This is a genomic window from Mycobacterium sp. 050128, from assembly GCF_036409155.1.
Classification (GTDB): Bacteria; Actinomycetota; Actinomycetes; order Mycobacteriales; family Mycobacteriaceae; genus Mycobacterium.
In genome coordinates this window covers 1-56,608 of the sequence record NZ_JAZGLW010000007.1, presented here as the reverse complement: position 1 = coordinate 56,608, position 56,608 = coordinate 1, and the positions used below count along the sequence as shown (strand labels likewise).

54 protein-coding genes and 5 pseudogenes (1 of these 59 cut by a window edge) are annotated in these 56,608 nt (G+C 64.2%); 26 read left to right on the top strand and 33 right to left on the bottom strand.

Features of this window, described 5'->3' with window-relative positions:
• Positions 1–618 carry the 5' portion of an XRE family transcriptional regulator gene (locus tag SKC41_RS28920; RefSeq protein ID WP_330981134.1) on the bottom strand. It extends 102 nt beyond the left edge of the window, so only the first 618 of its 720 coding nucleotides appear in the window; it begins with the start codon at positions 616–618; the stop codon falls past the left edge of the window.
• A gap of 196 nt (positions 619–814) precedes the next feature.
• Between SKC41_RS28920 and SKC41_RS28915 the strand changes: the two genes are divergently transcribed.
• The 3 genes from SKC41_RS28915 (at position 815) to SKC41_RS28905 (ending at position 3,924) form a co-directional block, all read left to right on the top strand.
• Complete coding sequence (locus SKC41_RS28915; protein WP_330981133.1) at positions 815–1,099, top strand: transcription factor WhiB; 285 nt, start codon at positions 815–817, stop codon at positions 1,097–1,099.
• Between the two features lie 1,200 nt (positions 1,100–2,299).
• Positions 2,300–3,250: a helix-turn-helix domain-containing protein gene (locus tag SKC41_RS28910; protein ID WP_330981132.1), complete on the top strand. Its 951-nt coding sequence runs from the start codon at positions 2,300–2,302 to the stop codon at positions 3,248–3,250.
• Positions 3,247–3,924 carry a WhiB family transcriptional regulator gene (locus SKC41_RS28905; protein ID WP_330981131.1) on the top strand — a complete coding sequence of 226 codons (678 nt, stop codon included), beginning with the start codon at positions 3,247–3,249 and terminating at the stop codon, positions 3,922–3,924. Before SKC41_RS28910 ends, SKC41_RS28905 begins: the two co-directional genes overlap by 4 nt.
• Positions 3,925–3,938: 14 nt before the next feature.
• On the opposite strand, the gene SKC41_RS28900 is transcribed toward SKC41_RS28905, so the two are convergent.
• The 3 genes from SKC41_RS28900 to SKC41_RS28890 all read right to left on the bottom strand — a co-directional run bounded on the left by SKC41_RS28900 (position 3,939) and on the right by SKC41_RS28890 (position 7,277).
• On the bottom strand, positions 3,939–4,301 hold the full coding sequence (locus SKC41_RS28900; RefSeq protein ID WP_330981130.1) for a hypothetical protein: 363 nt from the start codon (positions 4,299–4,301) through the stop codon (positions 3,939–3,941).
• Positions 4,294–5,088, bottom strand: coding sequence for a ParA family protein (locus SKC41_RS28895; protein ID WP_330981129.1), 795 nt, complete (start codon positions 5,086–5,088; stop codon positions 4,294–4,296). Before SKC41_RS28895 ends, SKC41_RS28900 begins: the two co-directional genes overlap by 8 nt.
• A gap of 1,430 nt (positions 5,089–6,518) precedes the next feature.
• Positions 6,519–7,277, bottom strand: coding sequence for a hypothetical protein (locus SKC41_RS28890; RefSeq protein WP_330981128.1), 759 nt, complete (start codon positions 7,275–7,277; stop codon positions 6,519–6,521).
• A 483-nt stretch (positions 7,278–7,760) separates the two neighbouring features.
• Here SKC41_RS28890 and SKC41_RS28885 point away from each other — a divergent pair, with 483 nt between their 5' ends.
• Entirely contained in the window at positions 7,761–8,474 is a 714-nt protein-coding gene (locus SKC41_RS28885) for a ParA family protein (protein ID WP_330981127.1), read from the top strand.
• Positions 8,474–9,313: a ParB/RepB/Spo0J family partition protein gene (locus SKC41_RS28880; protein WP_330981126.1), complete on the top strand. Its 840-nt coding sequence runs from the start codon at positions 8,474–8,476 to the stop codon at positions 9,311–9,313. The genes SKC41_RS28885 and SKC41_RS28880 overlap by 1 nt, the downstream gene beginning before the upstream one ends.
• A 134-nt stretch (positions 9,314–9,447) precedes the next feature.
• On the opposite strand, the gene SKC41_RS28875 is transcribed toward SKC41_RS28880, so the two are convergent.
• Positions 9,448–9,891 (bottom strand): hypothetical protein, encoded by a 444-nt coding sequence (locus tag SKC41_RS28875; protein ID WP_330981125.1) that lies wholly within the window; start codon positions 9,889–9,891, stop codon positions 9,448–9,450.
• A 186-nt stretch (positions 9,892–10,077) separates the two neighbouring features.
• Between SKC41_RS28875 and SKC41_RS28870 the strand changes: the two genes are divergently transcribed.
• Together SKC41_RS28870 and SKC41_RS28865 are read left to right on the top strand one after the other, a co-directional pair.
• On the top strand, positions 10,078–10,239 hold the full coding sequence (locus tag SKC41_RS28870; protein WP_330981124.1) for a hypothetical protein: 162 nt from the start codon (positions 10,078–10,080) through the stop codon (positions 10,237–10,239).
• A 229-nt stretch (positions 10,240–10,468) separates the two neighbouring features.
• Positions 10,469–10,834: a DDE-type integrase/transposase/recombinase gene (locus SKC41_RS28865; protein WP_330981123.1), complete on the top strand. Its 366-nt coding sequence runs from the start codon at positions 10,469–10,471 to the stop codon at positions 10,832–10,834.
• Positions 10,835–10,837: 3 nt separating this feature from the next.
• On the opposite strand, the gene SKC41_RS28860 is transcribed toward SKC41_RS28865, so the two are convergent.
• From SKC41_RS28860 to SKC41_RS28825, 8 genes are all read right to left on the bottom strand, one after another.
• On the bottom strand, positions 10,838–11,791 hold the full coding sequence (locus tag SKC41_RS28860; protein ID WP_330981122.1) for a DUF2637 domain-containing protein: 954 nt from the start codon (positions 11,789–11,791) through the stop codon (positions 10,838–10,840).
• Between the two features lie 244 nt (positions 11,792–12,035).
• Positions 12,036–13,502 (bottom strand): hypothetical protein, encoded by a 1,467-nt coding sequence (locus tag SKC41_RS28855; RefSeq protein ID WP_330981121.1) that lies wholly within the window; start codon positions 13,500–13,502, stop codon positions 12,036–12,038.
• A gap of 8 nt (positions 13,503–13,510) precedes the next feature.
• Positions 13,511–14,143 carry a hypothetical protein gene (locus tag SKC41_RS28850; RefSeq protein WP_330981120.1) on the bottom strand — a complete coding sequence of 211 codons (633 nt, stop codon included), beginning with the start codon at positions 14,141–14,143 and terminating at the stop codon, positions 13,511–13,513.
• A 236-nt stretch (positions 14,144–14,379) separates the two neighbouring features.
• Positions 14,380–15,342 (bottom strand): DUF4226 domain-containing protein, encoded by a 963-nt coding sequence (locus tag SKC41_RS28845; RefSeq protein ID WP_330981119.1) that lies wholly within the window; start codon positions 15,340–15,342, stop codon positions 14,380–14,382.
• 109 nt (positions 15,343–15,451) lie between these two features.
• Positions 15,452–16,630, bottom strand: a complete 1,179-nt coding sequence (locus SKC41_RS28840; protein ID WP_330981118.1) for a hypothetical protein — start codon at positions 16,628–16,630, stop codon at positions 15,452–15,454.
• A 90-nt stretch (positions 16,631–16,720) separates the two neighbouring features.
• On the bottom strand, positions 16,721–16,906 hold the full coding sequence (locus SKC41_RS28835) for a hypothetical protein (RefSeq protein ID WP_330981117.1): 186 nt from the start codon (positions 16,904–16,906) through the stop codon (positions 16,721–16,723).
• 712 nt (positions 16,907–17,618) lie between these two features.
• A complete protein-coding gene (locus SKC41_RS28830) occupies positions 17,619–18,128 on the bottom strand; it encodes a hypothetical protein (protein WP_330981116.1) in 510 nt (169 codons plus the stop codon).
• A gap of 277 nt (positions 18,129–18,405) precedes the next feature.
• Positions 18,406–18,948, bottom strand: coding sequence for a GNAT family N-acetyltransferase (locus SKC41_RS28825; RefSeq protein ID WP_330981115.1), 543 nt, complete (start codon positions 18,946–18,948; stop codon positions 18,406–18,408).
• On the opposite strand from SKC41_RS28825, the gene SKC41_RS28820 reads away from it, so the two are divergent.
• A complete protein-coding gene (locus SKC41_RS28820; RefSeq protein ID WP_330981114.1) occupies positions 18,947–19,903 on the top strand; it encodes a dipeptidase in 957 nt (318 codons plus the stop codon). The genes SKC41_RS28825 and SKC41_RS28820 overlap by 2 nt on opposite strands.
• Before the next feature lie 10 nt (positions 19,904–19,913).
• On the opposite strand, the pseudogene SKC41_RS28815 reads toward SKC41_RS28820, so the two are convergent.
• From SKC41_RS28815 to SKC41_RS28800, 4 genes and pseudogenes are all read right to left on the bottom strand, one after another.
• A pseudogene (locus SKC41_RS28815) lies at positions 19,914–20,261 on the bottom strand (ATP-binding protein); the annotation flags it as partial.
• Positions 20,262–21,119: 858 nt separating this feature from the next.
• Complete coding sequence (locus SKC41_RS28810; protein WP_330981113.1) at positions 21,120–23,186, bottom strand: serine/threonine-protein kinase; 2,067 nt, start codon at positions 23,184–23,186, stop codon at positions 21,120–21,122.
• Positions 23,187–24,423: 1,237 nt separating this feature from the next.
• Positions 24,424–25,260: pseudogene (locus tag SKC41_RS31955) on the bottom strand (serine/threonine-protein kinase); the annotation flags it as partial.
• Positions 25,261–25,466: 206 nt separating this feature from the next.
• Complete coding sequence (locus SKC41_RS28800; protein WP_330981111.1) at positions 25,467–25,970, bottom strand: hypothetical protein; 504 nt, start codon at positions 25,968–25,970, stop codon at positions 25,467–25,469.
• Positions 25,971–26,107: 137 nt separating this feature from the next.
• Here SKC41_RS28800 and SKC41_RS28795 point away from each other — a divergent pair, with 137 nt between their 5' ends.
• Positions 26,108–26,374 carry a type II toxin-antitoxin system Phd/YefM family antitoxin gene (locus tag SKC41_RS28795; RefSeq protein ID WP_061559440.1) on the top strand — a complete coding sequence of 89 codons (267 nt, stop codon included), beginning with the start codon at positions 26,108–26,110 and terminating at the stop codon, positions 26,372–26,374.
• Positions 26,375–26,378: 4 nt separating this feature from the next.
• Positions 26,379–26,774, top strand: a complete 396-nt coding sequence (locus SKC41_RS28790; protein ID WP_330981110.1) for a type II toxin-antitoxin system VapC family toxin — start codon at positions 26,379–26,381, stop codon at positions 26,772–26,774.
• Between the two features lie 184 nt (positions 26,775–26,958).
• Here SKC41_RS28790 and SKC41_RS28785 read toward each other — a convergent pair whose 3' ends face one another.
• Positions 26,959–27,186, bottom strand: coding sequence for a hypothetical protein (locus SKC41_RS28785; RefSeq protein WP_330981109.1), 228 nt, complete (start codon positions 27,184–27,186; stop codon positions 26,959–26,961).
• A gap of 251 nt (positions 27,187–27,437) precedes the next feature.
• Positions 27,438–28,916 carry a DUF5631 domain-containing protein gene (locus SKC41_RS28780; RefSeq protein WP_442931856.1) on the bottom strand — a complete coding sequence of 493 codons (1,479 nt, stop codon included), beginning with the start codon at positions 28,914–28,916 and terminating at the stop codon, positions 27,438–27,440.
• A 650-nt stretch (positions 28,917–29,566) separates the two neighbouring features.
• On the opposite strand from SKC41_RS28780, the gene SKC41_RS28770 reads away from it, so the two are divergent.
• Positions 29,567–30,682: an IS110 family transposase gene (locus SKC41_RS28770; RefSeq protein ID WP_330981108.1), complete on the top strand. Its 1,116-nt coding sequence runs from the start codon at positions 29,567–29,569 to the stop codon at positions 30,680–30,682.
• A gap of 117 nt (positions 30,683–30,799) precedes the next feature.
• Here the strand turns inward: SKC41_RS28770 and SKC41_RS28765 are convergent, their stop codons facing one another.
• Positions 30,800–31,531: a sensor domain-containing protein gene (locus SKC41_RS28765; protein ID WP_330981107.1), complete on the bottom strand. Its 732-nt coding sequence runs from the start codon at positions 31,529–31,531 to the stop codon at positions 30,800–30,802.
• Between the two features lie 792 nt (positions 31,532–32,323).
• Between SKC41_RS28765 and SKC41_RS28760 the strand changes: the two genes are divergently transcribed.
• Positions 32,324–32,509: a hypothetical protein gene (locus SKC41_RS28760; RefSeq protein WP_330981231.1), complete on the top strand. Its 186-nt coding sequence runs from the start codon at positions 32,324–32,326 to the stop codon at positions 32,507–32,509.
• Positions 32,510–32,572: 63 nt separating this feature from the next.
• On the opposite strand, the pseudogene SKC41_RS28755 reads toward SKC41_RS28760, so the two are convergent.
• The 11 genes and pseudogenes from SKC41_RS28755 to SKC41_RS28705 form a co-directional block, all read right to left on the bottom strand.
• Positions 32,573–32,659: pseudogene (locus tag SKC41_RS28755) on the bottom strand (hypothetical protein); the annotation flags it as partial.
• Between the two features lie 55 nt (positions 32,660–32,714).
• On the bottom strand, positions 32,715–32,885 hold the full coding sequence (locus SKC41_RS28750) for a hypothetical protein (RefSeq protein ID WP_330981106.1): 171 nt from the start codon (positions 32,883–32,885) through the stop codon (positions 32,715–32,717).
• A gap of 292 nt (positions 32,886–33,177) precedes the next feature.
• Positions 33,178–34,164, bottom strand: a complete 987-nt coding sequence (locus SKC41_RS28745) for a sensor domain-containing protein (protein ID WP_330981105.1) — start codon at positions 34,162–34,164, stop codon at positions 33,178–33,180.
• Positions 34,165–34,232: 68 nt separating this feature from the next.
• Positions 34,233–35,297, bottom strand: a complete 1,065-nt coding sequence (locus tag SKC41_RS28740; RefSeq protein ID WP_330981104.1) for a sensor domain-containing protein — start codon at positions 35,295–35,297, stop codon at positions 34,233–34,235.
• Between the two features lie 439 nt (positions 35,298–35,736).
• Entirely contained in the window at positions 35,737–36,846 is a 1,110-nt protein-coding gene (locus SKC41_RS28735; RefSeq protein ID WP_330981103.1) for an FHA domain-containing protein, read from the bottom strand.
• 272 nt (positions 36,847–37,118) lie between these two features.
• Positions 37,119–38,165: a sensor domain-containing protein gene (locus SKC41_RS28730; RefSeq protein WP_330981102.1), complete on the bottom strand. Its 1,047-nt coding sequence runs from the start codon at positions 38,163–38,165 to the stop codon at positions 37,119–37,121.
• A gap of 395 nt (positions 38,166–38,560) precedes the next feature.
• Positions 38,561–39,052: a DUF7373 family lipoprotein gene (locus tag SKC41_RS28725; RefSeq protein WP_330981101.1), complete on the bottom strand. Its 492-nt coding sequence runs from the start codon at positions 39,050–39,052 to the stop codon at positions 38,561–38,563.
• Between the two features lie 61 nt (positions 39,053–39,113).
• On the bottom strand, positions 39,114–40,016 hold the full coding sequence (locus SKC41_RS28720; protein ID WP_330981100.1) for an NHL repeat-containing protein: 903 nt from the start codon (positions 40,014–40,016) through the stop codon (positions 39,114–39,116).
• Positions 40,006–41,445, bottom strand: a complete 1,440-nt coding sequence (locus SKC41_RS28715) for an FAD-dependent oxidoreductase (protein WP_330981099.1) — start codon at positions 41,443–41,445, stop codon at positions 40,006–40,008. Before SKC41_RS28715 ends, SKC41_RS28720 begins: the two co-directional genes overlap by 11 nt.
• 84 nt (positions 41,446–41,529) lie before the next feature.
• Entirely contained in the window at positions 41,530–42,624 is a 1,095-nt protein-coding gene (gene pstS / locus SKC41_RS28710; RefSeq protein WP_330981098.1) for a phosphate ABC transporter substrate-binding protein PstS, read from the bottom strand.
• Positions 42,625–42,673: 49 nt separating this feature from the next.
• Positions 42,674–43,348 carry an arsenate reductase/protein-tyrosine-phosphatase family protein gene (locus SKC41_RS28705; protein WP_330981097.1) on the bottom strand — a complete coding sequence of 225 codons (675 nt, stop codon included), beginning with the start codon at positions 43,346–43,348 and terminating at the stop codon, positions 42,674–42,676.
• A 283-nt stretch (positions 43,349–43,631) separates the two neighbouring features.
• Here SKC41_RS28705 and pstS (SKC41_RS28700) point away from each other — a divergent pair, with 283 nt between their 5' ends.
• Genes pstS (SKC41_RS28700) through pstA form a run of 3 tightly spaced genes read left to right on the top strand, consistent with a single transcriptional unit; the run spans position 43,632 to position 46,836 of the window.
• Positions 43,632–44,912: a phosphate ABC transporter substrate-binding protein PstS gene (gene pstS, locus SKC41_RS28700; RefSeq protein WP_330981096.1), complete on the top strand. Its 1,281-nt coding sequence runs from the start codon at positions 43,632–43,634 to the stop codon at positions 44,910–44,912.
• Positions 44,912–45,955: a phosphate ABC transporter permease subunit PstC gene (gene pstC, locus SKC41_RS28695; RefSeq protein ID WP_330981095.1), complete on the top strand. Its 1,044-nt coding sequence runs from the start codon at positions 44,912–44,914 to the stop codon at positions 45,953–45,955. Before pstS (SKC41_RS28700) ends, pstC begins: the two co-directional genes overlap by 1 nt.
• Positions 45,952–46,836: a phosphate ABC transporter permease PstA gene (pstA, locus tag SKC41_RS28690; RefSeq protein ID WP_330981094.1), complete on the top strand. Its 885-nt coding sequence runs from the start codon at positions 45,952–45,954 to the stop codon at positions 46,834–46,836. The genes pstC and pstA overlap by 4 nt, the downstream gene beginning before the upstream one ends.
• A 45-nt stretch (positions 46,837–46,881) precedes the next feature.
• Here the strand turns inward: pstA and SKC41_RS28685 are convergent, their stop codons facing one another.
• Positions 46,882–47,241, bottom strand: coding sequence for an Rv2640c family ArsR-like transcriptional regulator (locus tag SKC41_RS28685; protein WP_330981093.1), 360 nt, complete (start codon positions 47,239–47,241; stop codon positions 46,882–46,884).
• A 103-nt stretch (positions 47,242–47,344) separates the two neighbouring features.
• On the opposite strand from SKC41_RS28685, the gene SKC41_RS28680 reads away from it, so the two are divergent.
• The 11 genes and pseudogenes from SKC41_RS28680 (at position 47,345) to SKC41_RS28635 (ending at position 55,492) form a co-directional block, all read left to right on the top strand.
• On the top strand, positions 47,345–47,827 hold the full coding sequence (locus tag SKC41_RS28680) for an ArsI/CadI family heavy metal resistance metalloenzyme (protein WP_330981092.1): 483 nt from the start codon (positions 47,345–47,347) through the stop codon (positions 47,825–47,827).
• A 129-nt stretch (positions 47,828–47,956) separates the two neighbouring features.
• The gene (locus SKC41_RS28675; protein WP_330981091.1) at positions 47,957–49,201 is read left to right on the top strand and encodes an MFS transporter; all 1,245 of its coding nucleotides are present in this window, start codon (positions 47,957–47,959) and stop codon (positions 49,199–49,201) included.
• Positions 49,202–49,300: 99 nt separating this feature from the next.
• On the top strand, positions 49,301–49,675 hold the full coding sequence (locus SKC41_RS28670) for a metalloregulator ArsR/SmtB family transcription factor (protein WP_330981090.1): 375 nt from the start codon (positions 49,301–49,303) through the stop codon (positions 49,673–49,675).
• Positions 49,672–50,779: pseudogene (gene arsB, locus SKC41_RS28665) on the top strand (ACR3 family arsenite efflux transporter); the annotation flags it as partial. The gene SKC41_RS28670 and the pseudogene arsB, both read left to right, overlap by 4 nt.
• Before the next feature lie 54 nt (positions 50,780–50,833).
• Positions 50,834–51,445 (top strand): arsenate reductase ArsC, encoded by a 612-nt coding sequence (locus SKC41_RS28660; protein WP_442931862.1) that lies wholly within the window; start codon positions 50,834–50,836, stop codon positions 51,443–51,445.
• A gap of 15 nt (positions 51,446–51,460) precedes the next feature.
• Positions 51,461–51,886 carry an arsenate-mycothiol transferase ArsC gene (locus tag SKC41_RS28655; protein ID WP_330981088.1) on the top strand — a complete coding sequence of 142 codons (426 nt, stop codon included), beginning with the start codon at positions 51,461–51,463 and terminating at the stop codon, positions 51,884–51,886.
• Between the two features lie 302 nt (positions 51,887–52,188).
• Positions 52,189–52,491 (top strand): annotated as a pseudogene (locus tag SKC41_RS31950) (hemolysin III family protein); the annotation flags it as partial.
• A gap of 40 nt (positions 52,492–52,531) precedes the next feature.
• Positions 52,532–52,690, top strand: coding sequence for a hypothetical protein (locus SKC41_RS28650; RefSeq protein ID WP_330981087.1), 159 nt, complete (start codon positions 52,532–52,534; stop codon positions 52,688–52,690).
• 24 nt (positions 52,691–52,714) lie between these two features.
• Positions 52,715–52,864, top strand: coding sequence for a hemolysin III family protein (locus SKC41_RS28645; RefSeq protein ID WP_330981086.1), 150 nt, complete (start codon positions 52,715–52,717; stop codon positions 52,862–52,864).
• A 152-nt stretch (positions 52,865–53,016) separates the two neighbouring features.
• Positions 53,017–53,400: an ArsR/SmtB family transcription factor gene (locus tag SKC41_RS28640; protein WP_330981085.1), complete on the top strand. Its 384-nt coding sequence runs from the start codon at positions 53,017–53,019 to the stop codon at positions 53,398–53,400.
• Complete coding sequence (locus SKC41_RS28635) at positions 53,393–55,492, top strand: heavy metal translocating P-type ATPase (RefSeq protein WP_330981084.1); 2,100 nt, start codon at positions 53,393–53,395, stop codon at positions 55,490–55,492. The genes SKC41_RS28640 and SKC41_RS28635 overlap by 8 nt, the downstream gene beginning before the upstream one ends.
• Positions 55,493–55,607: 115 nt before the next feature.
• On the opposite strand, the gene SKC41_RS28630 is transcribed toward SKC41_RS28635, so the two are convergent.
• Positions 55,608–56,162: a hypothetical protein gene (locus SKC41_RS28630; RefSeq protein ID WP_330981083.1), complete on the bottom strand. Its 555-nt coding sequence runs from the start codon at positions 56,160–56,162 to the stop codon at positions 55,608–55,610.
• Positions 56,163–56,608 lie beyond the last annotated feature (446 nt).

Genomic DNA, 56,608 nt, shown 5'->3' with positions numbered 1-56,608 from the left:
AACGTCCATTGCGCCGGCGGCCTCGTCGACGCTGAGCGCGGCCCCCGAACGTGCCGTGTAAAGGCGCTGGCCTAACGTGGCGCCCGCGGCCGCCGCGGCACGCACCATCAGATCGCCGTATCGCTGCCGGATGAGCCTGAGCGCCCTAATCACCTCTGGTGAGCCTTGGCTGCTGCGCACCGCCCGCGCTGTGATCGCCTCCACTGTCCGTAAATCGGCGAGTACCCGGCGGGCCCGCTCCCCAAAGCTGGCATCGCTGTCGGCCGGTAGCGCATCGGCAGACGCCAGCACTTGATCGACGGCAACCGTGACCGCATCCGTAATCACCGCGCCGGGGTCCGACTCGCTGCGCACTGGTTCGATAGCGCCGCTTACGACACTTGTTCTGCCGTCGTACAGCTTTGCCAGCGCGCCGGGAGGCCACTGGACCACCTGCTCGAGCTTGGCCCTGGTGCGCTCACGGGGCCAAGCCCGCCCCTTTTCAAACGCGATCAGGTTGGGCGCGCCGATGATGCCCTGTTTTGCCAATTCACGCTGTGAGATGCCTAATTCCTCGCGGCGGGCAGCAAACGCCGCACCGGCGCGGGCCACGCCGACCGTCTCCGCGTGGTCGTGCATCGGGTCAGTGTATCGGCTGTCTGGCGCAGACCCATAGAGCTGGCGAGCGACACGTCTGCCCCGCCGATTACGTTTGCTGCTTACGCTGTCGCTTACGCAGGCCCCCATTGTGCTTATGTTTAATGCTTGCGATGCTTACGTTAGGGCGCTAACGTTAGCGCCTATCTAGTGATAACGCTCAGTGGGAGGAGCGACCGTGACCGTACTTTTGGAACCACCGCCCGTACTGACCGCCATCCCATGCGTGGCTGACCCAGATCGCTGGGCCGAAGGCGGCAATGACCCCACCCTCAAGGCCCTGTGCCGGGGGTGCCCCCGCCGTTGGCTGTGCGCGAAAGAAGCCCTACACACGCCGGGCATCGAAGGCTTAGTTGCCGGGATCCACGTCCCCAAAGAGGGCCGCAGGCGCACCTTCGCGTTGCGTCAATTGCAATCGCTGTCCGCCTACGCCGGCTATGCCGACCAGCCCGTCATCCCTTAGCTATGGCGACTCTATTGCGCCCTCTGCAACCCCCAGCGATTCCACCGCGTCGATCGACGCCGCCCACCCCTGACACACCACCACCCGCGCCGTCACCACCGTTCCACGACCCTCGCGACTGGGGGCAGCCACCATCGCCGATGCCCAAATCGACTGCACGGCAAAGGGGTTACTCCCCAACACCGGCGCGCCTGCCGGCATTGCCGGGGGAGCCCCCGTGACCCAGCGGTCCACCACCACCGAGGGCTACTGCGGATTGCTCTGTGCCCAGGAAATCCAGCTCGACCCACACGGGCGCCGACATCGGTGCCGGGTCAAGACAAGATGGCGCGCGACCGCACCGAACACCACCCCGACAGTGCCGCCGGCGCGGCCCCGCACGCCCAACGTGCCTTTCGCGCAAGTCAGGTGGCCAGCCGTGCCATCGCCGGTCCCACGCACCGACACGTCGAAAAACCCACCACTGACACACCGGCCAACTCGAGCGGTGCCATGCAGCTCACCCCATGCACGCACCCTTAGAAACGGACCGAACACACCGACCACATCACCACCGGCGCGGCGGGGGTCCCCGGAAAGGGGCGACCCCCGCCCCCAACGGGCTCCCCCGCGTGACGGCTGTGACTGATGTTACGGCGTGTCATTCTCGGATTCCGCGCGACATACGGCATCCTCCAATGAAGGCGGATATCCGCCTGTGAAGTACGCGGCGGATATCCGCCGCCGGGTAGGCAGAGCGCAGCACCGACTGAAAGGACACCCCCGGCGACTGCCGGTCTCACCAAAATCAGTGCCACACAACCACATACAGCGCCCGCGATAGCACCCTAGACGGCGAAACCCCCGGCCCGAAGGCCGAGGGTACCCGGTTCGAGCTGCAACTCGAACCGATTTGATGCTTTCGCGAAAATCCCCACCTCGAAGGGAATCGTCATGAAAGACGCATTCCACGGTAGCGCACACCTTGTGCACGGTCTAGCAACACCGCCCCGTGGATCGACCCACACCATAGTTCATCCGTATCGCGGCAGCAGTCGATCGTCTCGTCGCCGCGGGACCGCCCGCACCGCGTCGGTCTGGATTCAGCGCGTCGGCGCCCACTGCGTCAACCGCGTCCCACAGATCATCCTCGAACTCGACACCCCCTGGGCGGCCATTCCCTGCTGGACTGGTCGAGCCCAGCGGTGGGCACAGTCAACCGTGCCCACCGCCTACATGCTGCGCTACGACACCCACGTGCGCCCCGCGATGCCCAACAATCCGATCAGCTTGAAAACCCTTGTCGCCGTGGCCGAAGCGCGTGCGTCCTTCGCCGACTACCGAACCGGGCGCGACTGCCGGCCAACCAACGCCCGGCTCGCCCACGTGACGGGACTGTCGGTTCGCACGGTGCAGCGGGCCTCGACCGCGCTGCGACTGCTTGGCGTCGCGACCGAAGTGATGCGGGGTCGTCAGCGCACGCGGACCGAGCGGTTCGCAAGTTGGCGCGTTGGGGATAAAGGTCGCGGATGGGCCTCGGTGTGGGTGTTGCATGATTGCCGAATTCAGTCGCTGTCACCCCATCCCGAAGGGTCTTACTTACTTTTAAAAAACTCACCTAAAGCAGTACTCACTACCCGACCCCGGCGCCAAACCGCCGGTAGCAGCGCCGCTACGCGGCGCCAACGCCCGGAAACCCGGGCACTGACCCTGGCAAACAAATGGGTCGCCAGCGAGCAAAGTCCTCCCTGGGCTCGCCGCTACCGAACCGGTACACCGTGGGCACACGTCTTGGCGGGGCCGGCCCGACACGGCTGGACGGCACGGGATGTCAACACCCTCATCAGCGACTGGGTCGGTACCGGGCATTGGGTGCCGGAGAGTCCGCACAAACCGATCGGTCTGTTGGGGGCGATCCTGGCGGCGCACGGGGATCTCCACAACCGCCCGTCCGCTCTCGACGAGGCACGAGAACACCAAGAGCTCGAGCAGGCACGTGCCCGTGTCGCCGCGCAGCTGGCCGCCCGCGACGCCCACCGCGACAAACGCGAAGCCGGTCGCGCCGCGCTGGCCGGGCCTGGACGCCAAGCCGCCCGCAAGGCACTCGACGACATCCGGCAGCGAGCGCAGCGCCGACGCCACGACAACCCCGATGCACAAGGGTCGCGATGAGCACCTGCCCTCCCCCGCTGCGGCCGAATGATCTTGCCTGTCAACGGGATCCCGAACAATGGTTCAACCGCCGCCGACGCCGCGACACGCTCCGCCAATGCCTGCAGTGCCCGGCGCGGCCCTGGTGCGCTCAGCAAGCGCTGAAATGGCAGGCCTCCTGGGGGATGTGGGCGGCCGTGTGGATCGACGGACGACATGGCGACGCTGCGCCGTACTTGCATGCCATCGCCGCCGACGACGACGTGGTCATCGATTACCGCCCGGCGGTCAGCGAAATTCTCAGCAGCCCTCGCCCGCCAGCGCCCGCACCGCTGCACCGCCCCGTGGTATCCGCCCGGGCGCGCTCGACAGATGCCGCGGTGCTCGCTCGCAGCTGCGGGCACTGCGAAGTCTTCGCCGACGGCTGCCGCTACACGTTCGACCGCATCGTCAGGCGGCACCCCGGCGAGCGAAGCGCTGAAAATCCCAGTCCCACAGCGCTATTCGCGGCATGCGTGGCCTGCGCCGAGATCGTCAACAGTCTCGGCGCACGGTGGGCAACCCGGCTAGGCTATGTCGTCAACGAGGGACGCGATCCCGCAAGCGTGCCGTTCTATTGGCGGGGGTCCCGATGGGTGCTGCTCGACCGCGACGGATGGCTCACCGAAGTGCGCGCCGACGCGCAAAGTGCATAGCCACTTAACCGCGGTTAATTCTGCGCAGCAGGGCGCCGCCGGCGCCGGACCAGAGCCTCCTCGACGAGGTCGGACGCGAAATCTTGCGCGGTGAGAAGCACATCGTCACGTTTGGCTTCCAGCCACGCCTGACGCACCCGCTGCGCCGTGGCCGACCGCAGCCGCAACGTACGCGGCGCCGCACTTTCAACCGCGGCGACGGGGTGTGCAGGTGCCGGCAGCGCACTTACCGAGGCCGCAGGCCCTTCCGTCACTGTGACAGTCGGCGTTACGGGTGTCGTTTCGGCAGGCTCGGTGACTTCCGGTATCCGGCGGGTCTGGGCCCCTGCGGTCGACAACATCCCCAGCACAGCAGCGGCGGTGTCTTTTTTAGGCATGGTGCTTTCCTCGATTCCGTCGGCCCTCATCGACGAGAGCCATGACCTCCACGGTGAAACTTGCGTACGCCTGCGCCAGATCCGGATCGGCGTCCAGGTCGCCCAATACGACCTGATCGCTGACCATCCGTTCGGCGGCGGTTCGCTTCGGAATGGTCGTATCGAAAATCGGCAGGCCGTCGTTGCGCAACGCGTTGAGCGTCTCGCGGCTAATCAGCGTCTGGGACTCATACTTCGTCACCAGCACTCCCAGAAAGGTGGCCGACAGCACCCGATGCTCGCGCAACGTCGCAGACCATTCCAGGAACATGTTGACACCACGCCTGCCCCACTTGCTGGCGTCGGTCGGCACGATGAACCAGTCGGCGGCGTTGAGCGCCGTGATCACTAACTGACCCAGATTCGGCGACAGGTCCAGCACGATCGCGTCGTAATCCCGCGACACCTGCTGTAGCGCCATGGCGAGCTGCTCCTCGCGCCGGTGCATGGTGACCAGTTCCTGATCCAGCTTGGCGACCGCCAACGTGGAGGGCACCAGGTCGAGGTTGTCCAGCCGCGTCTTGCGGATCACCTTGCTGATCGGCGCCCCGTCGCCGATCAGATCGTAGATGTCGAACTCGACATCGTCGTCCGGATCAAACATCGACGTCGAATTGCCCTGCGGGTCGCAATCGGTCAACAAGGTGCGCCATCCCGCACGTGCCATGCCGGCCGCCAGGTTCACCGCGGTAAAGGACTTCCCTACCCCGCCCTTATGGTTGGCAATCGCAATCACTTCAGCTTTCACGATCGTCACTCCTTTAACTTTGCTCACATCTATTAGAGCAAGGTGATCCAGTGTTTTGGTGGCTCGGCGACGGTGTGTCGCCGTGACGAGATCGCGGCGTGATGCAGAGATCAGGTGACGCTGCGACAGCGTGATCGGATCAGCAGGCCACAGCGTGACGGAGTTATCCCGTCACCGTGTCGCCACGTGATCCAGCGATCACATCACGCAGTCGCGCGGCGAGCACAACACCACATCACCCCATGACCACGTGACTAGGTGACTGGGTGACCAGGTGACCAGGTAATCGGATCCCTGCGTGACGCGATCACGGCGCAACACGGTCATCGCGTCACGCGATCACGTCGCCACAGGGCGTCTCGGTGATCAGAACACGTCGTGATCACGCCACCCGGTCACCCGGCCACGTGGTGATCAGGTCACGTGGTGATGCGGCGAGCTGGTGATGGCATCACCGGATGACCGAGCAATCGAGTCACGCGGCGACCGCGTGAGTCGGTGACGTCATCACGCCGTGATCTCGTGATCTCGTGATCCGAACACGAAATGCACTATCACCGTGACGAAATTATCCGGTGACGGGCTCACCCAAACACCGGCGCCAATGCGAGCGCGAACGGGGGAGTACCCGCTGGCAAACCCAACCATCGCTCGAGCGTGATCGCCGTAGCGCCCCGTGGTGCATCGGCAGCAGGTGGGAAACCCGCCGCCCAGCTCCCAATCGACCAGGCTCGCCCCTCGGTGCGCCGACGCCGGCGTCATCGCGTTCCGCCGCGTCCAGGGCCGCGTCGGGACCGCCCACGCCGCGCGTCACGCTCGATCGGAGATTCGTTGATGCGACCGCGTCGGTCGGTGAGGATGACCGGATGTCGGCTGTGAAGTTCGTGCGGCGCATGGACACGGCGACCGACGCAGTCGCCCGCGACCGCAAGCTCATGGTTTCCGTCCCGTAAGCGTGTCGACCTCGCCCGCTGGTAGTTAGCGCCCCACCGAACCCCGGCTTGGGCGGTGCGCAACGAGGCCGCTGACGGGGTAAGTCGTGCGTTCGGCGTGCGGGGGAGGGGCGATCTTCGGCCCTAACGGCGTGGAGGTGAGCCGCACGGGCGCGTGATCGTATCGAGGCGCACCCGATGTGGAGGGCCTAGGCAGGCTGACACCCAGAGCGGCCGCAGGTCGTGACGTTCTGGCCAGAAAGTGCGGTCTCGATGCTCCCTGGCCACAGATTGCACAGCGCGTAGTGACCGCATGACAGTGTTACGGGTTAGCCACTTAACCGCGGTTAAGTCCAATGCGCCCGATCTGGGGCCGAAACCGCATCTCGACGCATCGCCGTGCCGTGTCGCATCACGGAGCCGATTTGCTCGCAGGCAACCCGCCGCCCTCAATGCACCGACAGCGGCCTCCGATGGGCCCCACAGCGGCCGCGGTAATCACGAGGCCGCGCGGGTCGCGGAGCCCAATTCCGCGAACTGGCTACGCAGACCGTCGGCGCGGGCCAGCAAGGTATGCACCGCGTAGGGCCGCGTGCTGTCCAGGCTGAGCACGGTCGGCGCCGTCCGCAGCTCCGCGGAGGCCAAACCAAGGATCACCATGGTCGCCGAGGTGAAGTCGTCGGCGCGGGCGTCGATATCAAGCTCGTCGACCCAGTCGCGTTCCGCGACATCAAAACGGTCGGCCTGGTCTACCAAGCCCGTCATGACCGAGCGCAATTCGTCGCGGCGCGCGCAAAGCCACGCCTGCTCAGCCGGCAACCGTTGACAGCGTTCGCGTTCAGCTTGCCGAGAGGCACGGCTGATCTTCTCGTCGGGCCGGTCATAGCGCAGGAGCGCCTCCAGCCGGTCGATGCGGTCGAGAACCCCTTGCTTGCCGACACCCACTTGGGCGCCCAGTTGAGACAGAAAAAGGCCACGCTCGCGGCCGGCCTTCAAGAAGTACAGCTCGCGCCGCCGATCCTCCCACCACAGCCAATTGTTCAACGTCAGCGCATCGCACACATCGGCTTGCAGAACCCAGCGCGGGATTTCACGATCGCTGTATTTGCGCAGGTAGTCGAGCACTTCACGGGGATCCGACTCGGGGGATTCCGGCAACAACTCGCGGTGGCGGTCATCGACTTTCGCGCGTCGCCGTGCGATCCTGACCACGGCCCGCTCGAGTTCGGACCGATGCACCTTGGGGCGAATGGCCACCCTGTCAGTATTTCACTGACAGATAGACGCCGCAGTTTGCGACACGGCCTGCATAGCGTTGACGCACAAGCCGATTCATGACCGTCACCCGCGGCTATCACGGTGTGGGTCCCGACCCGCGCTCCGCCGCGCACGCTGTGAGCCGGCAACGCCTGAGCGCAGCGCCCAGGTGACTTCCTTCGCGGGACAATACCCTTCGCCAACGCCGGGACGATGGCTCGCACACCGCCGCAGTACACCCGTTGTTTGCCACTTAACCGCGGTTAAGAGGTGCGCGGTGAATCTTGGCAGCTGAACAGGACTTTCACCGTCCAAGGTGGCCGCTCGAACAGATCGGCCACTTTGCCGATCACCCGGACATTTGCGGTCAACAAGCGATTCGCCCCGCGTGTTGAGGCGACAGTCCCACCACCGCACCGTAGACTGCGGCTGTCTCAACCGAAGTACTCCGTATCGACGGGGGAAGCATACGGGAGGCCATTCATGGCTGTTCATGTCGTTCTCAATCAGAAGGGCGGCGTCGGTAAAAGCACGATCGCGGTCAACTTGGCCGCCGTGACCGCCGACGTCCTCAACCGCAACGACGATCCGGACGCGAGCTCACCCGTCGCCGCGGTCTCCGTCGATCCGCAGGGCTCCGCGATCTGGTGGGCCGCGCGCCTCAATGATCTGCCCTTCCACATCGTGCAGGCCCATGACGACCTCGACGGGCTCAAGCGCCTCGGCGAACTCCCCGGGATCGCACACGTCTATGTCGACACCCCCGGGTGGATCGACCTCGAAGCCGACGACAACACCGTCGACCCGCTCGGCCGGGGGCCGGCCGCCGACGCCCTAAGGGTCGTCCTCGATGTCGCCGACCGCGTCATCGTGCCCATCGAAACCGAACCGCTCAGCTTCGATCCCACCGCGCGCACCATCACCAAAGTGATTCAGCCCCGTGGCATCCCCTATACCGTGGTCATCAACAACTGGGATCCGCGCGACGGCCTCCATGATCTCAACGAGACCAAAGAATTCGTCAAAGCCAACGGGTGGCCGCTGGCCCATACCGTGATCCGCCACTACAAGCTGCACGCCCGCGCCAGCGCGGACGGGCAGGTGGTCACCGAGTACCCGGCCAATCGTGTGGCGTTGCAGGCGCGGGAGGATTTCTACAAATTCGCGCTTGAGCTCAACGTGGGCGGGGGACGCTGATGGCACGCGGCCAGCGCACCAATCTCGCCAGCCTCGCAAACACGGTCGGCGACAACTCACCGGTCGAACTGAGCGCCCCCCTTCCCGGCCGCACCACACCGCTGACGGATCTGACTCCCAATCCGCGCAACCCGCGCGATGATCTCGGCGATCTCGCCGACCTCGAGTCGATCGCCGACATGCAGCTGCAGCCGGCCGTGGTCGTCACCAAGGGCGCCTATCTCAAGCTGTATCCCGACGACTCGATCACGACCCGCTTCGTCGTCGTCAACGGATGCCGACGGCTGGCGGCTGCCCACAAATACGGCCGCACCGACCTAGCCGTCGTCCTCAATGATGAGATCGCCCGGGATCGGGTCACCCTGATTTCAGCCTCGATCGCCGAGAACGTCGACCGGCAGGACTTCGACGTCATCGAAGAGGCCAAGGCGGTGGAGTCTTTGGTGCGCGAATGCGGCAGCGCGGTCGACGCGTCCGTCCGGCTCCGTAAGACCCAAGCCTGGGTCTCGCAACGACGGGCGCTGTTGGCGCTGGCGCCCGAGCTGCAAACCGCTTTGCGTCGCGGCGAATTGGCGATCCGGGAAGCCCGCGCGCTGGCCCGGGTGCCCCTCGAGCAGCAAGTCGTGCGATGGCGAGCCGCTCAAGAAAAGAAGACCGACGACCAGTCCAACGGCACTCGCGATCCGCGATCGCCCAGCCCGTCGCGTCTCATCGCCACCGCGCTCAGCGCATTCAACACCAAACCGCAACTGCTTGCCGAGGCGCTGCGCACGCATCTCGGCACCGACGGCGTCAAGACGCTACTTGCGATGCTCGGCGAGGAATCAGCGACGGTCTAGGCACCTCGGCGGTGCGTCACGTGACGATTTACCGCCGCAGGGATTCGTCGTGGTTTCAGCCGCTAGTGACCGGCCCCAACAACGCTCCGCTCGAAGCGATTTCGTTGGGCTATAACTCGGCGCGGTAGTGCCCACTACAGCTGGTCGGCCAGCTCGCCCAGATTGCCCGGCGTCATGAACTGCGCCAGCGCGTCTAAGTAACTGCGCGCCACCGCCCGATACTTGTCGGTCGCCTCGTTGGTGGCACGATCGGCGTCGAGTAGATCCTGCTGCGCAGCGATCAGCAAGCGGTTGGCCTCGGTCAGCGAAACCAACTGTGCGCGAAGCCCATCGACCTCAATGCTCGACGGTGGGGCGACGGTGGCGGCACCGGGCAGCGGCGGAAGCTCATCGGCGTAGACATACCACCGCAAGCGCTCGGGACGCGGCATCGCTCCGCCGCGGATCTCGCCGGACGTGATCGCGCGGATCAGTGTCCGCGGATCCTTCTTGAGCCGCTTGGCGGCCTCCGACAACGACACGACCGGACCGCCCGGTGTGGTTTCCACACCCGGCGGCGGCTGCTTCGCAAGAGTCATCGTCGAATTACGTCGGCCGCTAAGAGCCGCAGTCCTCCTTTAGGACACTATGCTGCTAATTAGAGACATCATAGCGACATGGCGACACTCTTCACGGCCCGATGTGCCTAATTAACGACACAAATGTCGTAAACTAACAACGTCACGACGAGGTGAGGTCGACCCCGCCGAGGTGCCGGAGGAAACGTGAGCAACAGCGAGCAGCGAAAGCTGACAGGCAAGGTCCTAGTTCGCTTTACCAAAGAGGACCTTCAAGCGCTACAGGAAGCCGCCGATCGACAGGGCGTCACCCTGCCGCACCTGATGCGCGAACTCAGCCTGCGCACCCTGGTGTCGCAGGCATCCTGACCCGCCGCGTCGATCCCTATGACACGACGCCCCAAGAGACCGAACACACCCGCCGTGGGGGAGTAACGACGCAATCAGTCGCTCAGGCAAACTGCGCCGGACAAGATCCGCCCAACAGTGCTGGGATGCACCTTGTGAAGGGTGCCCGATCGTGCTCGGCAGTCCCTGCGGCAAATTCCGCCAACACTGCGGCCACGATGGCCGGGCCCACCGCCGACGAGTTGGTTCGGTGCGGTGTGACGTCGCAGCACCCTCCACCGTCGACGGTAAGGCCATCAAGATCGCCTCGATGATCGACGAACACACCCGCGAGTCGCTACTGAACATCGTCGGGCGGTCGATCACTGCGCGGCGGCTCGTCGCCGAGCTAGAGGTGGTGTTCGCCGCGGCGGGTGGTCCTCCGACGGTGTCGCGGATGGACAACGGTCCGGAGTTGGTTTCTCAAGCGCTGCAACAGTTTTGCGATGGCAAGGTCCGAATGTCCTACATTTCGCCCAGCCAGCCTTGGGATAACGGCCACATCGAATCGACGAGGACTATGAGAACCTGGAGCACGAGAGGGTCCGCCAAAACTTCGCCAGCGCGCACGACCTGATCCTCAGCAGGCAGCCGGAGATTCGGACAAATCAACCCCGCTCAACACCGGCCCGCCTGCAATCCGCCGGGTAAACAACCCACGGTGCTGGGCGCCGGCCACAATACGTCCGACCGTGCTGTGATGCAGATTGTGGCGGCGGCCGATGGTGCTCGGCGCGGTTCCCGCAGCGTTTTCAGCCAACACGGCCGCCACGACCGCCGGATCCTTTGACGTCACACCGTCGCGAACCAGCTGATCGGCCGCCGGCCGCCACTGCTTGACGTCCACACTCGCACCGGGCACAGCGTCCACGGCCGCCAGCGACCGGTTCGCACCCTCTGATCGCGACCGATACGGCTTACTGGGCCCAGCCGGTGGAGAAGGAGCCAGCGGCGGGGGAGCGGGCCGTGCAGCGGGTTGCGAAGCCCGTGGCTGCCTCGCTCGCGGTGAGGAAGCCACACCCTGTGCCGCCTGAGCTGACGAGGTAGCAGCCGCGGCTAGCACGTCACGCACCTCGTCGACATGCTCGGAAGCCGGCGCGGCTGCGGGCACCGCGCGTGGGGGAGAAAGCGACAACAGCGACAGCGTGGAATTGGCGATCGACACGTCGATGGCCACCGGCCATAGCCATGCTCGAGATGCTGGCATGCCCAGCGCTACCGCCAGGTCACGCAGCGCGTCAAATGACAGGATGAACGCGCACCCTGCCAGAGCGAAGGTCATCGCCAGCGCGAGCCAGTAGATGAAGCCGACGCGTCGGGTCTTGACCAACAGGGCCACCGAGTGGGTGGCCCCTAAGAGCACCGCCGGCGGCACGACAGCCGCCGCCGCGGCGAGTCGAACGGTTCCCGGGGGCGCGGTCAACACGGCGTGGGCGACGTTGCCGGCGACCGAAACGCTGGTCGCCAACAACAGCCACGTCCAGAAGAAACGCACCGCCGCGCGCGTCTCTTTGGTGGTTTCCTCAGCAACCATCGACTACCTTCCCGTGGCGTGCGTGACCCCGAGGGCCTCGACGTTCCGGGCCTCATCGGGAGCTGACCTTTTTAGCGTATGGCCGCCAGAGTGCTTCACATGCACAACTTTCGGCCACCTGACGCATCGTCCGCCGATAGTTACCGCATCGCGCCGGACGACGCATTCGCCGCTTCACGGTCGTGCGTGCGGGGAACCTACGTGTACGACCCGAATTGCTCGACAAACCACCTTCAAGGGTGAATTACGTTCGGCGCCAAGGATGCTCATCCAACATCGCGGTGACGATCCCCACGAGTTCGGCTTCTCCGTTGCTACGCAGATGCTCGGTCACCGCCTCAATCCGTTGCAGCAGAGCACCATAGGCATTGGCCGCGGCCGCGACATAAGTCTGTGCGACCTGCACTTCCCAAGCTGAGCTGAAGCGCGACGGAAGGGTGCGTAGCTGTTCCGACAGCCCCCAGGCTTGCTCTTGGACGGCGCCCACCAGGCTGCCCACCAGCTCCGCGTCACTGCCCGCTCGTGACCGCCCGTCATCAGCTGCGGCGGCCTCGAGCACGTAATCAACCTGGCGCACCGTAGACAATGCGTCTTCGATCGCACCGGTATGCGCGCGGACCTGCGCCGGAGGGACGGGAATACTTAACAGGGTTTCCGTGGAACCCGTGTCGCTTACAGCGGCGGCCAGGCGGATCTCCTCGCGCTCGGCGTGAACCCGGGCAATCTCGGTGTGCACCGCCTGGTTCGCGGCCGTAATGGCCGCATCGGCCTGCCGGCGGGCCTCGGCGACGTGTGCCGCGGCCTCGGCGCGCACCTGCTCAGCCTCGGTCTGCGCCCGAGCGGTCGCCTCCTGCACCGCGGCGCTTGCCTTCGCTATCTGCTCCTGGGCAGCAGCGATTTCTCCGCTGGCCTGCCCCCGCGCCGCCGCAACAGCGTCCGCGGCGTCGGCTCGTACCTGCTCAAGTTCGCCACGAACCTGCTGCACCCGATGTTCGGCGGCCTGACGCTCGTTAGCGCGCTCGGCCATCCGCTGCCCGGCCCGCTCTTCGGCCGCCCGAACCTCTTCCCGAGCCGCCGCCACGTGGGTCTCGGCGTCGGCCCGGACCCGGGCCAGCTCGTCTTGCAGCTCCTGGATGGTTCGTTCGGCCGCCGCCCGCTCAGCGATGCGTTCCGTCGACCGTTGTTCGGCGCGCGCTTCAGCGGCGGTGAGCGCTTCCCGGGCGGCCGCTGCATCGGCGGCAGCCCCGGCTCGTAGCTGTTCGAACTCGCCGCGCAGCAAGTCCAACCGTTGTTGGGCCGCTGCCCGTTCCTCGGCGCGCTGGGCGTCTTTGCGGGCGCTTTCGGCTTCTACCGCCCTCACCCGCTCACGCGCCGCGGTAGCCGCGTGCGCCGACTGCTCTGCTTGAGCGCGCGCAGCATCCGCTGCTGCTTCGGCGTCCCGCCGATCTTGGTCAGCTTTCTCGGCCTGGCGCTCGGCCAGAACGCGCCGGTGGTCGGCTTGCACCAGCTGCTGCACCATCGAAAGGCGTTTGGGCGCAGAGCCGAAACGCCGGCGGTGATCGATGAGATCCTGTTCACTCATCGCCGCCGCTGCGGCAACCTCTGCAGGAGGCGCGGTCCCACCTCGGGTCGCCGCAGCGAGCGCGGCTTGCGCCGCCTGCCTGGTTACCGCCGCCCACGTCTCGACGTCGAGTTCCTCAATCTGCTGCATCAGAGGAGTCATTGGCGGCGGCGCCTCCCGCCGGCAGGGACCTTCGCCGCGGGTGGGCTCGCGTCCTCACCCGCGCCCGCCGCCACCAGGTCCGGGTCCCCGTTCGACACCGGCTTTGCACCCGGGGCTGGATCTGCAGGCAATGGATTTACGGCCGTGACCTGTGGAAGGTCACCGCTTTGCTTAGCCAGCACCCGTGAGAGCTGAGTGAGCTGAACCGCGGCGGCCCTCACCAAGGCGGCGTCGTCGAGTTTCTGGGCGTCGTCGTGTATTCCCTGCAGGACGGCCAAGGCCAATTCCGGTCCAAATCCCACCGTGGCGCCCTCGCTAGCGGCAGGCTCGATGCCACCCTTGTCCACCACCCATGCCAGCCTCTCTCGGCATTCCTGCACGCTCACAGCGCGTCGCTCGTCTTCGCGCAGCTCCCGGTGGTGGCGCTCTTGCTGCTCAAGCAGCAGACGATGCCGGTTAGAGAAACCGCGCCAGGCGAACACCGCGACACCGGCAACGATCAAGGCCGCAAGCAGCGCGCCGGCGCCGGCGAACCCCGCCGACGTCAAAAACTCACGCGCAGGCGGTAGCGCCGGCATCGCCTCCGTTAAGGGAACGCGCCCCGATAGCAGTGGGTTTGACGCAGTCATGAAAGCTCCTCCCGAACTTCATTTGTGCCGATTAGGTGACGGTGATTCCAGCTCAACTGTGTGGCAGTCATATGCATGCGCCGCGATCTTGTTGGACCTGAAACGGTGCAGTGGGGGCCATCGGACAGACTTCGTGGACCCAACGTGCACAAGATGAATCTGCGACGGCGCGGTGTGGCAAGTGCCGCCCCATGGACGGCATTCGGCGCTGAGTGATTGCTTTCACGAGCCGCGACCTAATGCGGACCAGGTACTAGGGGCGCAAACCAACCAGGCAGGTACTCGTAATATCCGTATGGGGCCTTATCGCCCTCAGCGACGTGGATGACGTCGCGCACATCAATCGGCTGCTGCGGCGGAGGCCATGGCTGCTCAACGCCGTAAGCCCGACGAGGGTCAGGCGCGAAGATCCCCGGCGCCAATTCCTTCGTACCGTAGGGTCCCAGCAAGTGCGGGTCTTGCCGGGTAATCGTGGCGTTATCCAGTGGATACTTCGCCGGCGCGGGACCCGACATCGACAGCCCGTCATCGTCGGGATACCACAAGCCTGGCCCGATCTGCTTAGTCCCGTACGGGGCCAATTCTCCTGGCCCAACAGCGATGATTTTGGTGACATCGATCCAGTAGCGCGGATCTTTACCGTGTGGCGGCTCACCGGTTGCCGGAGAGGCCGGCGGCGGGTCCTGGCCGAAGCCGGTTGCTTGGATGCGGCTGCCGGGTTGGTAGTCGAGGGCGCGGATTTGTCCGGCCAGGGTGCTTGATTGTTGTTCGGTGGTGTTGAGCACGGTGTTGGCCGCCGAGACTTGGGTGCGCAGGCCTTGGAGCAGGGTGCGTTGTGCGGCGGGGGAGCGGGCGCCGGGTGCGGCTTGAGTCAGGGCGCGGGTTTGCTCGGTGATCGTGTCGAGTTGGCGGGCGCCGACCTGGTTGAGTAGTGCGGCGCTGCCCAAGCTTTGGTGCAGGCTGGCGTCGGTGTGTCCGTTGCTGGTCAGTCGTGTGGTGGCGTCGTGGACAAAGCCCCGGTGTGCATCGACGAGGTCGCCGGACATCACCGAGGCGCGGGCTCCTGCGCCGCTGACTATTTGGGCGGCCGATTCCAGGGTGGGCTCACCGGGGGTCGGGGGCTGCGGTGAAGAGCCGAACAATCCGCGGGCACGCTGCACCACCGCCACCGCTTGGGCGGCTACCTGCTCAATCGACACTCCAGCATTATCGCCCCCGCGTTACTACGTCAAAGTCGCTTTTGTGAAGGCGAGCAGTTGCCGGCCACCACGCGGCCTCGCGTCCCAATCGCCGAAACGCGGCGTTCGTTCAGCGCGCGGCGATGATGCTCGGAATCACCGGCGCAGGTGCGACACCGCCTACCGGCGAACCATTGACGAATGTGAATTGGCCGCCACAGCCGCCAGGCATGTAGTACTGCACCGTGGGGTTGGCCGCCGAGAGCGTCGCGATCTGCGGCAGTGACATCGGTTGCCATGGGCCAATTTTCGGCGGCGGGTTAATGCCCGCCAGCCCGCCAGTGCTCACACCCCCGAGCTCGCCGGTGATCTCATTAGGGCCCTTCGGCGCCCAGATGTCACCGCCGAGATTGACCCGACTAAACCGTTGGGAGTCGTAGGTGTATTGCAACCACTGCTGCTGCTGGCCTCCGACGGTGCGGGTATAGCCGGTGTAGTCCACGCCGGAGATGCGGAACTTATATTGTTCCTCGAGGTACGCCATTGGTGGCGCGTTGTCGTCGGCCCACGTTTTGCCTCCGGTCACATAAAATCCTGTTGGCCCGCCGGCAGGCATGTCCGCCAGGGGGCGGTGACCAGTCCACGGCGGGGGCGGATTCTTACCCACGTACGGCGGTGGGATGACATCTTGCCAATACCCGAACCGCTCATCACCGACGAACGGATTTCGCGGGTCGATCGCGGGCTGGGGCTGATCAGGGGAGGTGCTGGCAGGGGATTCAGGGAGGGGGCCTTGGCCGAAGCCGGTTGCTTGGATGCGGCTGCCGGGTTGGTAGTCGAGGGCGCGGATTTGTCCGGCCAGGGTGCTTGATTGTTGTTCGGTGGTGTTGAGCACGGTGTTGGCCGCCGAGACTTGGGTGCGCAGGCCTTGGAGCAGGGTGCGTTGTGCGGCGGGGGAGCGGGCGCCGGGTGCGGCTTGAGTCAGGGCGCGGGTTTGCTCGGTGATCGTGTCGAGTTGGCGGGCGCCGACCTGGTTGAGTAGTGCGGCGCTGCCCAAGCTTTGGTGCAGGCTGGCGTCGGTGTGTCCGTTGCTGGTCAGTCGTGTGGTGGCGTCGTGGACAAAGCCCCGGTGTGCATCGACGAGGTCGCCGGACATCACCGAGGCGCGGGCTCCTGCGCCGCTGACTATTTGGGCGGCCGATTCCAGGGTGGGCTCACCGGGGGTCGGGGGCTGCGGTGAAGAGCCGAACAATCCGCGGGCACGCTGCACCACCGCCACCGCTTGGGCGGCTACCTGCTCAATCGACACACTTGCATTATCACCCGCCCCCCACAGGTGGCTAACGCCAATTGTTAGCGGAGCCCAGGCGACGGTGCCCTAATGGCACGAACGCTGTTTTCAGGCCGTTCGACGCAACCGTAGAACGTCGTGTTCGACGCAGCCCACGCGGGCGGCGGCCTCAGCGACCGATAGCGCCGGGTTAAGCAGGACCTGCAACTCATCAGCAGTGAATGTCGGTTCGACGTCCCAGGGCGCCTCATCCCACCCGGTTTCACTGAAGCCAAAAAATAGTTCGTCGCGCATCACTATCCTCACGAAAGGTGGAGTAAGGGAGAATATTTCAGTGCCGAGGCATAAAGGAACGAATGCCGGCTCTCTGGGGCTCCGTCGCCCTGTCGGGATGACTACCTGTGTCGATAGTACCGGCGCCCCACTCAGATCGCAGGCTTCCCACCGAGGCGCGACCGGATCGATGCCTTCTCTTAACCCAGCGCTACCGCCGCATTCACGGGTTGCGTTTGGTGGATGAGGCCGGCTCTATCCCGGCGGCGATAGACGGCGGGGCCACTTCGATCACGGCTGATTCCTCGTCAACGACGCGCAGATCACCGCGAAGCGGTACAGATACCGGTCCAACGTGGTGTTCTGGTTCGATACCGCCGCCCAATCCGCGGTCAACAAGATAGCAACGCTGAATCTCTACGCCGCCTCCGGGCTATCAGCACATGCAGTCCCGCTATTGCACGGAACGGTCCTCATCACTGGAATCAATCCCGCCGGAGATCCAATCGGTCTCTCGAGACAACAATTAGCCTTCCTGCAAACCGGGCCGGCGCCGAGCTGGTGGGCACGATTCATCTTGCAAACCCGCGCACAGCGCTCCCAACGCCGCCGACCCACCAACAACCGGTAATCCCACTGCGCGTTGACAGTTCAGGTGGTGGGTTCCGTTTCGACCCGCGCACCAACATAGGTGGGCCATCTCGCCTGCCCGCAAGTACGGCAGCGGCTGAGATTACTGATCTGATGTCGGCCTTGGTGGTGGAAGCGCGTTCCTGAAACCTTCCCAGCCGGCACGGTCCGCGCCGGCGCGGCTAGTCTTGACGCGCCGGCGCAGCGCACGGCGATCGACTCTATAGCGCCAATCGAGCAGCCATTGATCAAGGCCTCGGCTCGGGTGTGACGCGACTTGGGAGATCTGTTGTCGTGTCAGGCCAGCCAGCTCGCCGTTCTCATCATGCGATGTTAGGACGACGCGGCCGCGCAAGAGCGGAACGGTGCGCGCCGTCAACCGAGTCGCGGCCAGCAGCAGTTCGGTGGCCGGCCGGTTCACGTCCTGAGACGTCAACCCCACGGGGTGAAACCAGAAATCTAGATGGCCGAAACGACTTGTTGTGGAGAGGCTTTCGACACGTCCGGCACCCAGGTAACCTGCGATGTCATCTTGGGATGTCACCTCAACCAAACCTAATCCTTCCGGATGAAGGTATTGGTGCCCCGGGTTAAGAAAGATCGCGATCGACATCGCCCTGTCCGTGTGCCAATCCTCTCATCTCTGACTACCTGCCAGGGCAGGCACGTAGAGACCTCTATGGTGTCGCGGATCATCGCGACCGTCAGGCAGTCGGAAGAGGTTGGCATATGCCGCCTTGTTCTGCCGCGTACCGTTGTGCCTCGTCGGTCTCGGCCGCAGTGAAAGCCCGCACCGCGGCGGGCTTTCCGGGAACTCGGACAAGCCAGCTCTGTCAACGCTTTCTGAAAGTTAACCCCGAAACGAATCCCGAGAATTGACCCCTCGATGGTTAGTGGGCGGGGTCGCGGTGAGCTTCGTAGACGATCCAGCTGTGTCCGAGGATGTGGTCGCGTCCAACTCGTTGCATGCCGAGCTTGGTTAAAACGCGTTGCGAGGCGTGATGGCTTGGGTCGACGATGGCCAGTATGCGTTCAGTTCGGTTAGTCAGTGCCCACGCCAAGCAGGCTGACGCGGATTCGGCGGCATAGCCGTGGCCCCAATATGCGCGGGCGAAATGAAAGCCCAACTCAAGGTCTTGGCGCCCGGGCAGGAATTGCAGTCCGCAGTCACCGATGAGCTGACCGTTGTGGGACAGGGTGACCGCCCATTTGCTGACGCCGTGACGTTCGTGATGATCAATGAGGTCTGCGACTCGTTGGCGAGTGCCGTCGTGGTCGCGCACGCCGCCAGGAATGAACCGTGTCGCTTCGGGATCCGAGTACACGGCGTGCATGGCTTCGAGGTCATTTCGCCGAAGGGGGCGGATCGTCAGACGCTCGGTGCGGATCGGCAATCCAACCGCGGGGACCGATGATGCACGATCGGTACTCATGACCTCGCTCCTGTGGGACCAGCACCTGTGTCTGCCACTGCATACTGACAGCGACGTCGCCCCGTTGACCCGCTACCAGCGTCACGGCGGCGCCTTCGTGTCAGTCAACGCAGGATATTCGCCGCACAGCCTCAACGACACGCTGGCGCTGTTGCAGCATTACCGTTGCGCGGTCGACGCGCACCCGGACCTCGAGCTGGCGGCCACCGTCGGCGACGTCGCAGCGATCACCGGTGCTGGCCGCATCGCCGTGGTCTTCGACCTCGAAGACTCCCGCCCTCTCGACGACGACCTTGCCAACCTCACCGTTCTCGCCGACCTTGGGGTGCGCACGCTGCTACCCACCTACAACCACGCCAACCGTGCCGGCAGTGGCTGTCTGGACGTCGCCGATAATGGTCTTACTGAGTGGGGGCGTTCGATCATCGGCGAGATGAACACCGTTGGCATCGTTCCCGACGGTTCGCACTGCAGTGCCCGCACCGGACTAGACATGTGCGAGATCTCGACCGGCCCAGTCATTTACAGTCACTCGTGCATGCGCGCGGTCTGGGATCATCCCCGCAATATCAGCGATGACCAAGCCCGCGCCTGCGCGGCCACCGGCGGCGTCATCGGAATCACCGGCGTCGGCATCTTCCTGGGGCCCAACACCCCGACCCTGGAGGCAATGACTCGGCATCTGGAATACGCCGTCGATCTGGTCGGCATCGAGCACGTGGGGATCAGCAGCGACTTCTCCGTTGACTACGCCGACTTCATTGCCGAACTCACCCGCAATCCGCACATGTTCGACGACAGCTACACGCGTTGGGGACCGATCCAGTGGATGGCTCCCGAGACACTACTGACACTCGGCGAACACCTCAGCCAACGCGGATGGACCGCTACGGGCATCAATGCCGTCGTGGGCGGCAACTTCCATCGTGTAGCCCAATGCGCATGGCGCACCTAAAGGTTGATAGTCAGTTATCGGCGGTGCGGTTTTCTTTGGTGAGCAGTTGGCGCTGTTGGTGCGTGCGGTAGGAGTCTCCGGTGAGGGTCAACACTTCGGCGTGATGCACCAAGCGGTCAATCATCGCCGCGGCGACCACGTCGTCGGAGAAGGTCTCTCCCCAACGTCCAAACGGAAGATTTGAGGTCACCATGATCGAGCCCTGCTCATAGCGCGACGCCACCAGCTGGAAGAACAGGTTGGCCGCGTCCTGGTCGAATGGGATGTAGCCGACCTCGTCAATGATGATCAACTTGTAGCGGCGGATCTTCTTCAGCTCGGCCTCCAGCCGGTTGGCGTGATGCGCAGCTGAGAGGCGGGCGGGCCCAAGATGACGCGCCAGCCTTCGGGTTGCCCGCGTAAGCATTGTTTCCGGCCGCAAGCACGGCGGCCCGGCGGGGCGGTACTCGATTGCGACCCCTCCGGCACCGCATGCGCGTTGCCAACGTCATGAGTGCTGTTTAACATGTGTTTAATAGCTGTGACTTCGGTAGCAGCCACTCGAATCATCTGAAGGTATCCGTCATGTTGCACCTACTACCCAAATTCCACTCACTACCCGCTCCCCTGGCTGCGGTGGCACATCGTCACTGGCCTGGTCCAGCATTCATTACGGCAATCGGGCACATTCACATCCGGCTGCCTGAGCCGCGCCCGAGTTACCCGACGCATGAGGCCAGCTATTTCGAGGCGGGGGAAATGTCTCGCCTGATGGACCACCTTTGATGCGCCAGCACACCGCGTAAATCAAACTGCCCCACTACCCGTTGCTTTCTAACTGCGTTGCCGCGAATCGCCAACAGGGCCGCCAGAGCGGCCGACGATGGCACCGGTGAGGACCCCAGCGGTCCTGGTCGCGCACGAGGTGGCCGGTTGGCCACAGCGGACCGTGGGAACCGTATGCCGCGCAGGGGGATTGGCGTGCCGGAACGGTGGTGTTGGCCGCCGGCTGCCACCGCGCCCGTGTCTGGTGATCAACTCGAAGCCAGGCACCCCTACCCAAACTTCTGGAAAGGTGTCGTGCGGCGCTCCCAAGGCGAGTGATACCTTTTCGGCACCGTTAACTCGTTCAAGGAATAATGTTGCTTTGCAACGCCTTCGCGGCAGCGGCACTGCTCGGTGGCTGCCGGGGCTTGATTGGCCACGACGCGTGCAGCGGCAGTAAACCAACGCAGCGTTACTTCAGTTCTTGTCTTCGCAGGAAGACCGGTGGTTGGGTGCTCAGATCGACACCGCCGTCGACGGGCAGGGTTTCATGCAAGTTCACGGGTCGACCTTGCTGGGTTGCGTGGGCGCGGTAGTGCAGGACACCAGTGACGTGAACCCTCAGGGTGTTGGCGTCGAGGTCGTAATGCATGTTGTCGGTGGTCTCAAGAGAGTCCAGGTTCAAACTGTCGTTGTCGATGGCGTTGGGGCCGGTGGTGACGACTTGCCGACACCCTTCAGGGGGGCAACACCCTTCTGGCGGAGCGGCCCCGGCATAGCAGTAGTGCGCTCGTCTATCGACCGTCTCTAGTGATACTTGACGGCCGACGTCGTTGAGCGCGATCGCCGGTGTGATGGTGGGCGGGTCGGCCGCCGTCAGTGCCTCGAGCAGCAGTGGTGTCGTGTCTGCGGTGATGTCGATGTAGCGATTCGACGAGGAGACATGTGGTGTTCCGGGGAACACCGAGATTGTGCTGGCCCCATTGGTGAGCGCGCCGGCGACGACGAGGGCTTTCATCGCGGCCGCGGAGTTCGGCGGTGCGGTGATTGTGACCGCGATGGTGGTGGTGTCCAGCTTCCACTGACCGTCCTTTTTGTGGACGGTGATCACCGCTTGGGAGGGGGTGAGCCCGAAGCGAGCCGACAGCACGACGCGTTGGGTATCCGGCGAGGCGTCCGGATTCCGTGCCGCGTCGTTAGTCGCGGTGATCGCGCTGATCGGCGTCGCCGAGAGCTCGTCGACGAGTGCCTTGTCGGTCAAAAGTTGCGGGGTAGCCGGTTGTTGGCCGCTCAGCGACACAGCGGTCTGGGCATCTCCGGTGGCTAGCGCCTCCAAATAGTGCTGGCCCACCAGGCGCGCGGCCTCGCGGTCTTGCGCGGCGCGCTGGGCCGCGTCGGGACCGCTGAATTTGGCTACCGCGAAGATGCCGCCGCCAACCACCAGGGCCACCACCGCCAGTGCCGAAACTGCTGATACCACAAGCCGTTTGCGGGAGCGCCGCGGTATAGGTGCTCTGTGTGGTGGCGGGGTGGGGTAGCGGGGGGCCGTCGGTGGTGGGAAGGCGGGGTGTGGGCCAGGCCAGGGTGGGGGAGTGGTGGGCGCGAAGGGGGGTGGGGGAGTCGGGGCGGCCAGGGGCGCTGAGGTGGGCAGGGGCAATGCGCCTGGGGCCGGGGTTGGGGCGGGGCTTTGGAGCTGGCTGGTCAGGGCGGCGGCGAAGTCGCTGCATCGGGGGAAGCGTTGGGTGGGGTCTTTGGCCATGGCGTGGACGAACACCACGTCGGTGATGGCCATGTCCGGGCGGGTGTTTCCGGGGCGCGGAGGTGGCGAGGTCAAATGCGCGTGGATCACTGAGATGGGATCTGTATCGGAAAAGGGTGGGACGCCGGTCAGCAAGTGGTAGGCCGTGGCGGCCAGAGCGTATTGGTCGGCACGGCCATCGAGTGTGGCGCCGCGCAGTAGTTCGGGTGCGGCGTAGGTGAAGGTTCCCAACGTTTTGACGGTGTCGGTCATCAGGCTGGCCGTCACGTCGTTGTCGTCGGCGGGCCGAGCGATACCGAAGTCGCTCAATAAGATTCGGGGAGTGCTGCCGTCATCGGGGTGGCTGATCATGATGTTGGCGGGTTTGACGTCGCGGTGCAGCAGGCCGAGCTGATGAGCGTGATCCAACGCCGCGCCGACGGCGCTGACCACGGCGAGCACCTCGGCCGGCGGCAGGCCCAGGCCCTGGCGTTGCGTGAGGACCGTATGAAGATTGGGGCCGTTGACGTAGTCCATGGCGATCCAGAGCTGGCCGTTGAATTCGCCCCGGTCGTGGACCGCCACGATGTGGGGATGCCACAGCTGCGACGCACGATCGGCCTCACGGATGAATCGTTTCTGGAAATTAGGGTCGGCCGACAGATCCGCGCGTAGCACCTTGAGGGCCTCCAGCCGCGGCAACCGGGGGTGGCGCGCCAAATACACCTCGCCCATCTCCCCGGCACCCAAAAGCCGCACCACCGTGTAACCGGCAAACGAGGCACCTTCGCTCAACGGCATCGGGGCTCACCTTCCTCAGTTCACGCTCGACTGTTTAGCGATGGATGGGGGTGGACCCATACATCGGGGGATCTTTGGTCAAATCGACTGTGCCGCTAGCTTTGTAGATCACCCTGCTGGTGGTTGGTGAGTGAGCGTTGTACACGACGCTGCCTGATACGGTCACCAACATGGTGTTGGGATCGAAGCTAAACCGGGTGTCGGAGAAATCACCGGCACCGATCACCGATACCTTGGTGTCACCGGTGTCCAGGGTGTTGCACTCCGGTGGCGGGGCGACACCTTGGTAGCAGTAATGCTGCCAGTTGTCGATGGACGTTTTGGAGGCTTGCAGGCCAGCATCGTTGAGGGTAGCTACAGGTTGGATGCTGGGGTGGGTGGCGTTGGCGCCCAAAGCATTCAGCAGTACCGGGGGCGCCTGGGCGGTGATGTCGATGAAGCGGTTCGACGAGGAGACGGCAAGGGCGCCTGGGAAAACCGAGACCGGGGTTGTTCCGTTCGTTGCGATTCCGAACAGTGCGACTGCCTTGAACGAGGCACTGCTGGTGCCTGGCGTTCCGATGTCGACAGGCACGGTAGCGGTGTCGAGTTTCCAGTCGTTGCCGTGGCGGTGCAATGCAATACGAGTCTGCGACGAGGTCGGCCCGAAGCGGGCGGACAAAATCACGTACTGGACGCTGGCCGGGTCATCGCCGGAGGCCGAAGGAGCTGCGGTGACCGTAATGTCGGTGATCGGTGTTGACGCCAATTGGGTGCGCAGGGCGTCGGCGCTGACCCACTGTGCTGTGGCCGAGGCGGTGGCGCCCAACGACAAAGCCGTGTCGGCGTCCCCCCGCGAGAGCGCCTCGAGATAGTGCTGCGCGGCCAGCCCGGCAGCCTCTTGAGCAGATGTCGTGCCCGGTGGCGCGGAGGTCTGAGCGCCGTGCGGCAGGACGAAATACGCGAGCACGCCGGCGGCAGCGAGCACCGCGGCCGCCGCGGCCGCGGCCCGTAGCCACCGGCGCCGTCGTGCCGGCCGCGGTGGTGCGCCTTCATGATGCGGGTTGGGCGGCGTCGGCGGCCATCCCGGGCCTGGATGCGGTCGCCCAGCTGGCTGTGGTGGCGCAGTGAACGCGGCGGCGACCGGCTCAGACGACGGTGGAGTCCGATCAGGCCGCGTCGTCGTCCACGGCCGGGTCTCGCCGGCCGGCTGGCCGCCTGCTTGAGCCGCCGCGTTGTGTGAAGACGGCGCCAAGCGGAGTTGATCGGCCAACGCCGCCGCGAATTCGCTGCACCGTTGGAAGCGCTGCCGCGGATCTTTCGCCAGAGCCCGGGCAAACACGGCATCGGTGATGGCCAGGTCGGGACGCACGGCTCCAGGAAGTGGCGGTGGCGCGGTCAGATGGGAGCTAATCACTGCCACCGCAGGCAGATTGGCAAACATCTTGGTACCGGTCAACAGGTAGTAGGCGGTAGCCGCCAACGCGTATTGGTCCGCCCGGCCATCCAGTGCCCCACCCATCAGCTGTTCGGGTGCGCAGTAGTTCACGGTTCCCACCGCCATGTTGGTCGCGGTCAGGCCGCTCGCATCGTCGATCGGGCGCGCGATACCGAAGTCGCTCAACAAGATTCGCCACTCTCCGGCGTCATCGGCCCGGCTGACCATAATATTGGCGGGCTTAACGTCACGGTGCAGCAGCCCGCGGTGATGAGCGTGATCTAACGCGTCGCTCACCGCGGCGACCACCGCCACGACGGCCTCGACCGGCATTCCGGACGCATAGTTCGCACTGACCACCGCGCCCAAATCGGCGCCATCAACATAGTCCATGGTGATCCACAACTGGCCGTCAAACTCACCGCGGTCATGCACCCCCACGATGTGGGGATGCCACAATCCCGAAGCCAACTCGGCCTCCCGGTTAAAACGCTGTTGGAAATCGGGGTCGGCCGAGTACTCAGTGTGCAACACCTTGAGCGCCTCCAGCCGCGGGAAACGGGGGTGGCGGGCCAAGTACACCTCGCCCATCCCTCCGCTACCCAGCAACCGCACCAGCGTGTAGCCGGCGAACTGTGCACCCTCACTCAGCGGCATCGATACCCCGATACGTCTCCCAGCCCTCGCGGGGCTGATCAAGGCAAGACGTGACACCAACCTCCTGAATTACGTTGTCGCCCAGCAGATTTGGCTGCGCATCGTCGACAGAATGCGCCACGCTCACCGTCCCTTCCCAGACAGACAGGCCTTGGCGATCTGTGGCAAATCTCTTCACACTCACTGGTGGTCTCTCCTCCATGGCGTTAGGTGCCTGACCGTTCGACGTGGCGGCGCCGCCGCCCACCACGCGGATTACGGGCAGCCGTCCAGCGCTTGTGGAAAGCCCGCACGGATGCCCTTGTGTAGAGGCGGCCAATGGCCGCATGCACGACGGGTGCGGGAAAGTCCGGGTCGTCGGCGAGTTGTCCGACGCGCTGGCGGGAGACACCGAACTCACCAGCGATCTCGGTGATTCCAATGAGGTCAAGGTTCAACGGCGGCGGGTGCTCAGCGTCCGCAACGAAATCGGCAGTGCTCTGCACCAGCAATCGGATGGGCGCCGCAAGACCGGTAGCCGCGGCCGCGGCGCTCAAACCCACACCGGTGGCCTCCGCCAGGGTCGAGGCCTCCACCGCCAGCGTGATCTGCAACCGATTGCTACCAGCGTCGTAGCTGACTTCGGCCCTACCAAGGGCCTCGGCCAGTGCCGCGGTATCTGCAGCTGACAGCGCTGCGGCAGCGTACGTGAGCTGAGTCGTCCAGGTCATCACACACCAGCCCCCTTGTCCGGCGCGCACCGCGCCTGCGGGGCCCGAGGACATAGTGAGCCACAACTATTGACAGACGCAAGGGTCTACAAACCATTAGACAACCCCTATCGCCCTCATGTGCTACTATGTAGCACATGAGGGCGATAGGGGTTCGCGAGCTTCGGCAGAACGCCAGCAAGTACCTTGAGGACGTCGCAGCGGGGGAGTCGATCGAGATAACTGACCGCGGCCGCCCGGTCGCGCGTCTCGTGCCCGTTACAGGGGATCCATGGCAAGACCTCGTCAACTCCGGCGAGGTTGTGTTGGCGGCTCGTCCTTTGAAGGCCGACGACCTTGAGCCGCAGAGTTACCCGCACAGTCCCACTGAGGCTCTAGAACAACTACGGCACGATGAACGCTAGCCAGATGCGAATCTATTTGGACACGTCCGCGTTGGTGAAACTCGTTGTCGTCGAGGCGGAATCGGTAGCGCTGCAAAACTTCCTCGCTGAGCAACGCCACGACACCCTGTTCTCAGCAGCCCTGGCGCGCACTGAACTGATACGGGCAGTCTTCCCGAACGGGCCCCAAGCCATTGGTCACGCACGCGACCTCCTGCACGGCTTGGACATCATCACGCTGAGCCGACAGTTACTCGACGACGCAGGCACGTTGCAGCCACTAACCCTTCGCAGTCTCGACGCCATTCACCTCGTTGCCGCACAGCGTGCCGGCGACACCCTACGTACGGTGATCACCTATGACGCCCGGATGCTCGCAGCGGCAGCCGAATTGGGGATCCCCACCGCAGCACCAGGCTAGCTCTCTGACCTTCACACGCGGCCTAGAAGAATCGTAAGACTCCAAACTGCCGAAATCCGCTGCCGGCCAACTCAATCCTCGCAATGGCGTTCGTAATCCCAGCGTTCCAACCATGCGGAGAGGTGGTGGACTCCGATGCTGACCACGATCAGCACAACGCCTTCTGCGACCATCAGAAGCTCGTTCACAGTCGGTCCATCTCACGGGCCGTCGCCGCCTGCTCGAAGTAGCTGGTCCTGCGTGGCGGGTACCGGCGGCGCGGCTCACGCTCGACGCTGACGCTCCGCACCAACCGCTGCCAGAGGGTGACACGCCCAGGGCGCGGGGTGGTGAGGGGCTGGAGTGCCCCGAGGGCAGCCGCGGTTGCGAACGTGACCTGGCGTTCGGTGATGAGCACAGGTTCCGGTGCCACTTTGGTGAGGTTGTGTGCTTGCGCGGCGCCTGATGTTGCGACCGCCGCATGGCTGGGTTGCGTGGCTGCAGCGGTATCACGATGTAGCACCACTGTTTTCGGGATGGCTAGCATTTCGATCACCTGAGAGGGATTCGCGCCCGGCGGGTCCGGCCGTCAATAAAAATCTACGAAGTGACCGGCGTCGTGCGCATGCGTAATGGACTACCTGTTCTGCCGCGAAGAACCCGCGCTACGGCCGGCGAGTGCCGTCAGGTCTCGGCAGTCCACTGGCTGGCCGGCGGTTCGTCGAGCTTCTGGAACCACGCCAGGTGATAGTTCGCCGACGTCGCATCGCCGGCCACGCTGCTTTCGGTGGCGGCCAACAACAGGCAGTTGAGCAACAGCGCGGGCACCACATCCGGATACTGGCTCAGCAGCTGATAACGGGCCGTGTCGAGATGAACGCGCAGCAGGTCGGCTTCCTCTTCTACGACACCCGTTCCCGCAGTCGCGGCTTTGGCCAGGGTGTGCACTAACCGCGGCAGTCCGTCGCGCCAGTGCGTGACTCGACCCAGTTCCCATGAGATATCCTCGACCGCCGGCAGTTCGCGGGCCTGCACCGACGATTCGGTCGCGGCGAAGTCGGTCGCCCGGCCGACCCGATCGCCGGGCGTGTAGGTGGCGGTCCGGATCGCCTCACCGAGCAGTGCCGAGGCTTTGCCGGTCTGGCGCCCGGGCGCCAACAATCGCACGCCCACCGGAAGCGTGATTCCGGGCGGAATCCACCCGTGGGCAAGATCGGTGACCAACAGCGTCGTGCCGTCCGCGAGATCGCCGACTGCCCAGTTCAGCCCGGGGTCTTGCCGGACGACGAACGCTAACAGCCGGTGCAATCGTTCGGAATCGGATTCGGCGTTGACTGCGGCCGCCGGGGCTTCCACGAGTTCCGGTTCCGGTTCCGGCTCCGGTTCGCGCTCGGGCTCGGGCTCGGGTTCCGGCTCGGGCTCCGGTTCGCTGACGGCCACCGGCTCGGGCTCGGGCTCGCTGACAGCCTCCGGCTCGGGTTCCGGCTCGGGCTCGGGCTCCGGTTCGCTGACGGCCACCGGCTCGGGCTCCGGCTCGTTGACGGCCTCCGGCTCGCTGACAGCCACCGGCTCGGGTTCCGGTTCCCGGACTTCCGGTTGCACCGGGATAGCGACGTCCACCGTGGCATCCTCGGAAGGAGCTCGATGCCGGCCCCCGGAAGAATCGAGGTCGTCGTCCGCGGAGATCTCGGTTGCCGGCTCTTCAGCAACGGGCTCGGCGGTGACAGGCTCGGCGGTGACGACCGGTATGACTTGCGTCTGGTCGAGCGTCCGATCACTGACGACGGGCTCTGTAGCCGGGACCACCGGGATGACTTGGGTTTCGTCGATCGCCGGCGCAACCACATCGGGTTCCGCCGCCGGGACCGCGGGGATGACTTGCGTCTTTTCCAGGTCGGCCGTGCTGAAACGTCGCGCGACCTGTGCGGTTTGGCGTCGCGCGCGTACCTGAGCCTTCATCATCTCCAGCTGGCGAATCGTCGATTCGACGCGCCGAACGGCACGCGCACGGGCTTCGTCGATCACGCGAGCCTCTGCCGCGCGCCAGCCCACATCGGTGAGTCCCGCTCGCTTGACCATCCCCAGCTGTTTGTTGGCGCTGCCGGTGATTCGTTGCAGGTCTTTCTCGAGATACTCTGCGAGCGTGGCGGTTTCGTCTGTCACCGTCGACAGTTCGGCAGGCCAAAGCCCACCGATCACCCACGGGGAGCAATCGACAGGAGAGCTGAAGGCCGGCATCGACAATGATTCCCGGGTAGCTCTCCGGAGGCGCTGGCGCGCCGTCTTTCGACCGAAGATCGCCACCGGATCAGACTACCGATATATGCCGAACGCTCTTTACCAAAGGTGAATTGTGCGGGTGGGAGCGCCTGGCGGGTGACGTCTTGCGACCGAGTTATGGCGAAAAGGCAGCGCCCGCACGTACATTGATTTCTTCTGATACGCCGTTCTGTGCGCGAGGCACCTGCGATACCATCGAGACGTCCCGACGGGTGCATGTCTGGCTCCACGTAGTACTGCCGCCGCCCCCGCGGCTGGGCTGTTTGCGGTACTGCCGGCACGTTCTTCTGAGGGATGGGATGGCCGAACCGAAAGTAGTACGCCACTCGCAAGTGTCGCGACCGCCACGCGCGGCGGCCGGATGCTTGCAACACCTGAGGCCTGGCTTAGGCCAGTAGTGCGCGCCTCGGCGCGCTAAGGCGAATACTGCCGGCTCCAGGCGGGGGAGGGGCTTGTGGTGTCTCACGCGCACACCACAAGCGCGGTGAGCGGCCGCAACGCGGCCGGCGTTCCTGCTGCACAAGGTGGTGCCAATGGATGTCGTGATCGGTGTCGATGCACACAAGGCCACCCACACCTTCGTCGGTGTCGACAGCGTCGGCCGAAAGCTGGCAGAAATTACCGTGGCGGCAACCACCGACGGGCACCTCGAGGCACTGAGCTGGGCCCGCGACACTTTCAGGGGCGACTTGGTCTGGGGGGTGGAGGATTGCCGCAACCTCAGCACGCGACTAGAAAACGACTTACTCCACGCAGGACAACATGTCGTGCGTGTGCCACCCCAACTAATGGCCCGCACCCGTGCCTCGGCCCGCACCCGGGGCAAGTCGGACCCCATTGATGCCCTGGCCGTGGCGCGCGCGGTGCTGCGCGAACCGGACCTGCCCGTGGCCAGCCACGACGACACCTCGCGGGAATTGAAGCTGCTCGTCGATCGCCGCGAGCACCTGGTCCAGTACCGGCGCGCGACCATGAATCGGTTGATGTGGCGCGTGCACGAACTCGACCCACCCCACGCCAGCAAACGGATGAGGCTCGACCACGAGCTTCCACGTCAAGCGCTGCGGAGCTGGCTGGCCACCCAGCCCGGCTTGCTCGCGGAGCTGGCCTACGACGAGTTGACCGACATCGCCAGGCTCACCGACGAAATCGACGCCCTGGAACGCCGTATCGCCGTGCGCGTGCGCGCCGCGGCGCCCTCACTTTTGACGCTGTTTGGCTGCGCCGAACTCACCGCCGCCAAACTCATCGGAGAAACCGCCGGCGTGCACCGGTTCCGCAGCGAAGCCGCCTACGCCCGCCACGCCGGCCTCGCCCCCATCCCACACACCTCGGGAGGCAGCCAAGTGCGGCTGCGCGGTAGCCGCTGCGGCAACCGTCAACTCAACGCCGCGCTGTTCCGCATCGCCTTCACCCAACTGCGGGGCGGCTCCGGCGCCGACTACTACCGTCGGCGCCGCGACGCCGGTGACACACACGCCAAAGCCCTGCGGTGCCTGGAACGCAAAATTGTGCGCAAGGTTTATACGCACCTGCGTACCGATGAAGCCAACAGACACCAATCCCAGCCCGCCCCATGGCATTTCGAAGAACTCGAGCGGCTCAACGACCAGTGGTCACGCGCGCTGGCCACCCTGGGGGACCGATGACGCGCAAGCGGCATAGGTCCTCCCGCGACCTTCAGTCGCGGGAGGAGGTCAACAGCGGAGCGTCCTCCTCGGGGCGGGGGGCATCTTCCTCGGCGGCGGCCTTGGCGAGGTCGTAATTTAGTGGGGTAGCTTGGCGGCGATCGCGTTCGCGATCGTCACCATCTTGTCGGTGACCATGGCGGGGCCTTGTGCAGCGACGTCAATGACGACATTGGAGCGTGAGGTGATTGCGCGTACGTTGGTCTGTTCACCCTTGCCTTCCGGGTGGATGACGAGTGTTGAGATATCGGAAATTGTCGGATATCCCACTGTGTACCAATCGGTTCGGGTGTTCGGCGGCGGCCCGGTGGGCCCGGTGTCGCTGAAATGGGCGTCGGCGCAGTGCTGCCAGGCCAGTGTCACGCGCGCGACGAATAGGGTGGCTGCATCAGCGGTGGGAAACGCGACCACTCCTTGGTCGACGGAATGGGTATGCCGGTCGCCGGGCTCGCGCAACCCGTGTCCGAGCGCTCCGGTGTAGCCAGAGCCGTCGTAGGCGGTCCACATGGTGTTCCAGACTGCTTCGGCACAGCTCGGATCTGAGAAGGTCTCGCTGGCATCGGCCGGGGTGATTGTCGAATAGGTGTGGAAGGTCGCCAGCGGGCCGGCGCCGACGATGTCGCTGATGTGTTCGTCCGACAGCAGCAGTTTGTCGAGATCTGTCGGGGCCACGGTCGGGGCCGCACTGTCTCGAGCCGACAGCGCGCGCGGCTGTCCGCTAAGGACGTGTGAACACGCCCACGTCATGATCACGCAAGCCAGTGCGAAGGCGGCGACACCCCGATAGCTCTGGCGGCACGGTGAAATCATCTATGCCACCTTACTTTCGCTGCCAGCGCCGCGGCGCAACGGGAATATGCGAAACTCGGCGAATTGGGACCCGAATGCATCATCAGCCAGTACCGGATTGTGCGCAGCGTCACCGAGGTCTTGGGTCGCTGTGCGCCTAAGCAGCGAAGCGTATGCCACATTGGCTGGCGTCGACTCAGTCGGAGCGGTGAGCAGGCGTGAGGCGAGGGCATCTGTTTGTTGCGGCGCGGAAACTCCTGGCTTTGGCCGGGCGCGGAAGTGCCGCTTCTCCTTTCGCTGTGTTGTCGGTGTAAGGGGTCTAGGTTGTCAGTCGGCCGATTGGCGAGGCAGCGCTCCAGTGCCCTGCTGATGTGTGCGCCAACAGGTCGGCACAGTGGATCAGCACCTGCGAGCCCGTGGCCGCTGAGATGTTCGCTGGCGCGTGCGATGGCGGGGCGGTCGGCGCGCTGCGCCGTGGTGGAGTCGGTGAAAGTGGCTTCTAGGGCGGCGATTTCGCGGTCGGCGGGATTTGGGGCCGGCAGCCACGTGACGTCGCGGCCTGGGGTGGATCCTCGTTTGACGAGGCCTTGGCGTTCACGAGCGCAGACGCGGTAGATCTGTTCCTGGATGGGAGGGCAGTACTCGGCGGTGCCGGCGACGGGTACCGCTGGGGCGTGACCGCGCAGGTGTGCTGTGGTCAGGGGGCGTTGCGCACTGCGTAATTGGGCGAGCAGATCGTCGCGCAGGATGCGGGTGGCCGCGCTGGTGCTAGGCACTGGCTCGCTCCGTGAGGGCTGGGGATGCCACGGGCGCGTGGCGGGTGGCCGCTGCTGCGTGGCGGCGGCGTTGTTCGCGTTGGGTGGCGGCGAAGTGCACGGCCTGGCGAATCTGCAGGGACCGGCGCTGCCATTCCGCAGGCTGGCGCTGGTAGCGGTCGATCACTTCCTGCAGACGCGCGCGGGCCTGTTGGAGAGCGTCGGCATTTCGGGAGCCGGGTAGCGGGACTGATGCCCACACGCCGTCGGTGACGCCCAGTTTCAGAGCGCGCTGGGCGCAGCTGACGATGATGGGGCAGTTGGTGCAGATGGCGGCGGCCTCTCGTTCGCCGCTATAGGCGCTGAACCACTTGTGCGGTCCTCGTACTCGCACAGGCCAGTGTCTGCTTTTAAGGGCCGGATGTTTGTCACAGCAATATCCGTTTGGGTCAGCGAATTTCGCGGTCGTGAAAACGTGCCCCACCGGCCCACAGGCCGGCCGCGAAGAGACCCAGCGCACTAAGAAGGCTGATCACGTAAGCGGCGATCTCCACCCAGATGGAGTGAGCGTGAGACAGGTGGGTCATCACGTCGGCAAGGCCGTCGTCGATGAAGCCCACAGCATGATCACGGCAAGCAGTACGCCCCAAACGCGGCGGCGATCGGCCGGGGTGGCTCTATTTATCCTCTTGAGGAGAAACCAGACCACCGCCACGGATATAGCGAGGGTGGTCAGGGCGAATGACCACCATGCCCACAGGGGGGCCGCCGTGGTTGGGGCTGCGGACGGAAACATCGAGTTAATACCGCTGCGTCCGGCGATGTAGAGCGGTGAGAGAAAGACCAGTGTTCGCCAATTAAGCATCCTTTGCCAGCGGTTGGCGGTCTCGGCGACGCGCATCGCTGGGCCGCTCATGCCGCACGCCCTGCAATGGAGGCTGCAATCTTGGCGGCCTGGTCGGTCGGAGCGTCACTGCATGCCCGAACGTCGATCACGACGTTGTTGTGCGCGGTCAACGCGCGCTGACATCCCCAACCAGCCAGACCCTCATAGGTGAAACGCGCTGTGAGCGTGCCGTTTTGGTTGTCTACGCGGTCGACTGTGAACGTGTAGCGTTCGTGGCTGGTGGTGTCGGTGACGGTCGCAGCTACGCCCATGCACCTTTGCCACTTGGCGCCCTGCTGGGAAGCGAAATCGGTTGCGGCTTGCGCCGAGGCGAAGCTGATCACCGCTTGGCTCACGGAGTGCGTCCAGTTCTCACCGGGCTCGCGAAGCATCTGAGTTTGCACTGCAATCCAGCCGCTGCCTTGGTAGTTCGCCAATTCGGCCGGGTGATAGGTCCCGAGGCAGTCAGGCCGATCGATATCGGCGGTCCACATTTTGTCGGGCGCCGGATCGGGCACGAGCACCATCGCGCTGGTGCCCATGATCGCGTTGATGGCCGCCGGATCTGGTAGCAGGCCGGTCAGCGCGTTGACCGCGATGGTGGGGGCGGGCGAGGGCGGTGGCAGGCTTGGTGATGCCGGTGCCGTGGTGGTGTCGCTGCCTTGGGGTGCGGGCTGTGACGGCGTTGATCCCGTGACGATCACGGCCACTACTGCGCACATCGCCACGGCGGCGGCGGCGACGCCGACGATCGCGTACGTGCGTGATGTGCGCCGCGGCCGCCCGGGCGGCGGGTAGGCGCCCGGCGCCCACTGAGCGGGCCACGGAGGAGCGGAAGACGAGGGCGGCGTCCAGCCGGTGAACGGCGCGGGTGCCCCGACCGGGTGTGCGGTGAAGGCCGGCCGGCGCTCGTCCGTGCGCTGGGGTGCCCACGGCGAAGGCTGCCACGGCGAGGGCGATGCAGCTGCCGAGGCGTAGGGGTATCCGACTCCGCGCTGATGCAGATCTGACATGGGATGCAACCTCCGGTCGTGTTGGCGCACGGCGTGACGGCGTGCCCGGGCTGTTCAGGGGTGGGGGCTTAGCTCGACTGGCCAAGGCGCTGCGAGATCTGCGCCGCGAGGGTCGCGGCCGTATCGCCGGGGTTCTCGCTGCAGGTCGTTATGTCGATGACGACGTTGCGTTTGGCGGTAAGGGCGCGCTGGCATAGCGTGCTGCTGTTCTGCAGGGCGGTGCTCGCGGTGAGGGTGTCGCCGCGCTGGGCGACGTCCCTGACGGTCCACGTCATCGGCTTGTCGTTCTTGGGGGTCAACACAATTGGGTTCGCGCGGCAACCCTGCCAGGTGCCTGCTTGCTGGTTGACGAACGCTGTGGCCGCGGATTGCGTCGAGAACGTCGTCACCCCGTTGAAGACGGTGTGCACCAGGTTTTTATTTTGATCGCGCAGGGCCTGCACGAGCGTGGTGCGCGGCGCGAAACGGGAGTAGGCCACGCTGGATACGGGCACGACGAGACCTGCGCACTCGGGCGGGTTGGGTTGGTCGTTGAACATGCCCGACCCAGACAGCCTGTCGATGGCCTCAAGCCGTACTCCACCCATGACCTGGCCGACGGTAGCGACGTCGGGAAGCAGTGTGGGCAGAGTCTCATCGTCGACGAGCGAGCCGGTATTTCCTGGCGCCGGCGCCGCAACGGTGGTCTGCGGCGCGAGAGACGACGTGACCGGAGGGGCGGGGACCGGGACACCGCTAGCTGCGGTGGTGGCCGATCCGTTGTGGTCGGCCAAGCCCGCCATCGCGACGGTCGCGGTGATGACGGTGGCCACCGTGGCAACCCCCGCCGCGCCAACCAGCCACCACTGCGTCTTGCGCTTGGCGGCGTTGACCGGCGGCATCGGCCAGCCACTGGGGCCGGGCCAGGTGTTCGGTGGGCCCCAGGGGCCGGCGGCAGGCGGCACGATCGCCGGTATGGGGCGGCTAAAAGCGGGCGGCGCGGCGGGCGATCCCCATAGCTGGCCGGGGCGACCTGCGGTGCTGATGCCCGGGTGGGGGGCAAAAGCTGGGGCTGCCGGCTCGCACGGTCGTTGATAGGGCGTGCCGTATCCGGGGTAGCCGCGGTGCTGGTGCGAAGGGATGGTCTGAGTCATGGTCTGGACTCCTTACCGTAGGACCCGCTCTAATACGTGCCCTTGATGCAACGTATTCAACCACAAGAGTCGTAGCGCATGCCAGCGGAATCGTAGCGACATGGAATGATGACGTAGCAGGGGCGAAATAGCAGTTCAGAGTCGTATAGCTGCTTGGATAGCGCAGTGGGATTGGAGTATGTGTGCTCTGCATAGCCCGAAATCATGGGCTGTAGATGAAGCGCTAGGGCCGACTAGACGCAGCGTGATGCTGTCCTAGTGGCGAATAAACACGCTGCAGCGGCCGGCACGGACCATAGGCCGGCCAGTTCCTCGTTGCAGGCTGGCCTCAATCAGCGGCGTTATCGTCGCGCCACGTAACGGGAGATTCGCCGTCGCCGCATCGCAGCGTCTCGGCTGGCCCGACGTCCACATCCGATGGTGGTAGTGCGGGCAGAAGTTAGCGGCGGGTGAGCACGGCAAGTGCACCTGAGAGCGCGGCTGCGGTGTTGGCGTCCAACGGCACTTCGGCCTCGGCGGCGGCGACGGCCTCGACCGGCACGTCGGCTGCGTAGGCGGTTTCTTCGACGGTCAGTTCCGCGCGATATCTGGCCGCATACAGCCGTTGACCCAACGTGGCGCCGGGCGCGCGGGCGGCCCGCAGCATGAGGTCCTTGTAGCACCTGCGGACCGAGCTCAACCCCAGCGCGACTTCGGGAGCTCCCTTGGCGGTGTGTGCGGCATTGGCTGCCACAGACTCGAGTGTGCGCAAATCGGCCAAGATAGTTGCGGCGCGGGCGCTAAAGCCGGGATCGGTGACGTCTTGCGGCAGTGCGGTGATCGCTGAGTTGATCGTCGTCAGCGCAACTTCTACGGCCTGGGCCATCAATGGCGCGCGCACCGTATTGGTCAGCACCTCGGTGCGCTCGGTGTCGTCGATGTTGGCGCCGCGGCGAATCCGTTCGATGGTGCCGTGCGGCCATTGCAGCGCGTCTTCGATTCTGGCCAGGGTGGCTCTGCGTGGCCAACGCCGCCCCTTCTCGAAGTCAATGAGGGCGCCCGCGTTGACGATTCCCTCGCGGGCCATGAAACGCTGGGTCAGCTTGAGTTCCTCGCGGCGAGCGGCCACCGCGGCGCCGGCGCGTGCTACCCCCGGGTCGGTGACCAGGGTCTGTTCAGGGTCGTACCCGTCATCGTCGTCGTCGGGCTCTGCCTGATTCGCGGCGGCAAAGCCGAAGGCCACCGTGATGCCCTGGGGATGTCCGAGCTGGATGGTCATGCCCTCGCGGATGGCAAAGGTGGACTGGCGGATGCCGTTGATGAAGGTGCCGTTGCTGCTTTGGTCGGCTCCGATCCACCCGCCAGGGGTGTGGTCGATGCGCAGGTGGGTGCGCGAGATGCGGTCATCGCTGATAGTGACCTGAGCCGGAAATTCACGGCCGATCACGATTGGCGCTTCGCGGGGACTCAGGGTGTACGTCTGATTCTCTGCTTTAATCACCAACGCCGGGTGGGCGCGGATGGGCTCCACAGCTAGCGGTGGCTGTGACGTGTTTCGGGCGGTCTCCATGTGGTCACTCCAACATTGCGCGTCGCTGCTACTGCTACGTAAACGCTACCACGACTGCGATAATAGATATCGCACCATGCTGTACTTTACTGCGCGCATTGCCGAACAGCTACCGCTCTCCTTTGCGCGCAAGGCTGGGACTCAGCGGATCACGATCAGTGCGGCGGACGGCTGCAGCGAGTACGTCGCTTGCGTGTGCTCCGATTGCTGGGCGCATCATGCAACGTTTGTTACGTGTGCGGCGTCCGAGGCGGCGTAGCGCCGCGCTGGCGTCACGCCTCGATTCGGCCGTTGATGGCCGCGGCGATCGCCGTCGCCTGGTCGTCAGGAGCGAACCCGCAGGCCGCGACGTCGGCGACGACGTTGTTACGCGCGTTCAGCGCATGCTGGCAGCGCCAACCGCCACCGCCCTCTTGGATCATCTGGGCTGTGAGGATGCCAGTTTGGAACTTGACCGCATTGATGACGTAGGTCTCGGGGCCATCCTCGTAGTTGGCCGTGGCCGGTTTGCCCTGGCACTTGGACCAACTGTTGTGTTGTGTGGTGACGAAATCGGCGGCGGCCTGTGCCGTGGGAAAGCTGACCACGCCTTGAATGACGACGTGCTTCCACTGCGCGGTCCCGCTCTCGTGCAGCAGCTGCCCTTGCATGGCGATCCAGCCGCTGCCCTGATACGCCGCTTGCTCGATCGGGTGGTAGGTGCCCAGGCAGTCGGGGGTGTCGGATTTGGGATCGTCCATACGATTCACCGTCTGCTGCAGGGCCATCGCGGGGCTGCCGACAATCGCGTTGAGGGCAGCCGGGTCGGACAGCAACCCGGGCAGCGCAGTGACCGGCACGATCGGGGCGGGCGCCGGCGTGGTCGTCGACGGTGATGGGGTGGCGGCCACAGGTGTCGTCGTGGCGCCGGCGCTACTCGACTGGCCGGTGTCGCCGGCCGTCAACGCCACTGCCGTAGCTGCGATGACCAGCGTCGCGGCTGTCGCAGCAGCAGTGATCGCCCAGGTGCGGCGAGTGTTGCGCCGCCGACCGGGAATCGGGTACTGCGCGGGGGCCCATCCGGCGGGCGGGAACTGCGGGCCGCCGGGCCACGGGTGCGGTCCTGCTGCCGGCATAGGGGCAGGGGTGCGGAACAGCGGTGCACGACGCGGGTCGACGACCAGGGTGACTTCGTCCTGGGGCGCGCGGCGTGGGCCGGTGACCACGGTGACCTCGTCTTCGGGCCGTGCGGTCGGCGCGGGGCGCCGCTGCGGCGTGGCCACCGGCGCCGAAGGGGCATGCGGGGCTGCGAGTCCTAGGTGGTAGTGCTGCAGTGACATTTCGGCGACCTCCGTGTCCGAGCTGATGCTACGTATACAACCATATCAACACGTAGCATCGCAATATGTTCAGATTTTTGTACGAGCGGGTGAGGTCGGCACACCTGCGCCAACGCAATAGAGCACCTTGAACAGTCGATATAGCGCGATATGGCATACGCTGCGCGGGGTCGATCGTGAGTGAATCTGCAGACAATCGGCGGCGATGATGCTGGTGCGTCACGCGGAGAGCCGTAGCTTACTGCTGTATTTATGCGGCTATACGGAGCAGGCCAAGGCCCCGATAGCGGTCAGAAACAGGCAGAACCCGCCGGCCATCACCAATGCTTGAACACGTGGCCACTATCGCTAGCACTACCGACCCGCTGGAGCATCCAGCAACCACACATGGAGGGTCAGTCGCCCACTAGGCGGTACTGGGCCGAGAGTTGTTGCTGTGCCTTATCTAGTTGTCGGGCAATGGTTTTGATGGTGTAGCGACCGGCGCTAGCTAAGCACCAGTAGCGCGGGACCAGACCGTTAGAGCCGGCCACGCGGGTGCAGTGGCTTTGGGGCATCCCCGGCGCTGAGGCGGCGTCTTGAGCTCCCGGTGTGGCAGCGGCGGCATCGGCCAGCGTGCTGGCCAGGGCTTGCGCGGCGGTTGGGTCTTTCGCCTGATAGAGGGTGTCCAGATTGATCGACACGTCGTCGACGCCGGCTGCAGTCAACGCAGGCCCGGTGTGGACCGGATCCTCATCCAGATGCAGGGCCCCGACCGGGGGATAGGCACCCGAGGTGGGGGTGGCCTGGTCGGCGGGCAGCGGCAGAGTCTTGGCGATTAATCCAGTGGGATCTTGTGGCAGCGTGGGGAATTGGCGCGGATCGGTCGGGGTGAAGGTGTCGATCAACGGCAGCTGAAGATCTAGGGTGCGGGCCGCCCCGAATATTTGGTGCTGGGCGTCGACGGTGTCAAGAGTGCGCCGCCAGTTTTAACACCTGGTGATTGTGTAGATCTGCGATGTAGATGTTGCCTGCGGTGTCGACGGCAACACCGGCGGGGTCGTACTGTCCAGCGGACAGTACGACCTCCTGGGAGGTTGCCCCCGCCGCTAGTTTGAGCACCCGGCTGTTGCCCCGGTCGGCGACGTAGACATCTCCTGCTTTGTCGGCGGCGATTCCCCTGGGGCCATTGAGTCCGGTGAATGGCAACATGCTTTGGGCACCGGATCCGTTAGCCAGCTTGAGGATTCGGTTGTTGCCGCTGTCGCTGACGTATACATTGCCTGCGCCGTCGACCGCGACTCCCTTGGGGAATTTGACATCAGTGAGCGGGAGCACGGTTGGTGCAGTGGCGCCTGCTGGCAGTTTCAGCACGCGTGGGGTGCGGACGTGTGATTCGGCGATGTAGACGTTGCCTGAGCCGTCCACCGCGACGCCGTTGGGGTCGGCGAGGTCGGCAAGCGACAGCACGGTCGGCGTCGTGGACCCGGCGGCCAGTTTGAGTACCCGATCATTGTGGCCGTCAACGACGTAGATATCACCGGCGGGTCCCACGGCGATGGCCACCGGATCCAGGCCGACACCGTTGGGATTTTCAGGGCTGGGGATATCGAACGGTATCGCGACCTGGGTGGTCGAACCCGGGGCCAGTTTGCGTACTTGGCCGCCGAGTTCGTCGGCAACATAGACCTCGCCGGTGCTGCCGACCGCCACGCCGTTGGGGCCCTTGAGGTCGGTAAACGGCAGCACTGTCACAGGTTCGTTGTCGTGATCCTTGATGAAAGCCGAAATGCCCAGGGCTGCAACGATGACGGCAACGAGCACGGTTGTGCCGACGATGAGGCCGATCTTGGTGCGTCGGTTAGTGTGCATGCGTAGATCGCGATTCGGTCGTGCTGGGCATCGCGGGACGATGCTGACGTACCCACGTTTGGGCCGCCATTTGAGTGGCATCCCACGGCGATCCGAGCGGGGGCGTGTAGGAGAGGTCGAGTTCGCTGAGGCGGTCGACGGTCATCGTATGGAACAGTGCGGTGGCGTAAGTGTCGACGCGCTTGGCGATTTCAGCGCTACGGTGTCCCACTAGTTGAGCACCTAGCAGGAGACCGCTTTGCTCATCGCCGGTGATGCGGATGTGGATGGGCGTGGCACCCGGGTAGTAGGCCTTGTGGTCGTCGGGACTCGATTGGCTAGTTGCAGGCACCCAGCCGCGATTTGCGGCGACGACTTCGTGTTCGCGAAGACCCGTGCGGGCGGCAACAAGGTCGAAGACCTTGACGACCTGGGTTCCGAGACTGCCCGCGAAGCGGGCATCACCGCCGAGCGCATTCTCGCCCGCTACGCGACCTTGCTTGTGAGCCGTGGTGCCCAGCGGGAGCCAGGTGATGCCAAGGAGTCGGTGGTGGGTGTGTACACAGTCGCCGGCCGCGAAGACGTCGGACAGGTTGGTTCGCATGGCTTCGTCGACGACGATGGCGCCTTTGACGCCGAGGTCTGCGCCGGCATCGGCGGCAAGTTCGGTGTCTGGGCGAACGCCGACGACGACCAGAATGAAATCGACTGTGCGCGAGACAGGTCGGCCGTCGTGGTCGGCGGTAATGGTGAGTCCGCCAGTATCGCTTCGACTAATCGCGGTGACGGCGGTATTGGTCAGGACTTCGACGCCGTTACGTTCGAGTTCGGCGTGCACTAGGGCGCCGAGTTCCGGATCGACGGTGGGCAAGACCTCCGGCAACGCTTCGATCTGCGAGACGCGGATGCCGCGCGAGGTAAGGGCTTCGGCCATTTCGAGGCCGATATAGCCGGCGCCTACGATCGCGGCGGTCGTGGGCTGGCGTTCTTGTAGCGAATCCATGACGGCGAAGGTGTCACCCATGGAGTGCAGCAAGTGCACGCCATCGGCGGGGCCCAACGCGTCGGGGCCGCTGAGGCCCCGGATGGGCGGCCGGACGCTTATCGCGCCGGTCCCCACGATCAGAGCGTCGTAGGGCAATTGCCGCGGCATACCCGTGGAGTCCAGTAGGTCGAGTGTGTGCTCCTCGACATTGATGCCGGTGGCGCGGGTGTCGGTGAGTACCCGCATGCCGGTGGCGGCCAGGTCGGCGGCGGTGCGATGGGCCAAGTTGGTCCAGTGCGTGACTTCACCGGAGACGTAGTACGGGATCCCGCAGATGGAGAAGTTGGGATAGGCGTCGGCGACGACCACGGTGACATTGGATTCGGGGTCGAGTTCGCGGGCTCGAAGTGCCGCGCTGATGCCGGCATCACTGCCGCCGACGGCGACGATATGACGGTGAGTCATGAAGGATCGGCTCCTGCCGTTTAAGTAGTTGTCACGGAGATGCTGCGGCACTTCGATTTTCGATCATGATCATCTGGTCGGCATTCAGCGGATGGCGTTGGCGGCCTTGAGCACTCTTTCCTGGAACTGGCCGGGCAATGCGAAGTATCCGAAGTCCTCCAGGTCGGCTTGCCCAGGGCCAAGGGTGGACTGCAGGAACGCCCGCACCGCCAGCCCGGTCTGTGCGTCAGCGTATTTGGAGCAGACCAGTTCATAGGTCGCCAACATGATTGGGTAGACCCCGGGCCCGACTGGTTTGTAGACCAACGACATATCTAGCACCAGGTCGTTGCCTTGGCCCGTGATGCTGGTACCAGCGATGGCCTTGCCGACCGAGTTCGCGTCGATGGCCACCGAATCCGGTCCGGCGGAGGTCACGATCCTGGCGGCGAACAATCGCTGCGCTTGAGCGAACGACCATTCGTTGTAGCTAATCGCGCCTTCGGTGTGCTTGACCAGCTCCGACGTACCTTCATTACCTTTGGCACCCTGCCCGACCCCACCGCTGAACACTTTGCCGGTTCCCTTGCCCCATGCCCCGCCCGAAGCGGCGTCAAGATAGCGCTGGAAATTGTCGGTTGTTCCCGACGCGTCACTGCGGAATACCACGTGAATGGGCTCCGAAGGCATCCTGTCGTTGAGCGCCTTGATTGCCGGATCATCCCACCGGGTGATCGTCCCATTGAAGATCTTTGCCAGCGTGGGGCCGTCGAGCACAAGCCTGTCAACGACATCGAGGTTGTACGTGATGGCCAACGGACCAAACACCACCGGCAGATCCCAGGCGTCCGAACCGCACCGCTGCCTGGCCATGTCGTACTCGCCCCCGGCCAGCGGTGAGTCCGACCCACCGAAATCGGTCACACCTGAGATGAATTCGCTCACCCCGGCGCCCGAGCCGTTGGACGTGTAGGTGAGCGTTTGTCCGTGGCAAGCGTTTTCGTAGGCCTTGATGAACCGGGTCATGGCGTTTGCTTGCGCGCTGGAGCCGCTGGCCTTCAACGCCTGCTTGCCACTGCACTCCACAACCACTGAGGTGGCGTATGACGGCGCGACTTTGTCTTTAGCGCACCCGGCGACCACCAGCGACATAGCAGCCAGCAAGCTCATGGCGGCAAAAAGCTTAGGTGAAGATCGCATCGTGGTTAGCCTCCAGACTATTAGTGGAATACGCTGCGACGGAATGTATTTAGCGCGGCCTCAAGGTTGGGGCCACATGATCGATGCGAACGGTCAATTCATCGACGACCCGGTCGAAGTCGCCCGTCCGGCCGGTACGCACCGGGTCGGGAATGGACCAATGCAGGCGCCGGCTGTCCGCGGGCAGTTCCTCATGCGCACTATCGCAGACGGCGATGATCACGTCGCTAGGCTTGACAACCTCGTCTAGATGGCGCGGGACCTGGGGCTGCATCAACAGCTTGTGACGCCTTGCCGCGGCAACTGCCGACGGGTGTATTTTCTTGGCGGGACGAGTCCCGGCCGATGTTGCGGGCAGTGAACTACGGCGATTCCATACAGCAACGGCCAATTGGCTGCGCGCCGAGTTCTGGGTACACACAAACACCACCCGCTTGGCACGCCGGGACGTTGAGGGCAGCAACAAGTCCAGCGACTCAGGAATGAGCTGCAGATAGCTGCGACGTCGATCCCCCTCCGAGCGGACACGGCGCACGATGCCTGCACCCTCCAGAACTCCAAGATGGTGCGCGATCAGGCTAGATGACATCTCCAGCACGGCTTGGAGCTCGGACGGTGACGAGTCCGCAAGCATCAATCGATCGACGATCACTAGCCGCCCCGGGTCCGCCAAAGCGGCGTGGACCTGAACTCGGCGAAGCGCATCCTTAGATAGCTCAATCATAATTAAGTCAATAATTACTGAGTGACCGACGATAGGTCAAGATAGGGATGATGATTGGCGGATCTCGCCATCGGCTCTTGCGCTTCACCCCGTCACCTGTTAACCCACTGTTTGCTTGATCGCGGATTCGACAGCGATCAATATCGAACCGTGTCGAAGTCGCGGTTGCCCGTGAGCGATCAGCAGAGCTGTGGCCTACTCGACGGCGAACGCCGTGCTTCATGGGTGTATCACCGAGTTAATCAGGCCGCGCCGCAGCATCTCTCAGAGGTGCTGGGGCCCGATGGCTCAACTCGGCAGCACGATGACCACTGCTCATTCTTGTCTCGGCGGCCTTGTGATTACACCGGCAGCTGACATGGCCGCAACATTCGAAACACGTTTGAGTGGAGGATCGATGATCACGAAAGCCCTCACGAGTGCGGCCAATGCCGCACTTCTCGTCAGTGCCGTAGTTGCATGCGGAAGCACCAACAATGTAGGCCAAAACACCACCCAGGCCGCGCAGGCCGGCCAGATCTGCGGCCAAAACTTCGCCACCACACCCGACTATCGTCTGCCCATCAAGAAACTGGACGGAGCCGCGAACACGTTGTCGGGAGCGGGCTCTACATTTGTGGCCCCGGTGATGTCGATATGGACGAAGGACTACAGCACCACCGACGGCGTCCAAGTCGCTTACCAATCAATCGGATCCGGTGGGGGCGTTCAGCAAATTAGCGCAGCCACAGTCGATTTCGGCGCGTCAGACACGCCGATGAAAGACAGCGAACTCGCCGCGGCGAAGGGCGGGCCCATCCTGCACATCCCGCTGGTGCTCGGTGCCGTCGTCCCCGCCTACAACGTCAAAGGCGTGGACAGCGGCCTGAAGTTCGACGGCGAAACCCTGGGCAAGATCTTCGCCGGGAAAATCACCAAATGGAACGACGACGCCCTCAAGGCGCTTAATCCCGGAATCAACCTTCCCGACGAACCCATCGCGGTCGCACACCGTTCCGACGGATCCGGCACCACCGCGGTATGGACCGATTACCTCACCAAGGAAAGCCCGACTTGGGTCCGTGCCCTGGGCGGATCCGACAAAAGCTTCGGCAAGGAAGTCGCGTGGCATGTCGGAATCGGCGGGAAGGGCAACGAAGGCGTGTCAGGTGTTGTCAATCAGACCGAAGGCGGTCTGGGCTACGTAGAACTGGCCTACGCCATCCAACAGAACCTCAGATATGGCCAAGTGAAGAACAAGGCCGGCAACTTCATTCAGGCGTGCACCGCCACCATCACCCAGGGCACCGTAGGCACGATTTACCCTCCGGATCTGCGCGCCAGCTTCACCGACGGTGCTGACCCGAATGCGTACCCGATCACGGGAACGACGTATGCGTTGGTGTACGTCAACCAACCTGATGCCGCCAAAGGCAAGGCGGTGGTCAACTTCTTCGCTTGGGTGCTGTCCAACGGCCAGGACGAGGTAGCGCGGGTCAACTACGCGCCGCTCGGAAAAGATCTGCAGGAGAGGGCCGTTGAACGGCTGAAAATGATCACGATTGCCGGAGCACCGCTGGGCTAATGACACGGGCGTGCAGCGCTGAAGAAGGTGGAGCGGCCCGTGCGACGAAGGCCTTCCTCCCCGATCGGCCCGTCAAACGCCACCTCCACTTCTCTGCGCGAAATCACCGAGGCGATGCGACGTTCCGATCGCTGACGGCGGGCGCTGCCGTCTTCGTGATGCTGACCCTGGCGGGGACCGCGCTCTACCTGATCTTTCAGGCCTGGCCGGCACTTACTCACTACGGCCCATTGGGATTTCTGACGTCCGACCGGTGGGCGCCGTCAGAGGCAACCCTTGAATCCAGAAACCCCAATCCGTACGGGATCTTGCAATTTGTCGTCGGAACGCTGGTGACTTCGGCCATCGCGCTGCTCATCGCCGTTCCCGTATCAATTGCGCTGGGGCTCTACATCACAGATGTGGCTCCCAAACGGATGCGTCGATCGTTGTCGTCGCTAGTCGATCTGCTTGCCGCGATCCCCAGCGTCGTCTATGGATTCTGGGGCGTGTTCGCCTTGCTGCCTGTGATCACACCGATCGGCACCACACTGAGCCGGCTATCAGTGCTCCCCGTGATCGGCAGCATCTTCCGTGGTCCGTTCTTCGGCTACTCGGTGTTCTCGGCCAGCATCGTCCTAGCAATCATGGTCCTTCCGATCGTGACCGCCATCTGCCGCGAGGTATTTGCTACGGCCCCCGTGGCCGAAAAGGAGGCGGCACTCGGGCTCGGAGCCACCCGATGGGAAATGCTGCGACTCGCCGTGATTCCCCGCTCCCGCGCCGGCATCACCGGCGCCGCCATCTTGGGTCTCGGCCGCGCCTTCGGCGAAACCATCGCCGTCACGATGCTGATCGGCAACAACGTCTTGTCGCTCCCCAAAAGCATTCTCTCCCAAGGAGCTACCATGCCCAGCGTCATCGCCAACGAATTCACCGAGGCCAACCAGCCCTACCACCTCGACTCGCTGTTCGTCGTCGCCAGCGCGCTGCTGGCAGTGTCACTGTTGGTCAACTTCATCGGCAAGTGGGTCGTCAGCCGCGCGGGTGAACACATCGCATGATGGTCACCGCACCAACGCTCAGCATCGAAGCCGCACGTACCGGGCGCCGGCGCAAGTTCACGAACTGGGCGATGACCGCTCTTCTGACCGCCACGATGGCCGCCACCATCGCCGTATTGCTATGGGTCCTAGGCTATGTCGCCGCCGAAGGACTGAAGTACCTAGGGCCCGAATTTCTCACTCAAACTCCTCCGGGCAACCCTGCTCAGCCGGGGGGTGGATTCGTCAACGGCATCATCGGCAGCATCATCATCGTGGGGATCGCGACCGTGCTGTCGATTCCGATCGGACTCGCCGCCGCCATCTACTTCGTCGAATACGGCGGCCGCCTGGCGAGGTATGCGCGGTTCGTGACCGATGTGATGGTCGGGATCCCAACAATCGTCACCGGTGCGTTCGTATACGCAGTCTGGGTAGTGCATTTCGGCTTTTCTGGCATCGCCGGTGGGATCGCCCTGGCCCTGATCATGCTCCCGCTGATCATCCGATCGGTTGAGGAAATGCTACGGCTCGTGCCCAACGAGATTCGAGAGGCATCACTTGCGCTCGGAGTCACCCGGGCGCGCACGATTGTCGCGGTGGTTCTGCCCACTGCCAGCTCGGGCATCATTACCGGCATCATGCTCGCCGTCGCACGAGCAATGGGCGAGACGGCCCCACTCCTGTTGACGGCGTTGGGCAACGATTTGTTCACGGAACTCAACCCGGACAAACGGATGTCGACCTTGTCGCTACAGATATTCGGCAACGCCATCACTGGCTTCAAAGCGGCTCAAGCGCGGGCCTGGGCCGGCGCCCTGACGCTTGTCGCGTTGGTGCTTCTGTTCACCCTGGCGGCTCGGCTCATCGCTCGCCGTTCCACAATCAGCCAGGGACGCTGAGAACCGCAAAACCCTACAACGCCAAAGCTATTGGCGTTCACGACGTCAGCTACAGCAATTCGGGTCGAGAACCGCGCAGAGGGCTGCCATCGCATCTCGATGAGGGCGGTGGTAGACGCTCATGCCGCGGCGATCCGATTCCACCAACCCCGCCGTACGGAGTTGGCTGAGATGGTGGCTGACGGTCGACTCGCTCAATTTGAGAACAGTTGCGAGATCACGTGTGTTCTCCTCGCGAGCAGACGAATTGAACAGCAGCGACATGATTTTGACCCGAGTGGGGTCGGCCAACGCCTTGAGTCGCAGAGCTACCCGTAACGCATCGTCATCGCTCATCGGCCCAGCGGCCAGCGGCGAGCAACATACCGGCGCGGCAATGTCGATCACGGGCAGTGTTCTTGGCATCCCACCATTCTGCCACAGGGATTTGACATATATCAAAAAGGTGGCAAGCTGGGGACGTCAGACGGTTTCGATACATGTCTCACACCTATGGAGGTTCACTCTCATGTCGCGCGTCCAACTCGCCCTCAACGTCGACAACCTCGACGAGGCAATCTTGTTCTACTCCAAGCTCTTCAACATCCAGCCTGCGAAACGCAAGCCGGGGTACGCCAATTTCGCCGTCGCTGAGCCCCCGCTGAAGCTCGTGCTCCTGGAGAACCCGGGGCAAGGCGGCACCCTCAACCACCTCGGCGTCGAGGTCCAGTCCAGCGATACGGTGCATGAGGAGATCGCCCGCCTGCAGGGTGAGGGAATGTTCACCGACGAGGAAATCGGAACGACGTGCTGCTTCGCCACCCAAGACAAGGTCTGGGTTACCGGACCGGGTGGCGAGAAGTGGGAGGTTTATACCGTGCTAGCCGATTCCGACACTTTCGGCACCAGCCCACAGCATTCGGATGGCGGCACTGCCGAAGGTGGGGTTTGCTGCGGCGGCGCATCCTCCGAGGAGACGGAGCAGGCGGCCCGCACGACGTCGTGCTGCTGATCAGTCAGATCGCGTGCGCGAACGGTTGCGCATCTGTCAGTGAGGGTGCGCAACTGTCTTGCACGGTCGAATCGGTGCACTTGCTCAGGCCATTTCGATCCAGGTTGCGGCGACAACCCCGACCACGCCATGTCTGAAAAAGTTCAGACGCAGTCCAATCCGACGAACGAGCGCGGTCTGCGTTGGACGCTAATTGCCTTGTGCCTGACCCAGATTACGAGTTGGGGCGTTTTGTACTACGCCTTTTCGGTGTTATCGGTCCGGATTTCTGCGCGAACTGGTTGGTCCCCTCCAGCAGTCACCGCGGCGTTCTCAGGTGGATTGGTCACCTCGGCACTCGTCGGCGTCATCGTGGGCAGATGGTTGGATCGACATGGCCCGCGTGGCGTTATGACCGCCGGCGCCGTGGCCGGCCCACTTGCAGTGGTGGGCGTTGCGCTGGCTCCGACGTTTCCGTGGTTCGTGGCCGCATGGATAGCGGCAGGAGTGGCCATGGCCGCCGTGCTGTATCCGCCCGCGTTCGCGGCGTTGACACGCTGGTTCGGCCCCCGCCACGTTGGCGCCCTGACAATTCTGACGCTTGTGGCGGGGCTGTCGAGCACGGTGTTTGCGCCACTGACCGCCGCCCTGGCCGATCGACTTGATTGGCGCACAACCTATCTCGCCCTCGCGGCGCTACTGGCGGCCGTGACCATTCCGGCGCACTTCTTTGGCCTTCGCCACCCATGGCCGGCCGCGCCCGGGCTGCACATCAGCGAACCACCCAGCCGAATCACGCGGAGTCGCCCGTTCGTTGCACTGGCAGTCGCGCTCACCGTAGCTGTGTTGGCCTCCTACTCGGTCATCGTCAACCTCGTGCCGCTGATGACCGAGCACGGTATCGACGCGCGCATGTCAGCCACGGCGCTCGGCCTGGGCGGCATCGGACAAGTGTTCGGCCGACTCGGTTACCGAACGCTGATCGCCCGCTTCGGCATACGGGCGCGAGTGGCATCGATTCTGGCAGGAGTGGCGGTGACGACAGCACTACTCGGAATTTTCAGCTCGGTGGTGCCGCTGATCGTGATGGCGATTCTCGCCGGATTCGTGCGGGGCATCATGACCCTGCTACAAGCGACTGCCGTCACCGAACGTTGGGGTCATACCCACTACGGACATCTGAACGGCGTCCTATCCGCCCCCGTCACCTTGGCCACCGCGACCAGTCCGTGGATCGGTGCCGCCCTGGCGAGCTGGTTCGGCGGATATGGCTTGATGTTCATAGCGCTTGGCGCTTTCGGAGCTCTTGGAGCCGTCATCGGCTTGGCCAGTGTTCCCGCTCGTTCCGATGACAGCGATGTTCCGCATCTGTCGCCGAGTGCTCACGCGGATTAAACTTGCGCGTGCGTCTGAGTCCATCGTCTGGCGCCGACGACCGCTCTTCACTACGCCCGGCGGGTTGCGTTTCAGTTCGATATCTATCAATATAGATGAGTGTCTAAATCACGGCTTCCGCTTCCAGACGCGTCCGTGTGCGCGTACGCGCCTTTAGTAACCGAGCCGCTCTCACCAGAGGCCGCCGCCGACATCGCGACCAAGCTGAAAGCACTGGCTGATCCGATCCGACTGCGCCTATTCAGCATGGTGGCCAGCCGCGCGGGCGGCGAGGCATGCGTGTGCGACGTATCTGAGGGATTCGACGTAACCCAGCCGACCATCTCGCATCACCTCAAGGTCCTCAAGGATGCGGGGCTATTGACCTCCGAACGCCGCGCCTCTTGGGTGTACTACGCAGTCGTCCCGGAGGCATTGACGAACTTGTCGACGGTACTCAGAGTTGACGTTTCCGCGGCGAAGGCGTCGGCATGACCACCACCCAGTCGCACGGTCATCCCGCCGTCGTCGAAAAGCTTTCGCTCCTGGACAGATTCCTGCCCGTCTGGATTGGCATCGCGATGGGCGCCGGCTTGTTGTTGGGCCGGCTCGTACCGGGGCTCAATACTGCTCTTGAGCGCGTCCAGGTCGACGGCATCTCGCTGCCCATCGCACTCGGCCTGTTGGTAATGATGTATCCGGTATTGGCCAAAGTCCGCTACGACAAGCTGGACTCGGTAACAGGCGACCGACGGTTACTGCTCAGCTCCCTGATTTTGAACTGGATACTCGGGCCCGCCGTGATGTTCGCCTTGGCGTGGCTTCTGCTACCCGATCTGCCCGAATACCGCACCGGATTGATCATCGTCGGCTTAGCGAGATGCATTGCGATGGTGATCATCTGGAACGACCTCGCCTGTGGAGACCGCGAGGCCGCTGCGGTGCTGGTTGCATTGAACTCGATCTTCCAGGTTGTGATGTTTGCAGTCCTGGGCTGGTTCTATCTGTCAGTCCTGCCGGGCTGGCTCGGCTTACCGCAGACCACAATCAGCACCTCCCCCTGGCAGATCGCCAAGTCGGTAGTGATATTTCTTGGTATCCCTCTACTGGCCGGGTACTTGTCGCGGCGTTTCGGTGAAAAGGCCAAGGGCCGAACCTGGTACGAAAACAGGTTTCTCACGGTTATCGGCCCTTGGGCCCTGTACGGCCTGCTATTCACTATCGTCATTCTCTTCGCCTTACAGGGCGATCAAATCACCAGCAGGCCATTCGATGTCGCCCGAATCGCTTTGCCGCTGCTGGCGTACTTCGCCATCATGTGGGGCGGTGGATACCTCTTGGGGGCGGCGCTCAACTTGGGCTATCAGCGCACAACCACGCTGGCTTTCACGGCTGCCGGCAACAACTTTGAACTCGCGATAGCTGTTGCAATCGCGACGTACGGGGCGACCTCCGGGCAAGCTCTCGCCGGAGTCGTCGGCCCTCTCATCGAAGTACCAGTGCTTGTCGGACTCGTCTACGTCTCTCTGGCGTTGCGGCGACGTTTCGCCGCGGATGCTTCGAACGCCGTGCCGGGCAGCGGAGCACACCATGACCGATAGCTCGCCGTCACCCAGTACAGACCAGCTCGGGCATCAATCAGGCGACCAGCAACTGGCCCCGAAGGACGTTACGGATCGGCTCCACGCCGAGTTCGGCGAGCACGTCGGCCGCGACGATATCGAGCGGTCGCTGCGCTCCTCTTGCGAACGATTCAACGGTCGCGCCATCGATGCGAAATCGCTAACCGCGCGAGCGGAACGGTGGACGCGCCAACGCCTCGCGGCACGCGTGCGTGTCAGCGGGCAACTCGTTGACACGCGCCCGACTGTCTTGTTCTTGTGCACGCATAACGCCGGACGCTCACAGATGGCTCTCGGATTCTTCAATCACCTCGCGGGCGACCAGGCAGTGGCGTGGTCGGGCGGATCTGAACCCGGCGATCAAGTTAATCCGTCTGCGGTGCAGGCCATGGCGGAAGTCGGTATCGATATCACCCGCGAGTTCCCCAAACCGTGGTCCGACGAAATCGTTCAGGCCGCAGATGTCGTCGTCAAGATGGGATGCGGCGACACGTGCCCCCTGTTTCCCGGCAAGCGTTACGAGGATTGGGAACTCGTGGATCCCGCCGGGCAAGGGGTCGAAGCCGTGCGTCCCATCCGCGATGACATCGAAGAGCGTGTTCGCCGACTGCTGTCCGAACTAGGCATACAGTCGCAGCGGTAATCAAGGAGCAGAGCCATGGATGAAGCTATGCCGCCCTCGGTGCTGTTCGTGTGCGTTAAGAACAGCGGGAAGTCGCAAATGGCGGCCGGCCTAATGCGCAAGCTCGCCGGTGACGCAGTTCTCGTCTACTCGGCCGGAACGAAGCCGGGCGAGGGCATCAACGCCCTGTCCGCCGAGTCGCTGGCCGAAATCGAAGTCGACATCTCCGGCGAAAGACCCAAACCCATCGATCCAAACCTCCTTCAGAATGTCGACTTCGTGATCACGATTGGGCGCGAAGCCAAGGTCCAGCGCGCGCCCGGGATTACCGTCGAGAATTGGGACACCGACGAACCCTCCGAGCGCGGAATCGACGGCATCGAACGAATGCGCCTCGTACGCGACGACATCGCGACACGTGTTGCCGATCTCTTCGGCCGCATCCGAGCCGACTCAACGTAGAGCCGCCGCCCCGATAACAGCTGACGATCGGCAGCGACTGGGTGTCCACTTTAGACCGCCCGGCACATGCCCAGCTGCGCCTGCACGCCCAATGCTGGGCATCGCTGCCAGCGAAAGTCTATGATGCGTTGGCCTCCTAGCGATCGCTGTCCCGATCTCTTCCTCAATTTGTGTGAGAGAGGCGCCGCCAAGCGCCAAATCGCCAAATCCATTTCCCGCCTTCACGTTCAGGAGCGATTGGGAGGCCTTCGGCGGATAGTTGACATCAAGCCCGATGGCGATCGTCGTGCACTTTTGCGCGAATGAGTCACCGCGGTGAGGGCCGTGCCCTGGGTCTGGCTAAGTCGAGGTCACGCCGCGGGCCCATCCCATACTTCGCGGCCGCGGCCGTTATCGCGGCCGTGGCATTGCTGGTGGTGGCGTGGGCGGTCCCGTCCAACCAGGCGGGGCTCGCGACATTGGCTTACCTCGTCGCGATCGTGGCCGTATTGGCTATCAGCGCAATGTTTCAACGCGTCAACCGGCACTCGCTCGACCCCGGGGCGCGGACGTGGCTGGACCATTCGATGATCTTCGTATTCATCGCCGCCAGCCACACACCCGTTCGCCTGGTTGGCCCTACCGCACCCCACAGAACATCTGGTCGTGGCCGCCAGTTGGGGCGCAGCGCCGACCGGAGTTGCGCTCACGCTGCTCTATCCGACCGCGCCGCGCTGGGTGGCGGCGCCGCTGTGCGTGATGGTCAGGTCGGCGTCGATCTGTTACACCGGCACGATCCTGCAGTACAGCGGCACGATCTTGTGAAGCACCGGCGCAGTAGCGCTAGTCATGTTGTTGGCCGGGGGCGCCTTCTACAGCCTCGGCGGGGTTCTCTATGCACTGCGGCCGACGGCGCTGCACCATCACGACATCTCCCACGCCTTCACCGTCCTCGCGGCGATGTGCCACTACATCGCTATGTGTTTCGCGGTGTTCTAGACAAATGAATCAGACGAGTCAGCGAACTTGCGAACTGCGCCAGTCCGACGGCGAGCAGCCGATCACACCGCCGTTTCGCTTGCGTGGGGAAAGCGGGCAAGCGATGCCGAGGAGACCTTCCGCCCCATATCAATATTCGTTAGCATATGAGGATGGGACAGTCTCCGTTGGATACTCGCGACCTCTTGTGCCTGGACCTGCGACATGCTGAGTCGATTCGAGCGTCGCTATCGTCCTTGGATCGAATTGAGGCCTTCGCGGCGCGCGCCCGAGCATTAAGTGACCCGACGCGACTCACGATTGCGACGGCCTTGCTGACGGGTGACGAATTGTGCGTGTGCGATGTGGCCTGGGTGGTGGGTCAGGCGCAGAACCTCGTGTCGCATCACTTGCGTCAGCTCAAAGTCGCCAAGCTGGTGTCCTCCCGCCGGTCCGGCCGACTCGTCATATACCGACTGACCGAACAGGGCCGGGAGCTCACCTCGGCTGTCATGACCCTCTCCGTGTCACCTGTGAAGGAGCGCAACGATGTCTGATGCGTGCTGTGGAAGCGACGAGGCTGACCAACCGCAGGCGGGGCCGGAAAAACTCTGGCAGGTTCGAGAATTGCACTGGGCGGCGCTGGCCGCCGTTCTGCTGGCGGCTGCCTGGTTGATCGAGGCGTTCGGGCGCACTTCGGTGGCCTCGGTGTTGGAATGCGCTTCAGCGGCGGCCGGTGCGGCGTCATTCGTGCCAGGTGCGTTGCGCGGATTGCGGCATGGCCGCATCGGCGTGGGGACGTTGATGACGATCGCCGCGGTGGGCGCGGTCGCGTTGGGCCAGTTTGCCGAGGCGGCGATGCTGGGTGTCTTGTTCTCCATCGCTGAGGGGCTTGAACACTACGCGGTGACACGGACCCGCCGCGGACTTCGCGCTCTGTTGTCGCTGGTGCCACCGACAGCCACAGTGGTGCGCGACGGCCGCGAAATCACCGTGGCCCCAGAGGATCTCGCGGTCGGCGAGAAGATGGTGCTACGTCCGGGGGAGCGGGCGGCCACCGACGGCATGATCACGGCCGGGCGTACCAGCCTCGACGCATCAGCCATCACCGGGGAGTCGGTGCCGATCGAGGCCGGCCCGGGCGACCAGCTACATGCCGGCGCCATTAACGGCAGCGGCGCCATCGAGGTCGAAGTGACCGCGGCCGCCAACGATAGCTCGCTGGCGCGGATCGTCCACATTGTCGAAGACGCTCAGGAACGCAAAGGCGCCGGCCAACGCCTCGCTGATCGGGTCGCTCGGCCTCTGGTGCCGGCGATCATGATCCTGGCAGTTGCCGTCGCTGTGTTTGGCGCACTGCTTGGTGATCCGCTGGTCTGGCTGCAGCGCGCCCTCGTTGTGTTGGTGGCCGCGTCGCCGTGCGCCTTGGCGATCGCCGTGCCCCTGACAGTGGTGGCCGCAATCGGCGCCGCGAGCCGGCAAGGCGCCCTCGTGAAAGGCGGGGCGGCGGTCGAAGCGCTGGGTCGAATACGCACCGTGGCGCTCGACAAGACGGGAACCCTAACCCGCAACAGGCCTGAAGTCATCAACACGATCACCGTCGGTGACAGCACCGATACCGAAGCTCTGCGGGTAGCGGCGGCATTGGAAGCCCGCAGCGAACATCCACTCGCGCAAGCGATTCTGGCCGCCATAGACACCAACATCCCGAGCGCCACCGGAGTCACCGCCGTCCCCGGGCACGGATTGACCGGCCAACTCGACGGGACGACGCTGCGGCTGGGCAAACCTGGTTGGATCGACTCAGGACCACTGCGCAGCGAGGTTGATCGGCTGCAAGGGGCCGGAGCAACCGTGGTGCTGCTCGAACGAGACGGCGCCCTTATGGCCGCAATCGCGGTGCGCGACGAACTACGACCAGAAGCCGCCGACGTCGTTACTGCGTTGCGCCGTAACGGGTTCGAGGTCGCCATGCTCACGGGCGACAACTCGCGCACCGCCCACGCCTTGGCTAGCGAGGCAGGTATCACTACGGTCCACGCCGACCTGCTGCCAGAGGACAAAGCCCGACTGCTGCCCGAATTGGCCCGCGGTAAGCCGATCGCCATGGTCGGCGACGGCATCAACGACGCGCCGGCGCTGGCTACTGCCGACATCGGCATCGCCATGGGCGCCATGGGTACCGACGTCGCGATCGAAACCGCCGATGTCGCGCTCATGGGGGCGGATTTGCGTCACCTTCCTCAGACCTTGTCTCACGCCCGCCGCGCTCGCCGGATCATGCTGCAGAACATCGTGCTGTCGCTGGTGATCATTACCGTCCTGATCCCGATTGCTGCGTTGGGCCTACTCGGATTGGCCGCAGTGGTGCTCATCCACGAAGCCGCGGAAGTGCTGGTCATCCTCAACGCCATCCGCGCCGCCAAAACGCAACCGTTGCCGGGCGTCGTCGCGGCGGCGTCCAAATTGACGTCGACACCCAATGTCAACATCGGTGCACCCCCACCGCTAAGTGATCCGTGCTGCGGGACACCCACTCAGGAATTGCCGGTTGGTGTTCAGACGCTCAGGCTCGCCCCAAGTGAGCCGGGATCGTGCTGCGGTGACGAGTGCGCGTGTTGTCACCCAAGCGCACCCGAGAAGAATTGAACGTGTCGGCGACTGGGTCCCGCACGAGGTTGCACTTGCTTGGTGGAGGGCCAATGCGGTGGGCCCCGCAGTGTGCAGCGGCCCGATGCGGTCTGCACCGGATAAGTGGGCGAGCTTAGCCGATTTTTGTCAGGGTAAAGGTGTCGCTCGGATCGCTCAGGCCGCAGGGTGCGGTGCTGTCCAAGAAGATCGCAACCCCGTTGAGCGTCAACGGGTCCCACCATTGATCCACGGTGACCGGATGCTGGCTGAGATCGTTGCCACAGATCGCGCCCTCCGGAATCGTCCGCTTCACGTCGTAACGACCATCAATCAGCGGGGCGTTGAACCCTTCACCGGGACCGGTCGTGACGTGGGCAACGCAGACCGGCTTGCATGTTGTGCTAATCGTCCACGTTCCGGTATCGCCATCCTCGTCGGCGTAGTGGTAGACACCGTTCATCTTTAGGTCATCGGCCGCGGCGAGCGGCTCAGCTTGGGATGCTGGTGGCGACAGCACGCTGGCAAGGAGTGTGGTCGCCGCAACGACTATGCCGATTTTCATAAATTCCGCTCTCGTGTGGAAAGATTCCTGCCTCGCGAGCAAGACGAGCCAAACGTATCCGCAAACTGGCTGGGATCCCGCCGTCTCGCTTCGGTGCATATCGAATTGAAAGACGGTGGTGCACAAGGCCGCTGAATTCTAAGAAATCGGCCAGTATCCGAGCCGGCTACCGTGTCGCATTCGAGCGAAATCAGCGCTGCCGAAAGAAACCCGGTCTGACCTGGGAGAACGCATCACGCTTACTGACTGGGGGTCATGTGGTTGCAGGTTCAAATGCTGTTGGCCCGACCGGTTGAACGTCGCCCTGAACTGCGGGTCGGCGTCCCGTTGAGGCATCCCATGATGTCGACCTGGAACCGCGGACTGCCACGAAGTTGCACCATGCGTTCAAGGCGAATGCGGGTAACGCCTGCATGTGCCTTGACGCCGCCGAGCGCGAACTGAAAATCAATCTCCGAATGAACGATCGGCCACCGACTAGCTGTAGGAGGACAGCACGTTGGTGACGCCGGTGGTGAGTCGTGATGCTGGTGGTTGGCCGTCGGCGGCAGAGTGTGGTCGATGGTAGTTGA

Excerpts from the sequence above, each read along its gene's own strand:
- SKC41_RS28905 (WP_330981131.1), top strand. The coding sequence starts at position 3,247 with ATGAGCACCTGCCCTCCCCCGCTGCGGCCGAATGATCTTGCCTGTCAA.
- SKC41_RS28900 (WP_330981130.1), bottom strand. The coding sequence starts at position 4,301 with ATGCCTAAAAAAGACACCGCCGCTGCTGTGCTGGGGATGTTGTCGACC.
- SKC41_RS28885 (WP_330981127.1), top strand. The coding sequence starts at position 7,761 with ATGGCTGTTCATGTCGTTCTCAATCAGAAGGGCGGCGTCGGTAAAAGC.
- SKC41_RS28880 (WP_330981126.1), top strand. The coding sequence starts at position 8,474 with ATGGCACGCGGCCAGCGCACCAATCTCGCCAGCCTCGCAAACACGGTC.
- SKC41_RS28875 (WP_330981125.1), bottom strand. The coding sequence starts at position 9,891 with ATGACTCTTGCGAAGCAGCCGCCGCCGGGTGTGGAAACCACACCGGGC.
- SKC41_RS28860 (WP_330981122.1), bottom strand. The coding sequence starts at position 11,791 with ATGGTTGCTGAGGAAACCACCAAAGAGACGCGCGCGGCGGTGCGTTTC.
- SKC41_RS28855 (WP_330981121.1), bottom strand. The coding sequence starts at position 13,502 with ATGCAGCAGATTGAGGAACTCGACGTCGAGACGTGGGCGGCGGTAACC.
- SKC41_RS28850 (WP_330981120.1), bottom strand. The coding sequence starts at position 14,143 with ATGACTGCGTCAAACCCACTGCTATCGGGGCGCGTTCCCTTAACGGAG.
- SKC41_RS28835 (WP_330981117.1), bottom strand. The coding sequence starts at position 16,906 with ATGCGCGACGAACTATTTTTTGGCTTCAGTGAAACCGGGTGGGATGAG.
- SKC41_RS28830 (WP_330981116.1), bottom strand. The coding sequence starts at position 18,128 with ATGTCGATCGCGATCTTTCTTAACCCGGGGCACCAATACCTTCATCCG.
- SKC41_RS28820 (WP_330981114.1), top strand. The coding sequence starts at position 18,947 with ATGACCTCGCTCCTGTGGGACCAGCACCTGTGTCTGCCACTGCATACT.
- SKC41_RS28825 (WP_330981115.1), bottom strand. The coding sequence starts at position 18,948 with ATGAGTACCGATCGTGCATCATCGGTCCCCGCGGTTGGATTGCCGATC.
- SKC41_RS28810 (WP_330981113.1), bottom strand. The coding sequence starts at position 23,186 with ATGCCGTTGAGCGAAGGTGCCTCGTTTGCCGGTTACACGGTGGTGCGG.
- SKC41_RS28800 (WP_330981111.1), bottom strand. The coding sequence starts at position 25,970 with ATGACCTGGACGACTCAGCTCACGTACGCTGCCGCAGCGCTGTCAGCT.
- SKC41_RS28795 (WP_061559440.1), top strand. The coding sequence starts at position 26,108 with ATGAGGGCGATAGGGGTTCGCGAGCTTCGGCAGAACGCCAGCAAGTAC.
- SKC41_RS28790 (WP_330981110.1), top strand. The coding sequence starts at position 26,379 with ATGCGAATCTATTTGGACACGTCCGCGTTGGTGAAACTCGTTGTCGTC.
- SKC41_RS28770 (WP_330981108.1), top strand. The coding sequence starts at position 29,567 with ATGGATGTCGTGATCGGTGTCGATGCACACAAGGCCACCCACACCTTC.
- SKC41_RS28765 (WP_330981107.1), bottom strand. The coding sequence starts at position 31,531 with ATGATTTCACCGTGCCGCCAGAGCTATCGGGGTGTCGCCGCCTTCGCA.
- SKC41_RS28745 (WP_330981105.1), bottom strand. The coding sequence starts at position 34,164 with ATGTCAGATCTGCATCAGCGCGGAGTCGGATACCCCTACGCCTCGGCA.
- SKC41_RS28740 (WP_330981104.1), bottom strand. The coding sequence starts at position 35,297 with ATGACTCAGACCATCCCTTCGCACCAGCACCGCGGCTACCCCGGATAC.
- SKC41_RS28735 (WP_330981103.1), bottom strand. The coding sequence starts at position 36,846 with ATGGAGACCGCCCGAAACACGTCACAGCCACCGCTAGCTGTGGAGCCC.
- SKC41_RS28730 (WP_330981102.1), bottom strand. The coding sequence starts at position 38,165 with ATGTCACTGCAGCACTACCACCTAGGACTCGCAGCCCCGCATGCCCCT.
- SKC41_RS28720 (WP_330981100.1), bottom strand. The coding sequence starts at position 40,016 with ATGCACACTAACCGACGCACCAAGATCGGCCTCATCGTCGGCACAACC.
- SKC41_RS28715 (WP_330981099.1), bottom strand. The coding sequence starts at position 41,445 with ATGACTCACCGTCATATCGTCGCCGTCGGCGGCAGTGATGCCGGCATC.
- pstS (WP_330981098.1), bottom strand. The coding sequence starts at position 42,624 with ATGCGATCTTCACCTAAGCTTTTTGCCGCCATGAGCTTGCTGGCTGCT.
- SKC41_RS28705 (WP_330981097.1), bottom strand. The coding sequence starts at position 43,348 with ATGATTGAGCTATCTAAGGATGCGCTTCGCCGAGTTCAGGTCCACGCC.
- pstS (WP_330981096.1), top strand. The coding sequence starts at position 43,632 with ATGGCTCAACTCGGCAGCACGATGACCACTGCTCATTCTTGTCTCGGC.
- pstC (WP_330981095.1), top strand. The coding sequence starts at position 44,912 with ATGACACGGGCGTGCAGCGCTGAAGAAGGTGGAGCGGCCCGTGCGACG.
- pstA (WP_330981094.1), top strand. The coding sequence starts at position 45,952 with ATGATGGTCACCGCACCAACGCTCAGCATCGAAGCCGCACGTACCGGG.
- SKC41_RS28685 (WP_330981093.1), bottom strand. The coding sequence starts at position 47,241 with ATGCCAAGAACACTGCCCGTGATCGACATTGCCGCGCCGGTATGTTGC.
- SKC41_RS28680 (WP_330981092.1), top strand. The coding sequence starts at position 47,345 with ATGTCGCGCGTCCAACTCGCCCTCAACGTCGACAACCTCGACGAGGCA.
- SKC41_RS28675 (WP_330981091.1), top strand. The coding sequence starts at position 47,957 with ATGTCTGAAAAAGTTCAGACGCAGTCCAATCCGACGAACGAGCGCGGT.
- SKC41_RS28655 (WP_330981088.1), top strand. The coding sequence starts at position 51,461 with ATGGATGAAGCTATGCCGCCCTCGGTGCTGTTCGTGTGCGTTAAGAAC.
- SKC41_RS28645 (WP_330981086.1), top strand. The coding sequence starts at position 52,715 with ATGTTGTTGGCCGGGGGCGCCTTCTACAGCCTCGGCGGGGTTCTCTAT.
- SKC41_RS28640 (WP_330981085.1), top strand. The coding sequence starts at position 53,017 with ATGGGACAGTCTCCGTTGGATACTCGCGACCTCTTGTGCCTGGACCTG.
- SKC41_RS28635 (WP_330981084.1), top strand. The coding sequence starts at position 53,393 with ATGTCTGATGCGTGCTGTGGAAGCGACGAGGCTGACCAACCGCAGGCG.